37 protein-coding genes, 2 pseudogenes and 1 CRISPR repeat array are annotated in these 41,668 nt (G+C 42.4%); of the genes and pseudogenes, 28 read left to right on the top strand and 11 right to left on the bottom strand.

The annotated features are described in order from the left end of the window. The 6 genes from DSOL_RS28455 to DSOL_RS19290 form a co-directional block, all read left to right on the top strand. Nucleotides 1-184, top strand: a 184-nt coding sequence (locus tag DSOL_RS28455; RefSeq protein WP_207649647.1) for a hypothetical protein, incomplete at its 5' end; no start/stop codon positions are given. A gap of 122 nt (nucleotides 185-306) precedes the next feature. Further along, a complete protein-coding gene (locus tag DSOL_RS19310; RefSeq protein WP_075366441.1) occupies nucleotides 307-1,158 on the top strand; it encodes a tyrosine-type recombinase/integrase in 852 nt (283 codons plus the stop codon). Then, nucleotides 1,155-1,349 carry a hypothetical protein gene (locus DSOL_RS19305; protein ID WP_075366440.1) on the top strand — a complete coding sequence of 65 codons (195 nt, stop codon included), beginning with the start codon at nucleotides 1,155-1,157 and terminating at the stop codon, nucleotides 1,347-1,349. The genes DSOL_RS19310 and DSOL_RS19305 overlap by 4 nt, the downstream gene beginning before the upstream one ends. A 508-nt stretch (nucleotides 1,350-1,857) precedes the next feature. Next, nucleotides 1,858-2,802, top strand: coding sequence for a hypothetical protein (locus tag DSOL_RS19300; protein ID WP_139314535.1), 945 nt, complete (start codon nucleotides 1,858-1,860; stop codon nucleotides 2,800-2,802). 86 nt (nucleotides 2,803-2,888) lie between these two features. After that, nucleotides 2,889-3,101 (top strand): helix-turn-helix domain-containing protein, encoded by a 213-nt coding sequence (locus tag DSOL_RS19295; RefSeq protein ID WP_075366438.1) that lies wholly within the window; start codon nucleotides 2,889-2,891, stop codon nucleotides 3,099-3,101. A gap of 393 nt (nucleotides 3,102-3,494) precedes the next feature. Beyond that, the gene (locus tag DSOL_RS19290) at nucleotides 3,495-4,514 is read left to right on the top strand and encodes a site-specific integrase (RefSeq protein WP_075366437.1); all 1,020 of its coding nucleotides are present in this window, start codon (nucleotides 3,495-3,497) and stop codon (nucleotides 4,512-4,514) included. Nucleotides 4,515-4,789: 275 nt separating this feature from the next. On the opposite strand, the pseudogene DSOL_RS19285 reads toward DSOL_RS19290, so the two are convergent. After that, nucleotides 4,790-5,458 (bottom strand): annotated as a pseudogene (locus tag DSOL_RS19285) (Nramp family divalent metal transporter); the annotation flags it as partial. Between the two features lie 188 nt (nucleotides 5,459-5,646). On the opposite strand from DSOL_RS19285, the gene DSOL_RS19280 reads away from it, so the two are divergent. From DSOL_RS19280 to DSOL_RS19270, 3 genes are read left to right on the top strand one after another with little or no spacing between them, the layout of a single operon-like run. Continuing rightward, a complete protein-coding gene (locus DSOL_RS19280) occupies nucleotides 5,647-6,756 on the top strand; it encodes a ParM/StbA family protein (protein ID WP_075366436.1) in 1,110 nt (369 codons plus the stop codon). Beyond that, nucleotides 6,753-7,160, top strand: coding sequence for a hypothetical protein (locus tag DSOL_RS19275; protein WP_075366435.1), 408 nt, complete (start codon nucleotides 6,753-6,755; stop codon nucleotides 7,158-7,160). Before DSOL_RS19280 ends, DSOL_RS19275 begins: the two co-directional genes overlap by 4 nt. Nucleotides 7,161-7,201: 41 nt before the next feature. Next, entirely contained in the window at nucleotides 7,202-8,506 is a 1,305-nt protein-coding gene (locus DSOL_RS19270; protein WP_075366434.1) for a hemolysin family protein, read from the top strand. A 106-nt stretch (nucleotides 8,507-8,612) separates the two neighbouring features. On the opposite strand, the gene asnB is transcribed toward DSOL_RS19270, so the two are convergent. Further along, on the bottom strand, nucleotides 8,613-10,502 hold the full coding sequence (gene asnB, locus DSOL_RS19265) for an asparagine synthase (glutamine-hydrolyzing) (protein WP_075366433.1): 1,890 nt from the start codon (nucleotides 10,500-10,502) through the stop codon (nucleotides 8,613-8,615). Nucleotides 10,503-10,686: 184 nt separating this feature from the next. Here asnB and DSOL_RS19260 point away from each other — a divergent pair, with 184 nt between their 5' ends. Genes DSOL_RS19260 through DSOL_RS19250 form a run of 3 tightly spaced genes read left to right on the top strand, consistent with a single transcriptional unit; the run spans nucleotide 10,687 to nucleotide 15,662 of the window. Then, complete coding sequence (locus DSOL_RS19260; RefSeq protein ID WP_075366432.1) at nucleotides 10,687-11,793, top strand: hypothetical protein; 1,107 nt, start codon at nucleotides 10,687-10,689, stop codon at nucleotides 11,791-11,793. Beyond that, nucleotides 11,786-13,909 carry an McrB family protein gene (locus DSOL_RS19255; protein WP_075366431.1) on the top strand — a complete coding sequence of 708 codons (2,124 nt, stop codon included), beginning with the start codon at nucleotides 11,786-11,788 and terminating at the stop codon, nucleotides 13,907-13,909. Before DSOL_RS19260 ends, DSOL_RS19255 begins: the two co-directional genes overlap by 8 nt. Continuing rightward, nucleotides 13,893-15,662, top strand: coding sequence for a DUF2357 domain-containing protein (locus DSOL_RS19250; protein WP_075366430.1), 1,770 nt, complete (start codon nucleotides 13,893-13,895; stop codon nucleotides 15,660-15,662). Before DSOL_RS19255 ends, DSOL_RS19250 begins: the two co-directional genes overlap by 17 nt. Before the next feature lie 102 nt (nucleotides 15,663-15,764). On the opposite strand, the gene DSOL_RS19245 is transcribed toward DSOL_RS19250, so the two are convergent. From DSOL_RS19245 to DSOL_RS19220, 6 genes are all read right to left on the bottom strand, one after another. Further along, nucleotides 15,765-16,910 carry an aminotransferase class V-fold PLP-dependent enzyme gene (locus DSOL_RS19245; protein ID WP_075366429.1) on the bottom strand — a complete coding sequence of 382 codons (1,146 nt, stop codon included), beginning with the start codon at nucleotides 16,908-16,910 and terminating at the stop codon, nucleotides 15,765-15,767. An 86-nt stretch (nucleotides 16,911-16,996) separates the two neighbouring features. Then, complete coding sequence (locus DSOL_RS19240; protein WP_075366428.1) at nucleotides 16,997-17,236, bottom strand: putative Se/S carrier protein; 240 nt, start codon at nucleotides 17,234-17,236, stop codon at nucleotides 16,997-16,999. Nucleotides 17,237-17,240: 4 nt separating this feature from the next. Next, entirely contained in the window at nucleotides 17,241-17,468 is a 228-nt protein-coding gene (locus DSOL_RS19235) for a sulfurtransferase TusA family protein (protein WP_345788406.1), read from the bottom strand. Then, nucleotides 17,446-18,534, bottom strand: a complete 1,089-nt coding sequence (gene yedE, locus DSOL_RS19230) for a YedE family putative selenium transporter (RefSeq protein ID WP_075366426.1) — start codon at nucleotides 18,532-18,534, stop codon at nucleotides 17,446-17,448. The genes DSOL_RS19235 and yedE overlap by 23 nt, the downstream gene beginning before the upstream one ends. Nucleotides 18,535-18,791: 257 nt before the next feature. Next, nucleotides 18,792-19,586, bottom strand: coding sequence for a DUF5714 domain-containing protein (locus tag DSOL_RS19225; protein WP_075366425.1), 795 nt, complete (start codon nucleotides 19,584-19,586; stop codon nucleotides 18,792-18,794). 43 nt (nucleotides 19,587-19,629) lie between these two features. Further along, nucleotides 19,630-20,517 carry a DUF1847 domain-containing protein gene (locus DSOL_RS19220; protein WP_075366424.1) on the bottom strand — a complete coding sequence of 296 codons (888 nt, stop codon included), beginning with the start codon at nucleotides 20,515-20,517 and terminating at the stop codon, nucleotides 19,630-19,632. Between the two features lie 269 nt (nucleotides 20,518-20,786). On the opposite strand from DSOL_RS19220, the gene DSOL_RS19215 reads away from it, so the two are divergent. From DSOL_RS19215 to DSOL_RS19205, 3 genes are all read left to right on the top strand, one after another. Then, nucleotides 20,787-21,053 carry an AbrB/MazE/SpoVT family DNA-binding domain-containing protein gene (locus DSOL_RS19215; protein ID WP_235838903.1) on the top strand — a complete coding sequence of 89 codons (267 nt, stop codon included), beginning with the start codon at nucleotides 20,787-20,789 and terminating at the stop codon, nucleotides 21,051-21,053. Between the two features lie 99 nt (nucleotides 21,054-21,152). Further along, complete coding sequence (locus tag DSOL_RS19210; RefSeq protein WP_075366423.1) at nucleotides 21,153-22,865, top strand: ABC1 kinase family protein; 1,713 nt, start codon at nucleotides 21,153-21,155, stop codon at nucleotides 22,863-22,865. 71 nt (nucleotides 22,866-22,936) lie between these two features. Then, nucleotides 22,937-23,293 carry a hypothetical protein gene (locus DSOL_RS19205; protein ID WP_075366422.1) on the top strand — a complete coding sequence of 119 codons (357 nt, stop codon included), beginning with the start codon at nucleotides 22,937-22,939 and terminating at the stop codon, nucleotides 23,291-23,293. 261 nt (nucleotides 23,294-23,554) lie between these two features. Here DSOL_RS19205 and DSOL_RS19200 read toward each other — a convergent pair whose 3' ends face one another. Continuing rightward, entirely contained in the window at nucleotides 23,555-23,734 is a 180-nt protein-coding gene (locus DSOL_RS19200) for a hypothetical protein (protein WP_075366421.1), read from the bottom strand. 223 nt (nucleotides 23,735-23,957) lie between these two features. On the opposite strand from DSOL_RS19200, the gene DSOL_RS19195 reads away from it, so the two are divergent. Then, nucleotides 23,958-24,275: a YmaF family protein gene (locus DSOL_RS19195; RefSeq protein WP_075366420.1), complete on the top strand. Its 318-nt coding sequence runs from the start codon at nucleotides 23,958-23,960 to the stop codon at nucleotides 24,273-24,275. 97 nt (nucleotides 24,276-24,372) lie between these two features. Here DSOL_RS19195 and DSOL_RS19190 read toward each other — a convergent pair whose 3' ends face one another. Further along, entirely contained in the window at nucleotides 24,373-25,218 is an 846-nt protein-coding gene (locus DSOL_RS19190) for a patatin-like phospholipase family protein (RefSeq protein WP_075366419.1), read from the bottom strand. A 417-nt stretch (nucleotides 25,219-25,635) separates the two neighbouring features. Between DSOL_RS19190 and DSOL_RS19185 the strand changes: the two genes are divergently transcribed. Next, on the top strand, nucleotides 25,636-25,920 hold the full coding sequence (locus DSOL_RS19185) for a YmaF family protein (protein WP_235838902.1): 285 nt from the start codon (nucleotides 25,636-25,638) through the stop codon (nucleotides 25,918-25,920). A 251-nt stretch (nucleotides 25,921-26,171) separates the two neighbouring features. Here the strand turns inward: DSOL_RS19185 and DSOL_RS19180 are convergent, their stop codons facing one another. Then, complete coding sequence (locus tag DSOL_RS19180; RefSeq protein ID WP_075366418.1) at nucleotides 26,172-26,594, bottom strand: hypothetical protein; 423 nt, start codon at nucleotides 26,592-26,594, stop codon at nucleotides 26,172-26,174. Nucleotides 26,595-27,542: 948 nt separating this feature from the next. Here DSOL_RS19180 and DSOL_RS19175 point away from each other — a divergent pair. The 11 genes and pseudogenes from DSOL_RS19175 to DSOL_RS19125 all read left to right on the top strand — a co-directional run bounded on the left by DSOL_RS19175 (nucleotide 27,543) and on the right by DSOL_RS19125 (nucleotide 41,142). Further along, nucleotides 27,543-29,756, top strand: a complete 2,214-nt coding sequence (locus DSOL_RS19175; RefSeq protein ID WP_075366417.1) for a CRISPR-associated helicase/endonuclease Cas3 — start codon at nucleotides 27,543-27,545, stop codon at nucleotides 29,754-29,756. 16 nt (nucleotides 29,757-29,772) lie between these two features. Continuing rightward, nucleotides 29,773-30,447 carry a type I-C CRISPR-associated protein Cas5c gene (gene cas5c / locus DSOL_RS19170; RefSeq protein WP_075366416.1) on the top strand — a complete coding sequence of 225 codons (675 nt, stop codon included), beginning with the start codon at nucleotides 29,773-29,775 and terminating at the stop codon, nucleotides 30,445-30,447. Further along, nucleotides 30,444-32,225 carry a type I-C CRISPR-associated protein Cas8c/Csd1 gene (cas8c, locus tag DSOL_RS19165; RefSeq protein ID WP_075366415.1) on the top strand — a complete coding sequence of 594 codons (1,782 nt, stop codon included), beginning with the start codon at nucleotides 30,444-30,446 and terminating at the stop codon, nucleotides 32,223-32,225. Before cas5c ends, cas8c begins: the two co-directional genes overlap by 4 nt. 3 nt (nucleotides 32,226-32,228) lie before the next feature. Further along, nucleotides 32,229-33,092, top strand: coding sequence for a type I-C CRISPR-associated protein Cas7/Csd2 (gene cas7c / locus DSOL_RS19160; protein ID WP_075366414.1), 864 nt, complete (start codon nucleotides 32,229-32,231; stop codon nucleotides 33,090-33,092). Beyond that, a complete protein-coding gene (cas4, locus tag DSOL_RS19155; protein WP_075366413.1) occupies nucleotides 33,092-33,763 on the top strand; it encodes a CRISPR-associated protein Cas4 in 672 nt (223 codons plus the stop codon). Before cas7c ends, cas4 begins: the two co-directional genes overlap by 1 nt. 4 nt (nucleotides 33,764-33,767) lie before the next feature. Beyond that, complete coding sequence (gene cas1c / locus DSOL_RS19150) at nucleotides 33,768-34,799, top strand: type I-C CRISPR-associated endonuclease Cas1c (protein WP_075366412.1); 1,032 nt, start codon at nucleotides 33,768-33,770, stop codon at nucleotides 34,797-34,799. A gap of 15 nt (nucleotides 34,800-34,814) precedes the next feature. Next, complete coding sequence (gene cas2 / locus DSOL_RS19145; RefSeq protein ID WP_075366411.1) at nucleotides 34,815-35,105, top strand: CRISPR-associated endonuclease Cas2; 291 nt, start codon at nucleotides 34,815-34,817, stop codon at nucleotides 35,103-35,105. Nucleotides 35,106-35,281: 176 nt separating this feature from the next. Continuing rightward, nucleotides 35,282-36,712: direct repeats of the CRISPR family, unit length 32 nt; unit sequence GTCGCACCCCGCGTGGGTGCGTGGATTGAAAC. A gap of 202 nt (nucleotides 36,713-36,914) precedes the next feature. Beyond that, the gene (locus tag DSOL_RS19140; RefSeq protein ID WP_075366410.1) at nucleotides 36,915-38,567 is read left to right on the top strand and encodes an AMP-binding protein; all 1,653 of its coding nucleotides are present in this window, start codon (nucleotides 36,915-36,917) and stop codon (nucleotides 38,565-38,567) included. 44 nt (nucleotides 38,568-38,611) lie between these two features. Beyond that, nucleotides 38,612-39,172 carry a DJ-1/PfpI family protein gene (locus DSOL_RS19135; RefSeq protein ID WP_075366409.1) on the top strand — a complete coding sequence of 187 codons (561 nt, stop codon included), beginning with the start codon at nucleotides 38,612-38,614 and terminating at the stop codon, nucleotides 39,170-39,172. Between the two features lie 424 nt (nucleotides 39,173-39,596). After that, nucleotides 39,597-40,412, top strand: a pseudogene (locus tag DSOL_RS29070) (CoA transferase subunit A). Between the two features lies 1 nt (nucleotide 40,413). Then, complete coding sequence (locus DSOL_RS19125) at nucleotides 40,414-41,142, top strand: CoA-transferase subunit beta (RefSeq protein WP_075366408.1); 729 nt, start codon at nucleotides 40,414-40,416, stop codon at nucleotides 41,140-41,142. Nucleotides 41,143-41,668 lie beyond the last annotated feature (526 nt).

Here is a 41,668-nt window from a genome sequence, read left to right as displayed (position 1 = left end):
TAATATCCTTAAACTTTTAGTAACTCTATATCCGTATCATGGGTTATATCGTATGTCAGTTGATTGGCGAAAAGATAAAGGATACATCCTAAAGGCTAAAGGGACAAGAGGGGATGTAATTGTTGGCTGGATTGAAAACCAAACGAACGAACAAGAGCCTTTAAAACATTGTCCTATCTTATAGCGTAAAAACTATGCGTATAATGATTCTTAGGCGCAGAAAATAGCCGGGACCCGAACGATAGAATGCGGGTTCCCGGCTTTATTATAGGAAGGAAAGTATTGCGCATAACTTGGAGGTAGCCTATGAAAGAATTTTTAGGTACTCTTGGACAGACCACAGCTAGGGCCTACGGTGAGGACTTGATTGATTTCTCCCGTTGGTTTGAGGAATCGGATGGTATAGAGCTAGTTGCTGGTCTTGTCACTACATTGGATCTAAGAGACTATCTAAGCCATATGTTGACGGTTCGTGGACTTAAGCCCTCGACGATCAACCGGCGCTTGGCGGCGATCCGCGCTTGGCTACAATGGGCTAAGAGGAAAGGAGCGATTAATGATCTTCCTGTTTTCCCTCGACATTTATCCGAACCGAAGAGAGCGCCAAAGTCTTTAGATCGGGTAGAAGAAGCTCGTTTTCTCCGTTCAGTGGCGAGAGAAGGAAACGTGCGGGATAACGCTGCAATTGGTCTGATGCTTTATGCTGGCCTGCGCGTGAGTGAGGCCGTATCAACTAAGCCTAGTGATATTGAGATCGGAGAACGCAAAGGGAAGGTTATAGTCCGTAACGGTAAGGGTATGAAGCGTCGGGAGGTACCGATCAATGCCGATGGCAGGGGAATGATTGGTCCATGGTTAGCCAAGGCAAATAGCGACTACCTTTTCCCTGGCAGCGTGGGAGGACATCTTTCCCCAAGGACCATTCAAGAGTTGATTAAAAAATATGCGTACCAGGCACAATTAGATCCCAATAGCGTAACACCTCATGTACTTCGCCATACCTTCGCTACGAAGATCTTGCGTTCCGGAGTGGACATTGTGACGGTAGCGGCCCTTTTGGGACACTCCCGCATTGATACTACTGCTATATATACACAACCAAGCTGGCGTGATTTAGAACGGGCTGTGGATGGACGGGAGGGAGGGAATGGGGAATGACTATACACCCGGCAAAGATGGTGATGATTTGGGATAAAAGGATTGAGTTGGTCAGAAAGAGGATACTGTCTTTAAGGCAAAGGGGTTTCAATACTAACGATGAAGATGTTCAGGCTCTTTACGAGAGACTTAAGTTTTTTCAGGAGTGTCGAAGGTATGCTTTAAAAGATTTAGCGTGGGAGGATGTATGATTATTGATGAGAGAATAGAAAATTACACTAAAATGATATAACGAGAGGAAAATCCAGTCTTTAAAATGCTCTATGAATTGAATAGGGGCTTGCTTATTAAGCTTAAAAATCACAAACGTGTAAATAACAATCTCAATGGCTCTGTAAGCCACGGAAATAAGGAGGGGGAGGAATAATATCCAACTCCTCCATTTAACTCAATGTAGGGAAAATATGGGGGATGGTTATTCAACATTGGTACAGTAGTTTGCGAATATTATCCAACAAGCCGTTCAGCCCGTCGCACAGCAAGCGGCGGATCAGGCGGTTAAGGATATTATTGACCAGGCGATTCAGAGTGGAGTTAAGCAGATTCAGCCAAGTGCATAGCAAATCCATAAATGTAGTAAAAGCCTCAGCATTCATTTGCTGAGGCTTTTTTGCATTATTGTTTAAGGTTATTAAAAGGAGTTTCAAATAGTCTAGTAGAATTAATATGAAAAGCGCTTTTTTGTTGGAGGGGCCTTATTTGAGAACCGCTAAACAACCAGTAAAAAATGCTCCATCTCCTGATATAATTCATGAAAACATCAGAGCTATTGACTTAGTGAATGACTTTTGGGCAGTAGCAAGGGAGTGTAGGGAGAGTTCTTATTATTTGAGTGGGTTAGAGGAACTGTTGTTAGTTCAGGCTAATCCGCTAGAAGTAAAAGTTACCAACTTTGTAACGAGAATTAGAGAACTTAAGGATTCCTTTTTCCATTTGGACGAATTGCTCTTAGTCAAAAGACTGATCGAAATAAGTGAAAAGTTAGTGCCCTTTGTCCCCCAGGCAACATTAGGAAGTAAAGAACTTTATAACGTTACTAAGAGCTATATTGAAATTCGTACCTCAATGGACAAAGTCCAAGTTGAAATTATTGAATATCTTACTGGAATTGTTGTTACAAAGATAAAAAAACTTGTAGAGGGAATAGAGCAACTAAAACCGCTACAGCAGCATTATGAACTTGGAGCTAGAATGGGAAAATCGTTTTTTCACTCAATTGACGTGGATAAGATAGCGACGTATAAGTTTTATGTTCAAGACCGTGAGGTTGATAGAGAATTAAAAATGATTGACATAAATTTATCCCAGTTATACAAAATACGGGACTATTCAGTTCTTATTGAACAAAAAAGACAGCAATATCGTTACTGGCACGATGCTTATGCTGCTTTACTGTTAGCCGCCCCGAAGGCTCAAGAAGAACAGGAATTTAAACTTCTTGAGAAGAAGCAACATTCCTACAGTTTTCAGGTAGCAGTTCTGACCTATATTATTGGTGCGCTTACATTTGCTACTTTGGTTTTTGGTGGAATTAGTACTTATTACGCATATAAAGACCACATCCCTACTATGCCGATAAAGAGTGGGGGGAATAATGGGGGTAGGGTTGAAGTAAAAGGCCTTAATTTCTTACCTGCTCATTGAATAAAAATCTTAAGGGAGCTACAAACCATGAAACTCCTCTCAACCCCCATCGTAGTCCAGCCAGATCCAGAGAGGAGCGATCCCTCTTGCTCTTAACCAACGAGACTATCGGCAAACAAATAGCCCACCATAGAAAAAAGCGTAAGCTAACTCAAAAAGAGCTAGCTGCTAATATCGGACTCCCTTACAGATATGTAAGCGATCTCGAAACTGGGCGAAGGGTTCCTAGGATCCATACGCTTGCTCGGCTGGCAACGGGACTCGGGATATCGATAGATGAATTGGTTGGAATACGTTAAGGGTCCTTACTTTTACGGTAGGGGCCTTTTTATTTTTGTGGGACAGGTTTCCCCTTACTTCGCGGTTAAGATATGAGATGATTAGGCCACCTTGAGGTAATTATCCCTTAACCGTATGCCAAAAGGCATTCCATGCGAGGATGATTGGCGAATGGTTTTGTAGCTATTTTGTCTATATTAAAAAGTTGTAGTTCTAGTGTCTCTCAATGTTTCTACTAATACATAATGGAAAAGTAATGCCGAAAAAAGGTGATCTTTACAGAGGGGATTAATTTGATTTTAGGAAAGACCAAGTTAACTTATGATGAAATGAAACGTTTAATTATCCATATGTCAATATGGCTTAAGTGGGAGTGAAATCATAGGGAAATAAAATATTAAGGAGAAGTGGTTATGAAGAGTAAACTACTTAGTATTATCAATGAGTTTGGAGAGCAATTAACAAAGTCTGAATATAATCAATATGTTACAAAATTGAGAGATTATTTAATACCATATATTTTGGAAAACAAAGGGTCAAATTTTGAGGTTGATAGAATTTTCAAAGATGAGTTTACGAGAAGTGATGTAGTTAATGCAACTATGTATTATGTGAAACAGAATCAAAATGTGGAGAGTATATCAGCAATTGATGATTATTTAGTTGCAATTAATAGAATTTTTGACGAGTTATTATTTGAGCGGTATTCTAATCCAACCTTAATGAGATTTAAACCATTTACTTCTCTAAGTAGTGATGTCCAAGATAAATTAGTTAAAGAAGGAATTGTTCTAAGAGATAGGGAGGTTAATCCTTCTATCGATGACGATCAATATGCATTCATCATTCAATATTTGAAGGACAATAAAGGGACAAGTCTTAAATCACATCAGATTAAGATAATAATTGAATTATTCCTATTATATGGATTTAGCCATGATAAAATGGCAGAATTCAAAATCGTTGACTATAATTCTAATCAAAAGACACTTAAAGTTGAGTATAAACGGGTTATGACAAGAAGTATATACCTTGAATTGCCCTATTCTTTAGCTATTGAGATTGATGAATATCTAAATCTAAGAAATGCTAAAGAAATACTAGACTCAAATTTGTTATTTACTACTTTGAGAAATAATAAAATTGACAATGGATTCATTACAGATATTTTAAATTTAATAAAAGAAGATTACTTTAGGATAAGCGGAGTAGGATTGAAGAAAAATCAATTTACCCCTACAGGTCTTCAAAAATATGCAATTATTCAAATGATTCTAGCTGGTATGAATCAGTCTGTCATTATGGATCTAACTGACCAAAAAGAAGATATTTATAATGATTGTCAGAATGAAGTAAACCGAATGAAAGAATTAAATAGAAACAGATATGTCAATCACATGATAAGAGGTATTTCAACATTTGATTCAATTTAACTGACTGGTATCTATTAAGAATGGTCTTGGGGGATTTGAGGAGTCGTCGTCCATAATCTGGGGGGGGAACCAACTTCACTTAACACGTATTCCCGAAATCTGAGCGTGAAACCACAATCAACGCCCCCCTCATCCGGATGGATCGAGGGGGGCGTTGATTAACATAATCTTTCATTATAGGAACCAATTGGAGGAGGATACACACGTTGTTTGTCAAGACGATCGTCAAGCCCCAAATCATTAATCAGCTGGGTTTTGGTTATACATCTATCTGTATGTGCTATTACAGTTGCTCCGAGCATTCCGACGGCAATCATAACACTGCTCGAATTTAAGCTGGGAATTAAAGTGTGGTAAACAACCTCGCCCCAGGCTGGTTTGGCATAGAAAATTTCTAGGAAATAAGATAGTCCAATGACAGCAATCAGGACTGTAATAACCCGTTCCACCACATGTTGCCCAAACCTCTGTAAATACACGATCAGAAAGGTAACCCCAATGGTCATTAATCCCGAGACAAGGAGAGGAATACCAAAAAGTAGATAAAAGCCAAGTGTTGCTCCTAGAAACTCAGCCATATACGTCGCCATGGCGGCAAAAAGAGTAATTGTCCAAAGGAAAGTATTAACGGGTCTACTAAAAACCCGACCACAATGTGTCGCAAGATCTATGCCCGTTGCGATGCCCAGTTTCGCGGAAAGCGTTTGCAAGAAAATCGCAATCAGGTTGCTCCAGAGAATAACCCAAAGAAGTGTGTAATTGAAGTTAGAACCTCCACTTATGTTTGTTGCAAAGTTTCCTGGGTCGATGTAGGCGACACTGACGACAAAGGCTGGACCTAGATACCGTGATAAGGCTTTGAGTTTTTCTTGCCAGGTTTCGCGAATGAGAGGGAGTGGTAAAGAGATATTACGTACTAGGAGGGGAGGAATGCCGTCATTCATAGGAGAACACTCTCCTCACTAAGGGATCTTTCATCACATTAACACCGCCTTTTTTCAATTTCATAGACTGAGGTCCTATTTACAGCGTATGGAATTGAGTGTGAAGGGGTTACATTTTTACAAGCGTGTTTTATTCGTATATAATAGTATGTATTAAATGGGTGATTTGGAATTGAGGAGGAACAGGTGTGTTTGAAAGTGATATTCTCGTAGCCGGGGCTGATCCAGGATTCGGAGCGATAAAACTTGACACCGGAGACACGAAGGTTTTGTTTCCTGCCGTGATTTGTAAGGGAAATGAACGGATCTTTTCGACGTTGGGAAATACTCTGATTAATAAGGGATCCGACTTAGAAACACAGATTGCTTCTCTGGACGTGATTGTGAAGAATTATTCTACGGGCGTGGAACGGCATTATTTTATGGGGAGCTTGGCGGAGAGCTTGAATCCGAACGAAGCTCATTATTGCTGGGATGAAGATAAGTCCTCGGATGAAGAGGCTACAGCCCTGCTTGTGGTTGCTTTGGCTCTGGCCCAAAAGAGCCCCAAGGCGAATGTCTATCTTGGCACGGGCGTACCCGTAAAATATTATGCAAGTTTGAAGAATAAGTATGAAGCGGAGTTAAAGGGGTCCTTTTCTGTTGAGTTTCGTTCCGGACCCATGGAAGGGATCACACGTCACCTGAACATCCTACGTTCCCGAGTGCTGCCACAAAGCTATGGTGTATTCATTAAGGAGTCCCTCAATGAATATGGGATTCCGATAAGCGCCAAACTATTTAGCGGCTATGTTGTGGTCATTGATCCTGGCTTTCGCACGACAGATATTGCTGCGTTTTATGATGGGATCATGCTCGACCCACCAAATTCCTTTAGTCTTGAGAAGGGGTTGAAATGGGCTTATATTGGGGTGGCAGAAAAGCTAAAGGAAATGACCAGCAATCACGCCAACCCGATTGAAACCGATGATAAAGAACTCGATAAGATTTTCCGAGTTAATGGTGGGTTGTATCCCTGGAATAACGGGTCGCTTAACCTCAATCCGATCATGCAAACTATGCTCACCCAGTTAGGGACGGATATCTCGCGAGAAGTGAAGAAAGCTTTAAAACCAATGCTCGGCAAATTGCATACGGTTCTCGTATCCGGAAAAGTTGGGGAAATGGTTTTTGAACATATTCAGTTAGAAAATAAACAACTGATTGAGGATCCGCAATTTGGAAATGCTACGGGTTTTCGCATCATGGCGGCGACCTTGGTTAATAATATTACGAAGAAAGCGAATGTGCAGGAATGATACTTTCTCAATCTTCCTTTATTCCTCTGTATTTCGATGACGATGAGGCGGATCTTTGGCAAGCTTTGCAACGGATTGAACCCGAAAAGAGAAGTTCCTTTATTAAAGAGACATTGCGACAGGGGTTATTAAGGACGCTCCCAAAAGACACCTTGAAGGTAGATAGCGTGCACGATCCTGAAGAAACTCACGATGATGCTGTGGAAGAGAAGTTTAAAGAGATAGAGACGTTTTCGTTGGAGGCATTATTTTCCGAAGCGCACGTACCTGAACAAAGTGACAACCTACTTATGAAGGCAAACCCCCTTCCTTCCGCTGGGTACGAGTATATGATGACGCATGTAATTGGAACAGAAGACGATGAATCAATTCTTAAACTTTTGCGAGGAGGAGAAAAATCATAGACGGTCCGCTCTGGAGTTTCATAAAGGTTTTACTCGCTTTCATGTTGGTCGGAATAAATGGTGTTTTCGTAGCTTCTGAATTTTCATTGGTGAAGGTTCGCAAGACTCGGTTGGCTGAGCTGGCGGAGAATGGATCGAAGAGAGCGCAAAACGCCCTTGATGTGGCCTCGAAACTTGATGCATATCTTTCGGCCTGTCAATTGGGGATAACGCTATCTTCCCTAGGTTTAGGCTGGCTCGGTGAACCAGCGATTGCGTCATTAATCGAACCCTTGTTTGCGAAGTTGGCTGGATGGAACACGATCTACACTGACACGATTGCGGTAACGATAGCTTTTTTACTTATCTCGTTCTTACACATCGTACTGGGGGAGCTTGTTCCCAAGTCATTGGCCATTCAAAAGGCGGAGGGTATTGCACTTGGTACAGCGGGCTTTTTAAAAGATTTTTACCTGATATTCTATCCTGTAATCTATGCCCTTAATAGTGTCGCGAATCTCGTGTTGCGCATTTGGAAAGTTAAACCGGCTAATGAGGCTGATTTAGCGCATAGCGAAGAGGAACTACGCATGTTGGTTGATGCTAGCCAAAGACATGGTTACCTGGATAAAATGGAAGGTAAGCTGTTGGACAATGTGTTCGAATTTTCAGACCGCATTGCTAGTGAAGTGATGATTCCCCGTCAAGATATGGTGTGTATTTTCATCCAAGATTCGTTTGAAGAGGTTCTCGATGTTTTGAAAAAATACGGACATACACGTTATCTTCTGTGTGATGATGATAAAGATCATGTGCTAGGGTTAGTTCATATGAGAGACATATTTCGGCTAAGGGAACAGCAAGATAAGAAGGATATTACACAAATCAAGAGGGATATTCTCGCCGTTCCTGAGGGAATGCCCATTTCTCATCTTGTGCAAAAAATGCGGAGCCAACGAACCCATATGGCTGTAGTCGTGGATGAGTTCGGTGGATCGGCTGGGCTTGTCACGATTGAGGATATGCTGGAGGAATTAGTCGGAGAAATCTACGATGAATTTGAATCGGAACAACCAGATATTGTGAAATTAGCCGAAAATGAATATCTCCTTAACGGCAGAGTTTTATTGGAAGAAGTTTCAGAAATGTTGGAGATCCAACTTGAAGAAGAAACTGTTTCCACGATTGGGGGATACGTTTTTTCCCGGTTAGGTCGTAAACCCGTAAAAGGGGATGCCGTATACTTTGATGGGTTCCACTTTGAAGTGATGGAGGTTATCGGATTTAGAATTACCAAGGTTAAGGTCATGAGAAAGCCTCAAGATAGCAAAAGCGAGAAAATGCTGGGAGTGAATGAAGCGGTTTGACGGTTCTATTCCGTATGTGGATGATTCGAAATTGAGATATGGCCTGCAAGGCGAATTACTTGCAGGCCATTTAAGATCAAGAGTAGGCCTTATAACTCATTGTGATTTAATGAACACTGATTTTGTTTTCTACCAACCAATAATTCACCTGAGTAAGATAAGCAAAGAGCTGTGGTATGTCCATCAATTGTCCAAACCAAGGTCGACCGGATGGTAGAGTATCGGAGAGCTTCATGAGATCCCGAAGGGCGGGGATATTAAGGAAGGGAAGAAGCGGGGAAGTCGAGTCTTCAATGATTTCTTCGAGCCAAGTGCGAACGGCTGAAAGATAACTGGGGTGGTGAGTTTTTGGATAAGGGCTTTTGCGACGCCAAAGCACATCGTCGGGTAAGACACCGGTGAGAGCACGTCGTAAGAGCCCTTTTTCTCTGCCTTCAAGTGCTTTCATCTCCCAGGGAATGTTCCAGGCGTATTCAACTAGGCGATGATCACAGAAGGGAACCCGTACCTCGAGACCCGTTGCCATGGTCATGCGGTCCTTGCGATCAAGAAGGGTTGGCATGAAACGGGTTAAGGTTAAGTAAGTGATCTCTCGGATGCGGGCCTCGCGTTGTAGATCCCCCTTAAGTGTTCTGCTATCTTGGTGACCATTGGAAGAGGAACCTGGAAGGCGGGGGAGTTCTGCTAGCGCTTCTTCATACCGTTCAGACAAATAATCATGAGGCTGAAGACGATCAATCAGCTCGGGGGAAAGCACTTGTAAACGGTTTTCCACCTTTAACGCCCAAGGAAAGGTTTGTGCTCCTAGGGAGTCTGGACGATGAAACCAAGGGTATCCGCCGAACACTTCATCAGCGCATTCTCCGGATAGACCAACTGTGATTTTTTTCTTGATGGCGCGTGAAAAGAGCAACAAAGATGCATCAACGTCAGCCATGCCCGGAAGATCTCGAGCCAAGGTCGCATCTTTGAGAGTTTCAACGAGTTCAGGGGTATCAAAGACACAGTTGGTGTGCTGAGTTCCGAAACGTTGAGAGACACGTTCAATCCATGGCCCATCTGCCCCGGGTTGAAAGTCATTAGGATGAAAGTATTTATCATTCTCAATGTAATCGACAGAAAAAGTTTGCAGGGGGCCCTTCCCATTTTGAGCCAGGGATTCGGCAGCAATTGCAGTAATCGCACTGGAATCTAGTCCTCCTGAGAGGAGGGTTCCGATGGGTACATCGGAAACGAGCTGACGTTGGACGGTATCCATAAAAAGATCGCGTATCTTAGCCGTCGTTGTCATCAAATCATCCTCATGAACATGATTGGGGAGCGCCCAGTATCTGCGAATTTGTAGGCCGTTCAGAGAATATAAAAGAACGTGCCCTGGTTTTAGTTCGGAAATACCTTCATACACACCCACTCCAGGAGTACGCGCTGGGCCGACGAGGAAGACCTCTGCCAGTCCTTCCTTCCCGATGATGGGGGAAATATTCGGGTGCTTCAGTAACGATTTCAGTTCAGAAGCAAACACAAGTGCGCCACTCTGTTCAGAGTAAAAGAGTGGCTTAACCCCCATCCGATCACGCGCTAGAAATAATCGTTGTTCTTTACTGTCCCAAATTCCAAAGGCGAATATTCCGTTCAAATGTTCAACGCAAGAGGGACCCCATTCTAAGTAGGAGAGAAGTACCGCCTCCGTGTCCGAATGTCCTTCAAAGTGATAGCCGCAACTCATGAGTTCTTGACGGATTTCCGGCGTATTATAGAGTTCGCCGTTATAGACCAGGGTATACGTATGTGCATTTCTCTCGCGTATCATCGGTTGGAGACCTCCCAGGGGATCAACGACGATGAGTCGGCGGTGTCCAAATGCAGCACGAGGGGAAAGCCAGAACCCTTCTGCATCCGGCCCCCGAGGGATAAGAGTTTGTGTCATACGGCCTACGACATCTTTTTGCAGGGTTAGATCATGTTTCCAATCCACCCAACCAACGATTCCACACATGTAAATTCCTCCTTATGCAAATAGAAATCATTATCAACTGAAGATACAACATTCTATGTTTTAACCACGAAAAGGGTTCATAGTGACTTTCATTATTTCCCATAAGTTTTCGACGTACCCGGAAGGAATTAGGAGCGCTCATCAAGAAAATTTATAATCATGCCTTATATGAGGAGGGATTATTATGGATAATATTCAATATGACCCTGAACAGATATTAAACGGCTTTACAGAAGATAGTTTGAAAGAACTAGCAAAACGATTAAAACGAAAAATAAACGAAACAAAGAACGATATCATTCAGGAAATTTTATCTCCACCGCAAGGAAAAGCAGAGGAAAGGGTTAAGATCTGGCAAGAAATCAATCGACACCTCAGAAAAGAATTAGAAACGCTCTCTGAGGAAACATTTTTAATGTATTCTACTGGAGATGCTTTATCAATAGAACAATTTAAGGTTGGATACATGTTCACGTTGAGTGCTAACCCGGAAATCAAAGCACGAGGGGAGGAGTTATATTGTCAAGCCGAGGAGAACAAAGAACCAGAGAAAGAAGAAGCTTTACCAGTAATTGCTACAATGCCAGTAGAGATAGTAACCGAGCAAGTAAAAGGGGTGATAGAAATTGAGGAAGTAGAGGAGGGGATAGAAGTTGAGGATGTGGAAGAAAGTATGGACGTTGAGGAAACCAAAAAACTACAAAAGCGGATAAAGACTCTAGAAAATAAGCTAAGAAAAGCCAATTTGGAAACCCTAAGAACTAAGGGACAATTAGAAAAACTTAATAATGAAATTATAGCAATAAAAGCTCAATGGATGAAAGAAAAAGAAGAGGCTGGGAAATTTCGCAACAGAGTGAGAGATCTCGAAGGGGAACGAGCAGAAAAAGAAACAGAAATAGAGATCCTAAAACTAAAATTAGAACAGGCAAAGACCTTAACCCCATCAAAAGCAAAGGAACAATCACAACGTCGAGACCTCCATGAAGTCAGGAACCCGTTGTCTGGCGAAATCGACCTCGCCGCATTTCAAGGAAGGAAAGCTTTGATATTTGCAGATCGTGATCATGAAATAGAAATCAGGCTCAACGCATTGGGTATCATTCCGATTTGGGCCATGGAAATTGATTGGAATCGTCCGCGACGAAGAATGTCCACCTGTGAACTTGTCTTATATAAACAGAATGACAAAATAATCGAGAAACTTGATGAGATTCGCGATGTTGCTCGGTACTGGAATATCCCGTGCAGTGAACTCTTAAATACCAGTGGGAGGATCGTCCATGATTAGAGATAGTAGGATTTGGAATTCAGTTATTATCGGAAAACCAGTCATTGAAAGTATTGATGTGGATATAAACTCTCAGTCTTTGCGTGTGCAAGTGGACATGATCTCCATTTTACCGGATAGTATGCATAAGGCTTTAGATGGAAGACGTCAAATTACAATCTGGGGCAAAGATCTAATGTTGGCTGGATTTCCAGACGAACTCGTGACAACTTCTCATTTTCGACAGTTCGAGATTAATGAGAGCCGAAAATCAAGAGCTAGGGAATTTTTCCAAAGCAGACTTCTTTCTTTTACGGTGGAAGCGGTGAAAAAAGATACACAGAGGGTGTATTTTAATGGTAAAAATGTCGCCTTCCACGATACCCCGCCTACGTTTAATCCTTACACCTCACAATTCACGCCGATTCCCATGATTGCCAAGGACGTGCCAGCGGAGCGTGTCCAAAGGATACTTTATGAGAGGTTGCCCTCGATTGATTTTCTCTCGTATCAATACCCAGAAGATCCCCCTCTAATCCTCGGGTATCGGAATCATTTTTTTGGCTGTAAGTCCGGTTGGTTGGGGGAGCTTAGGCAACACTGGCGGATTTATTGTCCAGAAGGGGAAGAAGTCACGTGTGTCCCGGACGAAATTCCTGAAAGTCAGATGTTGAAACGTGGCAACTTAGCGTTCTTGTTGGATGAGGACTTAAATGAAATCAGCAATCATTTGTTATATGGAGAGCCTTTCCCAGCAAACCAATTCATCAATCGTTTTAGTGCATCGTCTCTAGCGCCTCTAACCCCAGCCCCACGTGCGCAATTCGTGAAATTCCCAACCATTGAGTCTGTGCTAAAAGTAGAGTCTATTTTGGCTCCCCTCCTTGTTGGACAAGAAATGATACGGCCTCCTAAAGAACAAGTATCTGAGGAAAAAACCTTTAAGGTACGGGCTTTTGAGGCCCAGGAAGTTGTGGATAACGGTGAGCAAACGTTTATTAATGATTTAAATCAGGTGGCTTTGTCCAATCAGCTTGTGTATGATATGGAAGACCTCGTGAATTTTCACATCGCGATTAAAACTGGTGCCTTAGTGGTCTTAGCGGGAATGTCCGGCGTAGGAAAATCTCAGCTTGTTATCAACTATGCCCGAGCTTTAGGCCTTTCCGGTGTGGATGAAGCGGGTGAGGAACGTAAACAGTTCTTATTTATTCCGGTTCGTCCGCCCTGGAATGACGATGCCGACTTGATCGGTTTTTACGATGCAGTACACAAGATCTATCGCCCTGCGGAAACGGGGCTTGTGGATTTGTTGATCGAAGCCTCAAAAGAGGATAACATAGACAAACTCTATCTCATTTGTTTTGATGAGATGAATCTCGCTCGTGTAGAGCATTACTTCAGTCAGTTTCTGAGCATTTTGGAACTTTCCGAAGACCGCTACTTAACCTTATATAGCGAAAAACTCGCGCCAGAAGTCTATAACCGGCACGAGTATTCGCCACGAGTTCCCATCGGAAACAATGTGTTTTTTGTTGGAACGGTAAACATTGATGAATCGTCGTTTCAATTTAGCGATAAGGTCCTAGACCGTGCAAATGTCATAAACCTTAAAATATATGAGTCCTTACGCGCCTGGAAGTCCGTATTCGAAGAAAGGGCAGCGGAAAAGCCTTCTGACGAAGGTGCTCAACTCTCGCCTGTACCGGGCAAGGTGTTTGCCTCATGGTGTAATAATTCACCCACTGAGATCGGATTGACCGATGATGAAATCGATTTCTTAGATGAATTGAACTTAGCCTTGCGTAAAATTGATAAAAACCGGGTGGTGGGATATCGAATTATTCGCCAAATTGGTTCGTATCTAAAGAACATTCCTTGCAATGTGGAAGGGCAAGGATTTCTTGATCGAGGAAAGGCCTTTGATTTACAGCTTGTGCAACGGATTATGACCAAGTTTAAAGGCCCGGAGTGCGACTTGGAACAGCTCTTTGGTAAATACAGGGATCGAGAGCAGGCAATCAGTCCAATTCTTAAGTTGTTTGAAAAGTATCATACAGTTTCAACCTTCAGCAATTCGCGGGATGTCTGCCATAAAAAAGCAAAGGAACTTTTAGATCATGGCTATGCATCTTAAAGACGACGGGATCTCTATCTTATTTTTAATTGGTCGACAGGAAATCCCTCGTTCAGTCTCAGAGAACAGTGTCATTGAAGTTTTTGAGCGAGAAAACTTGGGCGTTTCGTTTGCTTCAAACCGAGAGGATGCCTACCTCTATATTGATGGCTTAGATGGCTGTGATTCCTTGAAACTACACCTCGACGAGGAAGGAATTCCGTGTTTGATGCCTGGGACGAAACGCTTTCCTCTCTATAGTGATGCCAATGAGGATTATCCGTTGATTCCTGGAGACTATCTGATCATCGTGAAATGTAAAGGAGACGTTTTTAATTCGCTAGAAGCAACACTCCGGGTTAGACCCAACAATATTACAGAAGACGAACTTAACGTGATGCGGAACGAGCTTAACGAAATGGTGCAGGGTCTCGCTTATGACCAATCACGAATGAATTATGGGCTCAGACTTTACGGTGAAAGTGGGCTACTTCCCCCCCTAGTGTTGGCCGAGTTTGTGATTCTGAATCACATAGTTAAGGAGCTCGGAGCAACTCTTGAAGATTTGACTCGCCGTCCAGATCAATCTTTAGAGCGGCAGTATCGAGAAGTTAAGGCTAACGTGAAAAGTAAACAGGATGCCAAGTCCTACCGCTGGCTGTTATCGGTACCTGGGCAACGGGCCAACTCAGCCGCTAAAAGCATGGTGCAGCCGGAAGTCATCCTTGGTATTATTGATCACCTAACGTTTGATACGCCTGAAAATAGGATGGTGCTGGGTTTCCTTCATTATGTTTCTTCACAATTGGAGTTCGTTTTGAAAGCGATAAGAGGTACGATAACGGAAGAGCAGAGGGCGATTGAATCGAGGACTCCCTATGTATTCCTGCAAAAATCAACAAGCAACGAAGTTCGGGCCTTAAAGGCGAAAATTGTACATCTTGAATCAATGGAACGGAAAATGCAGAAAGGGATTTTTTCTGTGCGTAAATGCATGGATTATCCGGTGTTTAAAGGACTAAAACCGGTGGGCTCCTCGAATCATTATTCGCTTAAGATTGAACGGGATTGGCGATACAAGAAAGTATTTGCATGGTGGAAACAGCTGAGGGCCCAGGATTTCCAAATTCCCTTATACCATAATTTTAAGGTGCAATGGAAGCGGACCGATGTTTTATACGAATATTGGTGTTACATCAAAACGATTCTTGCACTGGAGCAGGTGGGGTATACTCCTGTTTCCGGCTGGATATATGATGAGTCTTACCAGCCCAATATGGAATTTGTTTTTCCAGTCCTTCAAGATGATACCTTAGTGGAAATGGTGAAAGGTTCGACCCGTCTTTCCGTGTTATTCAACGAAAAAATGCCCCGAGCAAAGCGCGGCGCACTCAATACCAATCGCATTCTTTATATGGAAGGAACGAATTATAAGCCGGATATACGAATTGATGTTTTTGCTAACGAAGGGTATACCGGTTCCATTATTGTCGATGCCAAATACCGCAAACGGTTAAACATCTGGAACAACGATAGAGTGGAAGAGGAGAACCGTCCAAAAAACATGAATACGTTGCAAAACTATGCCAATTCTCTGAAGTATATTGGGGATCCCGCCGGAGTGTCCAAGGCTATCAGAGTCATTGCCCTTCATCCAAGTCAAGGGCCAGAGGTCGAAGACATAGAGGATACAAATGTAAGTCTGATCCAACTCCGCCCGAAAGAGCGGTTAATCCATTACTCGGAGTATTTGAAGAGGTTAATTGAGGGCTAGCAGGTGCCACTGGGCGGAACGGGGGGACAGGTTCCTTGTTTTTGTCCTGAGGAAATCATAATCGGTAGTATTAAGTTTTTCTTTGATTGATGGTAATCCATCCTAAAAGCTCTTTATTAACGAATTAATTGCATAGTCGACATCCTGGATTGAATTAAAATGGCTGAAACTAAAGCGTAACGTTCCGTGCGGAAACGTTTTAAGCGTTTGATGCGCAGAGGGAGCACAATGAAGTCCGCAGCGGGTCATAATCCCAAAGCTTATAAACAATTGGTAACTAACTTCTGCATTATCCAGATGCGGAAAGTTCAGAGATGCAATCCCTGTTCGGTCTTGTTTTGGTTCGGGGCCAATGAGCTGGACACCAGGAATAGTTTGCGCTTTTTGTATAAACCTGTGAACAAGATTGAGCTCTTTTTCTCTAATAGTTGTAATGCCTTCGGACAGTAAGTATTTAAGCGAGGCATTAAGCCCGTAAATACCGGGCAAGTTTAATGTACCCGCTTCAAATCGATCGGGCATATAATTTGGTTGAAGAACACTCTCTGATGCGCTTCCCGTTCCCCCTTCGATCAATGGTTCAACGAGAGAGGCCAATTTATCATTTAGGTAAAAGCCGCCTATTCCTTGTGGGCCTAAGAGTCCTTTATGGCCTGTAAAAGCTAAAGCATCGGCCTTTAGCTTAACAAAGTCTATCGTTAAGAAACCAGCTGTCTGGGCGCAATCAATGATAAAAAACAGGTTATGCTCCCGGCATAGTTTGCCGACTTCCTCTAAAGGTAATATCGTACCACTGACATTGGAAGCATGAGTCATAATAACCGCTTTTGTATTAGGCCTAATATGGAGGCATAAGTCGCTGGTGCGAAGTTCCCCTTTGTTATTACAGAGCACCGTTGATAGTTCAACCCCTTTTTCAGCCAGAGAAGCCAGGGGGCGCATAACCGCGTTATGTTCCATGGAAGAAACAATCACATGATCGCCCGGTTTCAACAATCCTTTAAGGATAACATTAAGACTTTCAGTAATATTTTTAGTAAAAATGACGTTTTCTGGTTTGGGAAAATTGAACAGGTTACACAGAAGTTCCCGTGTTTCATAGACAATGTTGGCAGCTTCGAACGATGCCGTGTAAAGCCCACGATTAATATTACAGCCATTATTGGTTAAAAAACCGGCTACGGCTTCAGCCACACCAGGGGCCTTAGGGAAAGAAGTAGCCGCATTATCTAAATATAATCCGTTCATGACACCATTCCTTTTAAAAAGAGCTTCGTCGTTTAACGAAGCTCATACTATTTTGAGTTCTCTCAGTGTTCTAAAACGCCCGCATTTTATTCTTCAGCACGATAAACCAACTCGTACAGATTCCCTTGAACAGCATAGATCTTCTCGATTTCGTCGGAAATGATCTCGCAAAGATCGCCGGTAAAGTGGAATTTTACGCCCATGCCACAACTAGAAGTCAACTTGCGGGGTAAAGGGATTAATTCCCCAACATATTCAGAGTTTTTAAGGAATTTAGTAAATTTAATGGCGGAAGAATTGGTGTAGAACAAGACGATGTAGTTCATAGAACTACTTCTTCTTCGCAGATATTTCAAAGGTATTAGCGTCGCTATCGAGTTCGACAGTGTTAATAGTGTAGCCTGTTAAGTTCAAGTATCTTTCCACATTGGATTTAGCTGTTTTACTGTCAACTAGGACGGTTACTTCAGTCGAGCAAACTTCCAGTGCCTTTTTGGTCATAAGAACCGGTTGGGGACAGGACATTCCTCTTGTATCAATTTGTGCCAACCCTAACACCTCCTTTAACGGTCGCTTTCACATCTTTTTCTAGGTTGAAATAAGCAATCATAAGCAAGAGAGCAAAACCAATGAGTACCGCGATTTTCCCATTAGGGGAAGGGCCTTGTGCACTGGAGGCAAGGGAAAAGTTATGAGCAAAGGCAGCCCCAGCAGACATTCCTAAAATTGTAATTACGGAATCAACATTCCCTTCGGCGGCTAGAATAAGTTGTCTTAAGGGGCATCCTCCCAGAAGCACAGAACCCCATCCGGCGAGTGCCATGCCTAGAAAATTCCATAATCCATCAGCATGTGCAATGGATTGGCCGGAAAAACCAAGCTTGTAAAAACCAAAGTATAAATTTCCCAAGGTCGCAAAAACAAAGATTGAGATAAATCCTAGAATTAAGTAAGTATCTTTAAAGAGAATAGCATCGCGAATACCACCCACCATGCATAACCTCGTTCGTTGCACTAAGACCCCGATGATCAATCCTGCAGCAAGAGCGATCCATACAGACGCATGCGCAGCCCCCGGACCTTTCTTACTAAAGAAAATAAAGGCAGGCGCTGTAAGAAGAAGGATAAAAAGCCCGATATTAACCATTGGAAAAAGGTAACCCTCGAATTTAGAGAGTCTATAGGTCCTCTTAAGACTAAAACCACTTTTTAAGAAAATAATGCCGACGATGATTCCAACTACAAATCCTGCTAAGCCAATCAGAGCATTAAGGTCACCGCCCCCAAGCCTTAATACCATGCGGAGGGGACAACCTAAAAACATTAAAGCACCAATCATAACTACAAAGCCGAGAATAAATCGGATGAAGGGGGAGGAGCCTCCTCGAACATCAAATTCCTTTTTACCAAAGGCTATCATAAAAGCTCCAAGGACGATTCCAATAATTTCGGGACGTATGTACTGGACAACGTCTGCGCGATGTAATCCCAAGCTTCCCGCCGTGTCCCGAATAAAGCAGGCGATGCAAATTCCCATGTTTACAGGATTACCAAAGCGAACTAAGATGACAGCGAGGATCCCAATGACAGCTCCAGTGAAAATTATGCCTTTTTTACTATCCATGTTACTTCCTCCTTTTATGGATCAGAATATGGTGTGTTAAAAAGTTAAACCTGGTTTAATCCCCCCTTCATACATAACATTATAGTAATACATTAACATAATATTACTATAATGTTAAAAATACAATAACTATTCATATTTATCGCAAGAATTTTCCATCAGTTATTTATTGTTACTACTGCGGTTCCCAAGTTAATGAGTGCAAAAAGAAAAAGACCACGTATAGTGGTCTCTGATTGGGGACTGCTCTATGAGAATTAGCGATTCATTTGTTTCAAGGAATACTCGTCGTTTTCCTTCTTTCTTGATAACAGTTGATGATTTGCTGGGAAGTAGAGACATTTTTTGCTAATACAATCTTTATTCTTCCCATATTGTTTGCAGGTGTATTCTGCTTTTTGTAAACTGTCAAAGTAGCTTGTAACCTGCATAAATGATTCTATCGAGGTTATTGCTTCACGTTTGCAGCATCTTGGTCCACCGTATTTGCTGATTTCAAGCAATGCATGTCCGGTAACCCTGTTGGCGGCTCCACGTTCATTCTGAGACATAGGGGTTGCACCTTCGATAATAGATACTGCAATTCCGGTTCCCACGCAAGCCCCGCAATTGCCATAAAGACCACAACTGCCGCCTTTTATGTCTTTACCACGCTTAATTGCTTCCTTGATTTTTGAAATATCCTTTTGCCCGTTTAGGTTCTGCCAGGCTGCAACCAAAACTGAAGGAACGATGCTGTGATATTCCGGTCCGTGCATATTCAGCCCGGGTAATTCAAATACCATTTGAGCAAGGACTAGTGGATTCTTCTCATCACTTGCCCATAGAAGTTGCTCCACTTTTCCGAGGATATCAAGGCTGTGGCATAGATCGCACACATAATGGCCTTTTGAACATCTGACATAAGCTTCAAACTGCTGACCACAAATATGGCAGACCTCTTTTGTTGATGAATCCTTGGAGTACAAGAGTTCCTGACCGCATATTACACAGCCCTTGGTTTTTTGTGGCTCACTTAAGGCAGACTTAGCTTCTAACTTTACTTGAATCATTATGAGGCCTCCATCGTAATAGTGCTGACTGCTAGATTAAATCCTAAGATTGCAGAAATTTGGAGAAACCACCAGCTATACTTTTTACATTTGTATATCCTTTGAGATTAAGGAACATCACCCCGTAAATTGATTGGATACCACCATTGCAATAAATGATAACTTCTTTATTTTTAGGGAGTAACTTGCTATATTGTTTTGGAAGATCCTTTAACAAGCAATTTATTGAACCAGGTATTCCATCTTTTTCAAAAGCCTCTGAGTTTCTTAAGTCCAGAAGATAGAAATCTTCAGGGTTTTTTTGATTTTTGAGCTTGGATTTAAATTCATCAATTTTGATTAAATTAAAGTTACTTGAAATGCTTTCAATAAAAATGTCTTCTGATGCTTTAAAATCAGGTAGACCAAGGAGCGGATTGTGTGTAACTCTATCTTTGACAATAAACGTGGTGAAATCCATCTTCAGATTTTTTTGAATGATTATATCATGCCCAAGACAGAGTCCCATTAAAATAGTAAATTCGACCCCGGCGGAATTTAAAGTATTTGCTTGCCCTAGGGGGTTGCAGGATACTGTATCGTTAATCTTGCCTGGATCAATCTGAGACTCCTTCAGACCATCAACAGTGCATGAAACCATAGTAAATTTAAAGTTTTTTTTCTCAAGATATTTTCTCAAAGCTACTGCTTCTTTTTCCATGCCATAACAGTAGGCAACCCCGATATGCATATAGCCGCGAATCTTAGAATATTCTACAATCTCTTCAAGGCGTGTAAGAGTTCCGGCTCTGCCATTATCAATTAACCTTGAGGCTGCTTTTGTGTAACGTTGATTTTCCTGCGATGTATAGCTTTGCAGATATTCATTGCTTCTGTCAGAGCAGGGAGATAATTTCCTACAACTTTTGAGAGTACATTTTGTGCAATCCATGGTTACCTCCTAGAATAAGGAATCGGATTAAACCGACCATCTGATGGAGAACATTTTGAAGCCAGTTGATCAAGAATCGGTGGCATTAGCTCGGCAGGGACCGAACTTGGGTAATAATGTTACATTATACCCCTTAGGGGTATAATGTCAAGAATTAGAATAAAAACTTATCACGGCGATTCGTGAACCTATAAAAAAAGAACGGCGGAGGTAAGATTAATTTGCAAGTATGATAAGTATGATGTATCCTACTTATAGGGGTGGTAAGAATGATGCAACACGGTAAATTTTATGGTTCGACAGTTATGGGAGAACGTGGACAAGTCGTTATTCCTGTTGAGGCCAGAGAAGAGATCGGTATCGAACCCGGTGAGAAACTTGTTGTTCTTGGGAATAAGAGAAGAGGAGTCGTTATCTTATTCAAATCCGATGTTATGACGAGATTTGCCGACATGATGTTTCGAAAAGCCAGATTCTTTGAGGAGATGTTTAGTTCTCCCTTAGAAGATTCAGAACAGGGTAAAACTAAAGGGTAATAGGTCTCAGCGCCACAATCTGAAGTGAAGTCGTACAGCTGAAAAGGCATAGTTGTAAGGTGAACATAATGTTCGAAGCTTGAGACCAGGGAGGAATTTATGCCAATCATCATTAAGTTTTTTAAGGATCAACGCTTTCGAAAGATCATCTCCATGTTTCTGCTATTTGTAGTTCAACTTTGGTGGGTTAATAAGAAAAAACGATTCCTCACAGAGGAAAACTATCAGAAGCAGACCAAAGCCATTTATCGGAAACAGGCCAGCGTATTTACAGAGATGGCTACAGAACTTGGGGGACTTCTTATTAAACTGGGACAATTTTTTAGTTCCAGGGTGGACGTTTTACCTGAGGAATACACAAGTGAGCTTTCGAAGTTGCAGGATGCCGTCAAACCGGTTAGAACGGAAGAAATCATCAAGCGGATTGAAGAGGAATATAGCTGTCCTATTGCTGAGGTTTATACGAACTTTTCTCAAGAACCTATTGCTTCTGCTTCTTTGGGGCAGGTTCATACCGCTGAGATAAAAAGTCATAATAAAGTAGCGGTTAAGATATTGCGCCCCGGCATTGAGGAGATTATTCAAACAGACTTTAACGCGCTCCGGTTTATGGTGACCTTCGCAAAGCGATATCCCAAGATTAGTTCAGTCGTTGATTTGGAGCAGATCTATAATGAGTTTGTTGAAACGACACTCGATGAACTCGATTACGGCAAAGAGGGTCGGCACGCGGATACCTTCCGAGCAAATTTTTCAGAAGACTCAAGAGTCAGTGTTCCTGAAGTGTATTGGGAATACACGACTCAGCGTGTACTGACCATGGAATATGTCACGGGCTATAAAGTGAACGATTATGAGACTCTAGAAAGGGTCGGGTTAGATCGGGCACAGATTGCGGATACCTTAATTTCCGCTTATGTGCAGCAATTACTGACCGATGCATTTTTCCATGCAGATCCTCATCCTGGTAATTTACTCGTTAAAGAAGACGGAACACTCGTTTTCTTAGATTTCGGAATGGTGGGGCGGATTGAGAAAGGCATGCGGGAAGAATTGACTGCCTTCGTCATAGCCTTATTCAAGAAAGATACCGATCAAATGATGATCGTCTTTGAAAAGCTTGGGTTCCTTCGACCGCATGCTGATAAACAAACCTTAGCTAAAGGACTCAAACTCATATTGGCTGATCTCTTTGAAGATCCGAACCTGAATAAAATCAATTCAGAGGAATTCCTTCTAGAATTAAGAGAATTTATGTATTCCCAGCCGTTTCAAATTCCGGCGAGCACCTTGTTTTTAGGAAAGTCGCTCTTAACGATCATGGGAATTTGTGGTGGACTGAATCCTAAGCTTGATCTTATAAAGACGCTTCGACCTTATGCGGAGGAACTCCTAGCTGGAGAGGATAAGGGAAATGGCACTCGAAACTTTATTCTAGACCAAGCAAAGAAGACACTTGCAGAGTTCATTACTCTGCCTGAAAAATTAAACCGACTTATTACTGGGTTAGAAGTCGGTGAGATTAAAATTCACCCGTCCAAGAGTTTTGAGTTAAATCTCCTACAAAACCAGAGGGACCAGGCAAGCCGAATTGTGCGCGCGATTTTTAGCAGTGGGTTCTTAATCTCTGGAGCGATTTTGCTAGAGGGCCCCTATTTTAAGGTCGGATTGATGCTAATTCTTCTTTCAGCTCTAACCTTCGCTACATTTTTGAAACGCAACTCGAACTCTGCGGGGCAAAAGAAGATGGGACAAAGAAGCAGGGCCATGCGAGAATCCGCAGGATTTCGAAAACCGCGGTTTCATCCCTAAGTAATAGGTTTTCGGAGAATTCACCTTGTGGTTCATTCAATTCAAATAGGATTAGAAAAGGAGAGGTATTTATGAGTCTGGAGAACATTAAGTTTACCTTCGAAGAAAATGAAGAAGGTTTCACAGTGACCCTTAAAGGGGATAAAGAGAAGCTTAGAGCGAAGTTGGAAGCGTTTGAGGCGTTCCTGAATTTCCGAGAGAAAGCTAAGCAAGCAGGTTTCGAGCATCCTGGCAGCGGTTCCCCTATTCATCAGTTTTTTAAAGCCATGCACGAACACCATGCACATCATGGTCAAGGGGGGCATGGGCATTGTGGTCATCATGCTCACCACGGAGAACACCCCTTCAAACACGGACATTGTGGAGAGTCTTCCAAGAGTGAGACTCCAGTGAGTCAAAGTGAGGAAAACAAACAGGCAGAAGAGTAAATGAAACATGGGGACAGGTTCCTTGTTTTTGACTTTCATTATTTGAAGCAACGCACCTTTCATTTGTTCGTCGAATGGGTTTATCCTTGAAATCATAATCGATAGAATTAAGCTTTTTCTTAGGATACTGAAAAACCGTAAAAAGGAGCCATCGCCGGTACATGCCGGATGAAGGTTTCTTTTAACGGTTTATTAGGTGGGTCGTGCTCGCACCCACGTTTTGTTTTATTCCATTGGTGCTTTAACCAAGTAGAATTTTGATTAATCGAAATATAATGCTTCTAGCTTTTCCATAAACTTTTTTTCCATCGTTGCTTGTGATTGTTTTACTTCTGAGAGTTCAGATTCCACTTTGCTCAAACGAGATTCTACACTATCTAGCTTATTAAGAACTTCTCCAAAATGTTCAAGCATCAAGTCTTGAAATTTCTCATTATTCATATTGGCACTTCCTTATAAGTAGTGAATTGATTATATGATTTTTTGAAGAAGTCGAGGGAAGGATTTGCAATATTTAGTTGGACGCTCAACTTGTCGGCTTAGTGATCAAAATCGTTCAGCTCTTGGATGCTTTTGTGTTTTCTTTTATCGGTTAGTGACTATAACGAGTCTTTTTCATGCACATAAACTATCGTGATTAAATGATGATAAGGAGTCGATCAAGATGGTGGCATATCAACAAAATCCCAGAGGTCATAATCACGGAAGCCTAACTCATACATCTTGCGCTCAAGCGCATGTTCATCAGTGCTTAGATATCACAGGTCCAGCAGTTCCAACTCCAGATGGTAGTCATGTTCATCATTCCGAAAGCTGGGTTCTTTATGAACATGGACATTCTCATTATTACAAATCTATATCAGGACCAGCCCTGCCTTTACCGAACGGCTGGCATGTACATGACTGGAATTTCTATACAACGGTGGATGTGGGGCATCGCCATCATGTTTCGGGTCCAGACATGCCTGCTCAAGAGATTTAAAGAACTTGAGTGTGCGCTCTCTACGGGGGACAGGTTTCCTGTTTTGACCTTCATTATCTGAAACATCGTACCTGTCCCCGTGTTTTTCCCGTATTTCCTAAGAGACAAATTCCATAATTTTTTCATAGGAATTTTCAGCATCAGCATACCCGTTATGAAGCAGTCCATAAAGCTTTTTGGAATCTTTCTCTAATCGTCCAACCTCTAATTCCCTTGAGGGTCTTATTACAATTGCCTTATTTTCCTTTTCAAGCTGCTCAATATAATCCAAGGTTTCATTATAATTTTTGTAGCGATTCATCATTGTTTCTAATAATAAGGGATAATTTCTATAGTTTAGCTTAAGTAGTCCGGTAAATTTTCCGGGACTCTTTCGATATCCCTTGTTTCTGGTTAAAACAATAATATTCTTTGTATTACCATCCTTAATGGATTTATTTATAGGGATGGAATCGGAAATTCCACCATCTAATAATTCATAACCTTTATATTTCACAATAGTAGATATCATTGGCAGAGAAGCGGATGCTCTTAAAGCCTGGAATTTTTCACCCAAATCATCCTTGTTGAAATAAACTGGTTTTCCAGTTTTGCAATCGGTTGCTCCAATCAAAAAATCACAAGGAGATTTCTGAAAGGTTTCATAATCAAATGAAACATGCTTATTGGGAATTTCATCAAAGATAAAATCCATTCCAAAATATGATTTAGTCAAGATGAAATTTCTTAAACTCATGTACCGCCAATCTTTAACGTAACCAATAATGACCTTTTCGTTTCGACCCCGTTGCTTTGAAATATAGGACACGGCGTTACAGGCTCCGGCTGACACGCCTATAACATACTTAAAGTATAAATCCTTTTCCATAAAATATTCCATGACACCGCAGGTATATAGTCCCCGCATACCTCCGCCTTCAAGCACAAGCCCTACATTTTGCATAATGAACACCTCAATTTTATTCAAACTTGGTTACGGTAAGAATAGCATGGCAACTTTTAACTTTCAATATTAGTTTGGATTACACAGGATTACTTTGTAACATGAGCGCTGAAAAGGTACACGTTCACCCGAAACCCCGAAACTATAAGTTAAATAAACCAAAAGCAAGCCCTTGACGGTATACGCTGGTTGAAGGGGCTCTTTTTGTTTATTCTTTGGGTGCTTTAACCAAATAAAACTTTGATTCTGTCGTTTAGCTCTTGGAAGCTTTATGTTTTCTTTTATCGGTGAGCGACTATCGCGAGTCTTTTTCACGTACATAAACTATCGTGATTAAATGATCATAAGGGGTCGATCAAGATGGTGGAATATCCACAAAATCCCAGAGGTCATAACCACGGAGCGTAACTCAACATCTTGGCTCAAGCACATGTTCATCAGTGCTCAGCAGTTCCAACTCTTGATGGTAGTCATGTTCATCATTTCGAAAGCTGGGTTCTTTATGAACATGGACATTCTCATTATTATAAATCTGTATCAGGACCGGCTCTGCCTTTACCGAACGGCTGGCATGTACATGACTGGAATTTCTATACAACGGTGGATGTGGGGCATCGCCATCATGTTTCGGGGTCCAGATATGCCTGCTCCAGGAATTTAAACCTATCTTTTTGTGGCCACGATCATATATTATTTGTTTAGAATTGTCTGCGCAAAAATATTTTGTGTCTCCTATAAATTTTTATTTTCATTGACTTACTTTCATTTCTTATCTTATCTGAAACACCGTACCTGTCCCCGTGTTTTTGCCCGTGTTTTTGATAATCAGTGGTATTAAGTTTTCTTTAGGGATGCAGAAAAAACCGCAAAAAGGAGCCATCACCGGTACATGCCGGATGAAGGGTTGCTTTTTACGGTTTTTAGGTGTTTTTGTGCTCGTGCCTACTTTTTGTCTATTCTTTTGGTGCCTTAACCAGATAAAACTTAGCCTCTGTAAGATCTTTTATCTCTTGATCGTATCTCGTCGATTCTATTTGCAAGGCTTCGACTTTTGTGCCAAGATTTTTAATCTCAGTTTTCATTTCCTCATTTAATTGCTTTTGAGTATCACGCCAATCGAAATATAAAGCATCTAACTTTTCCCCAAACTTGATTTCCATCGATAATTGTGACTGTTTTACTTCTAAAAGTTCAGATTCCACATTGCCCAAACGAGATTCTATGCTACCCAAACAAGATTCTACGCTACCTATACGTGATTCTACACCACCTATACGAGATTCTACGCTACCTATACGAGATTCTACACCATCTAATTTATTGAGAACTTTTCCAAAATGTTCAAGCATTAAGTCTTGAAATTTTTCATTATCCATACTAGCACTTCCTTACGAGTAATTGCTTAATTATAGCATAATATGGATTTGTAGAGGAGAAGAATTTTGGAAAACGGGGGAACAGGTACCTTGTTTCACTTAATTTAATCTGAAATAACATGCCTTTCCTCCTGTTTGCGTGAAGGTTGCAACAATATGCTTAGAACTCCCTTGAACACAATAGCAACTATCTTTAATTTTGGGGCTGATAAAGTTCTATGTCTATAGTTTAATTGATCTTAGGCTCATGTTATAAAGACAGAAGGAAAAGCAGGAGTTGAGAAGAATCTTTTGGATATGGAAATGGCGATTCTTGAAGAAATTATTGATAGGGACGCTGAATATTTTGATCTGAAACAACGTACCTGAGTGTTTTGGATGATAACGCACATGTTGAATAGATCGCTAGTGGAGTCCTAAACCGGAACATGCCGGATGTAGGGCTCTTTTTGGTGTTTGTGGTTGAGGGACTATGAGTAATGGACAGGAAGGGTATTTAGAGGATAATTGACGATCTTCACGGATAGTGGGATGGATATTCTATCTGGGCGAAGGCATTCGTGAGGACATAATTTTGTCGGGGTACCATGGTAAGATTGAATTGTAACATGGTACGACCATAGTAGAATTCTCGTGGAAGGGGGGAATTTGACAGAGCATTGTCAATTGAAAATATTAAATTTTCAAAAGATGGAGGAATAAGACAATAAGTGGAGAAAATGGACTAATGAGATAAAAATATGGGATGTCTTGGGTTAAGACATTAGTGTATACTCCATTTAGAATTGGTGATTAGCATTTTTATGTCATTAGGAGTGAAACGAGGAGTGGAGTTAGCAAGTAAACCGAAGTTGCTTCTTTTGGATGAGGAGAGATCCAAGCATCAGCCTGATCATGCTTTGGACGTAAACAGTTTCAGACACCACTGGATAGTGTGGAGGTGGACTAGTGAAATATTACGCACATTCTAAGACAGAACTGAGTAAAACTGAGTGGCATTTACTAAAGGATCATTTAGAAGATACAGCAAAACTTACTGCAGGGTTCGCGTCCGGTTTTGGTGCCGAAAACCTTGGTCGCGCGGCTGGCCTCTTGCATGATATTGGAAAATACTCCCCAGATTTTCAAAAACGATTGGAAGGCGAGCGGAATAAGGTTGATCATTCTTCGGCGGGGGCCATTGAGGCTGTTAAGCACTATAACAAAGCCTTTGGGAGAATTCTTGCATATACGATTGCTGGTCATCACAGTGGGCTTCATGATTGGGGAAGCAAGATCGATGAATCCTCCCTAGAAGGCCGGTTGATTAAAAAGTCGTTGCCTGATTACAGCCCATATCAAAGTGAGATCGACTTACCTGGATCTGAGGACCTAGTTTTACCGCTTAAAAAGCTACCTTTCGGGACAGGTTTTAGTGGACAGTTTTTCACTCGATTTCTTTACTCATCTTTAGTAGATGCTGATTTCCTTGATACGGAACGGGCGTTGGACGTTGAGAAGTCGTCGCTTCGCGATAAGACTTTTTCTTTGGAGAAAATGCTTTCTACCCTAGAAGTACATTTAACAGATAAAAGTCGCAGTTCACAAGATACTCCTGTGAACAGGCGCAGGGCGGAGATTCTGGCTGATTGTGAGAATAAGGCGAGTAATAAACCCGGTTTTTTTACCCTTTCGGTACCAACGGGGGGAGGGAAGACTCTTTCTTCAATGTCCTTTGCCCTTAAACACGCGATCACTCACGGGATGAAGCGGATCATCTATGTCATTCCCTATACAAGTATCATTGAGCAGAATGCTGCGGTCTTTAAAGACATTTTTGGGAAAGAAAAAGTTTTGGAGCACCACAGCAATTTTAACTATCCAGAAGAAGCTTTTTTAGAGAGTGAATCTGAGTACGAGCCTCAGGGTATTGGTAATTTAAAACTGGCTTCTGAAAACTGGGATATGCCTATTATTATGACAACAAACGTGCAGTTTTTTGAATCACTATTCGCAGCGAAAAGTTCACGTTGTCGAAAATTGCATAACATTACCAACAGTGTTGTGATAATTGATGAAGCTCAAATGATTCCTACAGGTTTTTTAAAACCATGTATTAATGCATTAGTGGAGTTGGTGGCTAACTACAATACGACGATAGTATTGTGCACAGCGACCCAACCGGCTATTAATAGGTTATTGCCTCCGGACTGTGAGCAACCGTTGGAGATTGTTAAAGACCCAGATGAGCTTTATAGGGCTTTTCAAAGAGTCAAAGTACATAATTTAGGGGGATTGTCTGACGATATGCTGGCAGAAAAACTGCTATCGCTGGACCAGGTGCTGTGTATCGTCAATTCCAAAAAACACGCCCGCCTTATCTTTGAGAAAATCAAAGATAAGGAAGCCTTCCATTTGAGCACACGCATGTGCCCTGCTCATAGATCTCAAATCCTCCAAGAAATCAGGAAAAAACTGAAAGCAGGCGCCCCCTGCAGGGTGGTCTCCACACAGTTGATTGAAGCAGGTGTTGATGTTGATTTTCCGGTCGTTTATCGCAGCTCTGCCGGAGTAGATTCAATTGCCCAATCCGCGGGTAGATGTAATCGGGAAGGGCTGAGAGAAATCGGGGATGTTTACGTCTTCAAGCCAACGGAGAAGCACGGTTTGCCTTCGGGCTGGCTCAGTAGGACCGCAACGATTGGGGAAGGTGTCTTTAGAAGGCATGAAGACCCCCTGAGTTTGGAGGGGGTCAGAGATTATTTCACTGAACTATACAACATAGAGGGAGAGGGGCTGGATAAGGAAAGAATTATGGCTGATATTTCAGAACAGGAGAAAGCTCTGATATTTCCCTTCCGAACAATTGCGGATAAGTTTAAATTGATTGATGATCAGAACACCACAGCAATTGTCATTCCATGGGACGAAAAATGCAGGGAAATTCTAGAGAACACCAGGTGGAGCAAGTTTCCTGGCAGCTATATTAGGCGGCTACAAAAATACTCCGTTCAAGTCTACGAGCAGGAATTTCGGGAAATGCTGCAGATTGGATTGCTTGAGAACATAGGTGGAAAATTTTATGTTCTGAGTGGAGAGGCATACAATTCGGAGTATAGTACGAAAATGGGGCTGCTTCCCTGTACTGAAAGTATGCTACTAAAAGATACACTGATCATTTAGAAAAGGAGGGTTGGACATGGGTTATGGTATACGCTTACAGGTTTGGGGAGATTATGCCTGTTTCACTAGGCCTGAAATGAAGGTGGAGCGGGTTAGCTATGATGTGATGACCCCTTCTGCAGCTTGTGGAATTTTGGAGGCAATCCACTGGAAACCGGCAATCCGGTGGGTAGTGGACAAGATCCATGTTTTGAATGAAATTCGCTTTGACAACGTACGTCGTAATGAGGTGGAAAGTAAAATAGCGCATGGAAATGTCAAAAAGGCTATGAAGGGCGGGGAGGTAGAGCTTTGCATTTATGCTAATGATAGCAAACAGCGGCAGCAAAGGGCCACGCTTTTGCTAAGAAATGTGGCTTACATTATTGAAGCACACTTTGAGATGACAGATGAAGCTGGTTCGGGAGATAATCCCGAAAAACACTATAATATTTTTCTAAGGCGAGCTAGACAGGGACAATGTTACCAGCAGCCTTTTCTAGGATGCAGAGAGTTTTCAGCTAGATTTCGTTTGATCGAGAACAACGAAATGTTACCCCAATCAGCACAGCGGGGGGTGGATAAAGATTTTGGGTGGATGCTTTTGGGCATTGATTATATAGACAATATGACGCCTAAGTTTTTCAGGGCAATGATGAAGGATGGTGTCATAGAAGTACCCCGTATAGAGGAAGGGGGGATAGGCAAATGATCATAAAGGCCTTGTACGAATACTACGATCGGTTGCTTGCCGATGATGATTCTGGGGTAAGCCTGCCTGGTTACAGTAGAGCGAAGGTATCGTTTGCTCTACTGTTATCAGGGACAGGGGATTTATTGGGTGTAGTCGATTTGCGTGTAGAAAAGGGTAAGAAATTCATTCAGCGTGAGATGAATGTTCCAGAGCAAGTAAAAAAATCATCTGGTGTATCTGCCAACTTTTTGTGCGAGACCTCCAAATACATTCTTGGGCTAGATTTAAAAGACAAGAAAGAGAGGGTAAAAAAAGCACATGAAGCTTGTGTACAATTACATGAGGAAATATTAGGAGAGGTTAAAGACCCAGGAGCTGAAGCAGTATTAAATTTTTTACGAAACTGGAATGTAGAGAATGTGGCAAAACACCCAAAAATAGTGGAGGCAATGGATGGCATGTTGGAAGGAGGTAACCTAGTTTTTAGGCTAGACAGAGATGAAAAGTACATACACGAACGGACAGAACTTATGCAAGCTTGGTCAAAGTATCATTTAGGTCAGTCTTCAGAGATAAGTGGTCAATGCTTGATTACTGGACAAAATTCGCCCATAGCCAGGTTGCACCCAAATATTAAAGGTGTCGTGGGTGCACAATCCAGCGGGGCATCTCTAGTATCTTTTAATAAAGATTCATTTACCTCTTATGGCAAAGAGCAAAGCTATAATGCATGGATCAGTGAGAATGCAACTTTTGGATATACCACGGCCCTTAATTGGTTGATAGGTAGCGAGAAGCATAGGATGCGCATTGGAGACACAACTACAGTATTTTGGGCAGAGCGTTCAACAAATGGGCTGGAGGAAGATCTGCTGGGAGCATTATTCTACCCTGCAAGAGAAGGTGATAAAAAAGGAGAGGATGAGCAAAGGCAAGTTACAAGAGATCCTCAGACCGTGAAATTAGTACACGATATTTTTGCTAAGGTCAGAAAGGGTGAATTGGTCAAACAAGAGTTGACAGGGGTAGATGCTGATGTGAAATTTTATATTTTAGGCTTAGCACCCAACGCCAGCCGTCTCTCCGTGAGATTTTGGCATGTTGAGAGATTTGGTAATGTTATTTATAAAATAGCTCAGCATTACGATGACATGAAAATAGTAAAAAGCTATGCGAATGAACCCGATTTCATTTCAATCGGAACGATTCTAAAGGAATCAGCACCGTTAGGGGATGCTAAGCGTATTTCACCACTACTAGGCGGTGTGGTAATGCGGGCAATCCTCACTGGTATGCCATATCCCCAAACACTTCTTCATTCAATACTTTTGAGAATTCGGGCGGATCAAACGGTAAATTATGTTCGGGCAGCTATTATTAAAGCCTGCCTATTAAGGAACATTCGCTATAAAACTAAGGAGAGAGAGGTAGATATCGCAATGGCATTAGATGAACAAAACCCCAGTGTGGCTTACAGGTTGGGACGGCTTTTTGCCTTGCTGGAAAAGGCCCAGCAGGATGCCAATCCAGGGTTGAATGCTACGATTAAAGATCGATATTTTGGGTCAGCTTCTGCAACTCCCCGTTCGGTTTTCCCTATTTTGCTTAGGTTAACTCAGCATCATATCGCCAAAGCAGAGTATGGCCGCAGTATGGACAAGCGGATCGAGGAAGTTATGGGTGGTATTGACAGTTTTCCGTCTCATCTGAACTTAGAAAAACAAGGGCTGTTTGTCCTTGGCTACTATCACCAGCGTAAAGCTCTATATACGAAAAATGAATCGAAAGAGGTGTAATTAATGGATGCTATTAAAAAGAGATATGAGTTTGTGCTTTTGTTTGATGTGGAAAACGGGAACCCGAACGGTGATCCAGATGCTGGGAATATGCCTCGTATTGATGCTGAGACCGGTCTTGGTTTGGTAACCGATGTTTGCTTGAAACGTAAAATAAGAAATTACGTGGATATTGCAAAAAACGATACAGAAAGGTATGACATATATGTGCGTGAGGGTTCTGTTTTGAATACCCAGCACAGAAAAGCCTACAAGGCTATGGAACTTGAACCTGAATCCAAAAAACTGCCTAAAGAAATAGAACAGGCTAAGAAGCTCACTCACTTCATGTGTCATCATTTCTTTGATGTTCGAACATTTGGAGCAGTAATGTCGACGGAAGTTAACTGTGGTGTGGTTCGTGGGCCGGTACAAATTAACTTTGCACGAAGCATAGACCCAATTATTCAACAGGAAGTGACGATTACTAGGATGGCCGTTACCTCTGAAAAAGATGCGGAAAAAAAGGACAGAGAAATGGGCAGAAAGTTTATCGTACCCTATGCACTTTATAGGGTGGAAGGGTATATCTCGGCTTTTTTGGCAGATAAAACTGGTTTTTCCGAAGATGACCTTGAGCTGTTTTGGGAAGCTTTGACTAATATGTTTGACCATGACCACTCGGCCGCACGGGGCAAAATGTCCGCACGTAAATTAATTGTTTTCGAACACGAGACGGCCTTAGGTAATGCACCAGCTCATAAGTTGTTTGACCTTCTCACAGTATCCTGTAAGGATCCCGAACGTCCGACTCGTTCATTTAACGATTATGAAGTATCTATTAACCATACGGCTTTGCCAGCCGGTGTAAAATTGATAGAGAAATAATGACTACTAAGAGTTATAACGATGAAGGCCTGTTATCGTTATCTGGCATTCAACATTTTGCTTTTTGCGAAAGGCAGTGGGCTCTCATCCATGTCGAAAATCAATGGGCGGAAAATGTAAAGACGGTTGAAGGTCAACAATTGCACGAGCGAGTGGATGATCCATATTTCACGGAAACAAGACACGATGTAAAAGTTGTGCGTTCTACTCCGCTAGTTTCTAGACGGTTGGGCCTTTATGGCATAGCTGACGTTATCGAGTATTTGAGCACCCCGGAATCACAGAGTTCATTAGAAATAAGAATTGTTGAATATAAGCGAGGTAAGCCAAAATCGGATGATCGAGACGAAGTGCAGTTGTGCGCTCAGGCTATGTGTTTGGAGGAAATGTTGGGAACGAAAATTGAGCGTGGTTTTCTTTTCTATGGTGAGACAAGACGCAGGCATGTAGTCCAATTTAATGGACTGAGAGAAAGAGTACTATTACTATCCGAGAGAATGCATAACCTTTTCGAAAAGGGAATTACTCCCATGCCGATTAAAGGGAAAAAATGCAACAATTGTTCCCTCAAGGATTTGTGTTTACCCTCTCTTGGCAAAAACCCGAAAAGAGCTGCTAGTTATATTAACAACCTGGTTAAGGAAATGGAACAAGCAATTACAGGAGATTAGTGTAATGAGAAAGATGTTGAATGTTCTTTACGTAACCAATCCGGATGCATTTTTGGCTAAGGAAGGAGAAAACCTGGTTGTTAAGGTATATGATGAGGAAGTATTTCGAACACCCATTCATTATCTGGAGGGTCTAGTAACCTTTGGCTATAAGGGAGCAAGTCCAGCATTACTCGGTTTATGTGTAGAACGTGGTGTTTCTTTAAGCTTTTTAAATGAGCATGGCAAATTCTTAGCTCGCGTTTCCGGCCCAGTTAAGGGTAATGTGCTGTTGAGGCGGAAACAGTATAGGATTGCAGATTCATCGACCGATTCTACAAAAATTGCTTCACGGTTCATTATTGGCAAGGTTGCAAACTGCAGGACAGTTATCAGGCGCTTTATGAGTGACCATGCCGACAAATGTGAGACCAAAGACACCGAGTCAGTCAGAAATGAGTTGGCAGCAAGTGTTGTTAGGTTAAATCGGGCATCCTCACTAGAAGAAATTAGGGGTATTGAAGGTGAAATGGCGAAGTACTATTTTTCAGTATTTGATGACATGATCGTATCTCAAAAGGAATCGTTTTTCATGAGGGGGCGCAGCAGAAGACCGCCGTTAGATAATGTAAATGCCTTACTTTCTTTTCTATATACCATGTTAGCGCACGAAACTAAATCTGCTTTGGAAACTGTTGGCCTTGATCCGTATGTTGGATTTTTGCATCGAGATAGACCGGGACGGGCAGGACTATCGCTAGACCTCATGGAAGAATTTCGTCCATATTTAGTTGATAGATTGGTTTTGAGCATGATTAACCGTAGGCAGATTGATTGGGATGGCTTTATCACCAAGGAATCTGGCGGAGTGATTATGAAGGACAAAGCACGTAAAGCTGTTTTGGAGGCTTGGCAAAGTAGGAAAAGAGAAGAGATTACTCATCCTCTCTTAGATGAAAAAATACCTTTGGGATTATTACCTTATGCTCAGGCTTTGTTACTGTCTAGATATCTAAGAGGAGATTTGGACGACTATCCGCCTTTTATCTGGAAATGAGGGAGGATACTATTCATGATGGTGCTAATCACGTATGATGTTAATACTATAACCGACGGAGGAAAAAAGAGGTTACGACAGGTTGCTAAGCAATGCGTAAACAGCGGGCAACGGGTTCAGAACTCTGTATTTGAGTGTCTAGTAGATCCGACTCAATTTGCTCAATTGAAGCACAGGTTGGAAAAGATAATCGATAAGGAAACCGATAGTTTGAGATATTATTTTCTCGGAAACAATTGGAAGAATAGGGTCGAGCATGTTGGAGCAAAATCCGTTGTTGATCCTGAAGGCCCTTTGATTATTTAGTTTCGAAGGGTGCGAACCGGAAGTGGACATAATTCACCAAGGGTATCGCACTTCCTGATATCAAAAGATTTCAGGCGAAAATTGACTTCATGATTTTATTCAGAGACATGATTAATAAGGGGTTCGCTAAAAGAAGTAGTTAAACCATTACTATAACTTGTCTATAGATAGGTGCTGTCGCACCCCGCGTGGGTGCGTGGATTGAAACATGAGTAGAGCTATTAGCTGGGACTGTTGGTCCAGCAAGTCGCACCCCGCGTGGGTGCGTGGATTGAAACATTTTTTACACTAGGAGTTTCAACCGGAGAATAACGTCGCACCCCGCGTGGGTGCGTGGATTGAAACTTCATGGCGTCACCATCCAAACAAGCCAGGCCGTGTCGCACCCCGCGTGGGTGCGTGGATTGAAACGGTTTTGCCTGTTTCCGAATTGTTGAGATAGTACGTCGCACCCCGCGTGGGTGCGTGGATTGAAACTGCCTACCCCTATGCTCTAGCCAATTTCCCCCAAGTCGCACCCCGCGTGGGTGCGTGGATTGAAACTTAAACAAACGGAATGGATAGAAGAACACCCCCAAGTCGCACCCCGCGTGGGTGCGTGGATTGAAACTCTTATTCTTAGTCCTCTTAGTTTATTTAGCTGCGGTCGCACCCCGCGTGGGTGCGTGGATTGAAACGCTTTAAGAACTGCCGAAGTGCTAGCGATCTGGGAGTCGCACCCCGCGTGGGTGCGTGGATTGAAACCCAGACGTATTGTCGTTGATCGCATAGGGATTCCGTCGCACCCCGCGTGGGTGCGTGGATTGAAACCATGCAGCCATAAATTCAATGCAAGTTTTCTCCACGTCGCACCCCGCGTGGGTGCGTGGATTGAAACATGATTCCTACCCCTACTCCATTTGCTCACACAGTCGCACCCCGCGTGGGTGCGTGGATTGAAACCAGTAGAAACCACTCAAGCTACTCCTACTACTCCCGTCGCACCCCGCGTGGGTGCGTGGATTGAAACAAAATCAATAGGACATATAAAAAACCTAGTCAAGTCGCACCCCGCGTGGGTGCGTGGATTGAAACCAATTGCTAAAATTAACACATTCTAGGCAATCCTTGTCGCACCCCGCGTGGGTGCGTGGATTGAAACTATGCCCAATCTGTTGCCATGTACTGCCATGCTCCGTCGCACCCCGCGTGGGTGCGTGGATTGAAACCATTCCTCTTCCGATTTGGTTCGTCCGCAGTAAACGTGTCGCACCCCGCGTGGGTGCGTGGATTGAAACTAAGAGTTAGAAAAAAACTTATGAAAATATACGTTGTCGCACCCCGCGTGGGTGCGTGGATTGAAACGTGGGTATGGGGAGGGTCGGAATCCATAAGGCTTGTCGCACCCCGCGTGGGTGCGTGGATTGAAACCTGTGATGCTCGTCAACCCTCGATATGGGTCTTTGTCGCACCCCGCGTGGGTGCGTGGATTGAAACCGGGAAGGTATAGAGGGGGAGGGCTTCCAAACTAGTCGCACCCCGCGTGGGTGCGTGGATTGAAACCAATACATCACCCCTTCACTTAATCCCCCCATTGTCGCACCCCGCGTGGGTGCGTGGATTGAAACTATATTTGTGGAGAATGCTACTAAACGTAAGGCAAGGAGTCAGGCGGTTAATTCGCTTGGCTTTTTCCGTTGGTTACTGTTTCACACAGGCTACAGGGGCAACCCGTTCCTTTGTAATTCGACAATATATATATGTTTAAGAATTAAAGGAATTTTCAAATTATTATAGAATATATAAAAAAATATAGAAAGGGGCTTTATTATGAGCAATGTAAAATTTAGGAATGAAATACTTTTGCTACTAGAGAAATATGGAGCACAAAATCTTTCTGTAGCCGAGTTGTTATGTGATCGCCATGCTAAAATACCAGAAAAAGTGGCCTTGTTCTACGAATCGGAAAATGGAGACAGCGTCAAATATACTTTTGCCGAACTTAAAGAACTCTCGTCAAAGTTCGCCAGGGTTTTGGCCGAAGTGGGAATTCAAAAAGGAGACCGAGTTGGTGTCATGTTACCAAAGTGTCCTGAGATGGTTATTACAGCTCTCGCAGTATGGCGCTTAGGTGCCGTTTATCTACCTTTGTTTACAGCTTTTGGGCCTAGTGCCATAGCGCACCGTTTGACCGATAGCGAGGCCAAGGTAGTGGTAACAGATACCAATAATAGGCCAAAGTTAGAAGATTTGATGACCAAACTGCCAGTTTCGATTGTAACCGTTTCTGACCAATTTGAGGAGAAAGTTGCAAAAGATGAATATAGCTTTTGGAACGAAATGAAGAAGTCAGAACCCATTAGAAATGTTACTCTTGTGAACGGTGATGACTTACTTATTTTGCTGTATACGTCAGGAACGACGGGAAACCCAAAAGGTGTAAAAATACCTGTTAAATCCCTTGCATCTTTTGAAGCATATATGAGGTTTGCGCTTGATTTGCGCAACGAAGACATGTATTGGAATCTAGCAGACCCTGGTTGGGCGTACGGCTTATATTACAACTTGATCGGTCCGTTATTAATTGGTAAAGCCACTCTTTTTTACGGTGGTCCCTTTAATCCAAACGAAGTATATAGAATCTTAGAAAAATACAGCGTTACCAACTTCGCTGCTGCTCCAACAGCGTATAAAACCCTGATTAACGCAGGCAAAAGTGCAGCTCTAAAATATAAAAGTTTTTTACGTGCGGCTTCAAGCGCAGGAGAACCACTAAATCCAAATATAATATCTTGGGCACAGGAAGTATGGGGGATACCAATTCATGATCATTTTGGACAAACGGAATTGGGAATGGCTGTGAATAATCATCACCTACCGGAGCTTCAGGAAAAATTAAAACCCGGTTCCATGGGCAAGTCAATGCCTGGTTTTAAGATGACGGTTCTAGATGCAGAGGGCAAGGAACTTGGTCCGAACCAAGAAGGCCAAATGGCCGTTGATATCCTGAATTCTCCTTTATATTGGTTTCAGAACTATTGGAATGACACTGAAAATACAAAAATGGCATTTACCTCCGATGGACGATACTATTTTGCCGGTGATTCAGCAAGCATGGATGAAGACGGCTATTTATTCTTTTCAGGGCGGTCTGATGACATCATCTTAAGTGCTGGATACAGGATTGGGCCATTTGAGATAGAAAGTGCTCTGATGCAGCATGATGCTGTCTCTGAAGCAGCCGTGGTGGGTGTTCCGGATCAACTTCGGGGAGAAATCGTTAAAGCATTTATCATATTAAGAGACGGCTATAGCTCTAGTAACGAAATTGCGAAGGAACTGAGCACTTTTGTAAAGGAAAGACTATCGGCTCATGAATATCCTCGACAAGTTAGTTTCTTAGATGAATTACCCAAAACACCTAGTGGCAAGATTCAAAGATTTTTACTAAAAAATGCAGAATATAAAGTTATTTCCTGCTAATTCTGTAATGAAGTAAAATAACGGAAAGAGGGGAGAGGAAGACTATGCCGAAAAAGATTCTTATAATTACAGGTGATGCGGCAGAATCGTTAGAAGTTTATTACCCATATTTTCGAGTATTAGAAGAAGGGTACGAAGCCGTGATAGCTTCTCCAACCAAGAAGGTCTTGAGGACTGTCGTTCACGATTTTGAAGGATGGGAAACTTATACTGAGAAACCGGGATATCAGATAGAATCAAACCTTGCTTTTTCAGATGTGGACCCGTCGCAGTTCGATGGTCTCATTATTCCCGGTGGCCGCGCTCCGGAATATATTCGGCTAAATGAATATATTCCGCGCATTGTAAGTCATTTCTTCGACGCCAAAAAACCTGTTGGGGCCATTTGCCACGCTGCTCTTGTTCTCAGTGCTTTGAAAAATAACAAATATTTTGAAGGACGCACCATGACCGCTTATACTGCCTGTAGTTTGGATGTTGAAAGGTTAGGCGCTACTTATACGAAGGAAACGCTTCATGTGGACGGGAATATCGTCTCAGGACAGGCTTGGCCTGATCTGCCAGGATTTATGAGGGAATTCCTTCGCTTAGTCAGAGAACAATAGAAGACAGATAATGATTGGGGCAATCCTTATATCTAAGTGGTGAAGTATATTCGGATTTATTGAACGATGCATGTTAGGATAGAAGTTAACCAGTCGGTGGAAAGCAAACAGAGGAAGAGGTCAGCTCTTCCTCTGTTTAAACTTGGATAGGAACCTGTTAGAATTTGCCCAATCCAATGACTCCTACAATGGGAAGGAACCAAATTCGGTAGAACGAGCTTTACAAATGGAAAAGCAAAAAAATACGAACCCCAGTTTTATGGTCGCCAAGTGGGTAAAAGAATAAATCCTTGGATATCTGGTAAATAAACTATCAAAAATATTAACTGAAAATTCAAATGAGTAGGAAAATAGAGCGACATGGCGAATAACTAAAGAATAAGACGTTAAGGGGAGAGTTTATTAAACAAGGAGTTGTAGCTAAATGTTAACTAGAGTGAAGACGATGTCTGAAGCTGTGCGGCTAGTGCAGGACGGGCAAATGCTCGCGGTCGGTGGCAATGCTTTGCACCGGACCCCTGCCGCTTTCTGTCACGAACTGGCAAAGCTGGGGCGGAAGGAACTTAAAGGTGTGGGGGCCGCTCCGGGTTACGCCATGGATGTACTCTGTGCATCGGAGAGCATATCAGAAGTGTATTTTGGTTTCTTTGGATTTGAAAATGAGTATGGCTTAGCTCCGGGTATGCGTAAAGGTATTCAGGACGGCAAGATTAAAGCTGTGGAAGGTTCGTGAACGGCTATCATCAATGCTCTCCGTGCGGGAGCTTATGGGATTCCGTTCATGGGTGTAGGAGGCTTGTGGGGTAGTGATTTGATCGCTCAGCGCCCGGAATTTTTCCAAGTGATGAAGAGTCCGTTCTCCGATGAAGAGGTTGTAACCGTTAAGGCTTTGCGCCCCGATTGGGCGATCATCCATGTTCAAGAAGCGGATCAGTATGGTAACGCCCGGATCCTTGGCTCAGAGTTTCAGGATGTGCTCCTTAGTCGGGCAGCTAAGAAAACAATCATTACCACGGAAAAATTGGTGGATACTCAAACTTTCCAGCAAGAACCAAAACAGACCTCTGTACCCTATTTCTTGGTCGAAGCTGTTGTCGTAGTACCGGAAGGAGCTAAACCGGGTATTTGCTATCCAAACTATAAGACGGTTGATGCCATAGGAATGAAGGCGTATGGTCAAGCCATCAAAGAAGGTAAGTTGAACGAGTACCTGACTCAAGTTACGGAAGGGAGGGGGTAAGATGAATTACGGACCAGCCGAAATGATGGTCGTTGCTTTGGCACGAGAAATTAAGAACGGAGATCTTGTCTTCCACGGTTTAGCTTCGCCCGTGCCTATGACAGCGATGAAGCTTGCGAAAGCATTAGGAACTGATTATACGTATGTCAATATCACCGGCGGGGTTGACCCTGATTGGCATCAACCGGCGCTCATCGGTTCTACCCTTTCAGACAACTTGTATGAGGGTGGAGTGGCAAATTTCGGCCTGGATGCAATATTTGATCTAGCTTGTACTGGTCGTGTCGACATTTCAATGTTAAGCTTGGTGCAAATAAGTCCGACGGGCGAGATCAATATGTCCTTTGTAGGCGGAGAATACGATAAGCCTAAGGTGAGATTGCCCGGAGGAGCAGGCAGTGCCACTTTAATACCGGTGACTAAGAAAACGTTGATTTGGAAGACCAAGCATGATCTTAAATCGTTCGTTCCGGAAGTCACTTTCTGCACGGCTAAAGCTGATCCCACCAAAGAGTTTAAAGTGATCACTAATCTATGTATATTTGCCTTGAAAAACGGGCTGTTAGAAATCGAAAGTATCCATCCCTATTCGAGTCTGGATGAAGTAAAGTCGAATACCGGATGGGAAATTACTCAAAGCGATCTACCACTTACCCCTGCCCCAACCGAGGTTGAGTTGGCTCTAATCGAAGAAATTGACCCCAACCGTATTCGTGACATTGAGTTCTGAATCTAGGGAAAGTTTTTTATTAACTAGTTGTTTGCATTTATCACACAGATTTCAGGGGGGCAACCTCTTCTAATGTAATTACACAATTCATATTCTGAAATTAGAGGAAATTTTCTAATTATTATAGAATGAATATATATCGAAAGGGTGCTCCATCGGGTGAAAATGGTTCAGGAAGGAGGTTGGGCGGCAACCAACAGGAATTTAACACGGCGGAGCTTCAGGGGCTTTGGCTGAAACGGTCGCGAGTGTAGGTACGTTTAATCCCTCGCTCAATTGAACAGCTAAGAACTAAGTGAACAGTTACGTAGTGACGCCCCGGCCTCAATGATAGGGGCTGGGGCGTTAATGTTAATGGGAGGGATTTAATGCAAAATCAACATGCATGGCGAGTGTTTATTGAGGAAAACAAATTTTCAAATGATGTCTCTTCTGAAATTAAAAGTTCTTGGACCCGTTCAAAAAGACTTCGTATTAACCCGAGTCTTAGAAATGTGCAACTCTCAGTTTCAAAAAAAGAATTAGT

The sequence above is a fragment of the Desulfosporosinus metallidurans genome (genome assembly GCF_001936615.1).
Taxonomy (GTDB): domain Bacteria; phylum Bacillota; class Desulfitobacteriia; order Desulfitobacteriales; family Desulfitobacteriaceae; genus Desulfosporosinus; species Desulfosporosinus metallidurans.
The sequence above is the reverse complement of the archived record's forward strand: the minus strand, read 5'-3'. Positions and strand labels throughout refer to the sequence as shown.

Excerpts from the sequence above, each read along its gene's own strand:
- DSOL_RS19305 (WP_075366440.1), top strand. The coding sequence starts at position 1,155 with ATGACTATACACCCGGCAAAGATGGTGATGATTTGGGATAAAAGGATT.
- DSOL_RS19225 (WP_075366425.1), bottom strand. The coding sequence starts at position 19,586 with ATGATTCAAGTAAAGTTAGAAGCTAAGTCTGCCTTAAGTGAGCCACAA.
- DSOL_RS19260 (WP_075366432.1), top strand. The coding sequence starts at position 10,687 with ATGGATAATATTCAATATGACCCTGAACAGATATTAAACGGCTTTACA.
- cas8c (WP_075366415.1), top strand. The coding sequence starts at position 30,444 with ATGATCATAAAGGCCTTGTACGAATACTACGATCGGTTGCTTGCCGAT.
- cas4 (WP_075366413.1), top strand. The coding sequence starts at position 33,092 with ATGACTACTAAGAGTTATAACGATGAAGGCCTGTTATCGTTATCTGGC.
- cas2 (WP_075366411.1), top strand. The coding sequence starts at position 34,815 with ATGATGGTGCTAATCACGTATGATGTTAATACTATAACCGACGGAGGA.
- DSOL_RS19250 (WP_075366430.1), top strand. The coding sequence starts at position 13,893 with ATGGCTATGCATCTTAAAGACGACGGGATCTCTATCTTATTTTTAATT.
- DSOL_RS19290 (WP_075366437.1), top strand. The coding sequence starts at position 3,495 with ATGAAGAGTAAACTACTTAGTATTATCAATGAGTTTGGAGAGCAATTA.
- DSOL_RS19180 (WP_075366418.1), bottom strand. The coding sequence starts at position 26,594 with ATGGATAATGAAAAATTTCAAGACTTAATGCTTGAACATTTTGGAAAA.
- asnB (WP_075366433.1), bottom strand. The coding sequence starts at position 10,502 with ATGTGTGGAATCGTTGGTTGGGTGGATTGGAAACATGATCTAACCCTG.
- DSOL_RS19215 (WP_235838903.1), top strand. The coding sequence starts at position 20,787 with ATGATGCAACACGGTAAATTTTATGGTTCGACAGTTATGGGAGAACGT.
- DSOL_RS19125 (WP_075366408.1), top strand. The coding sequence starts at position 40,414 with ATGAATTACGGACCAGCCGAAATGATGGTCGTTGCTTTGGCACGAGAA.
- DSOL_RS19195 (WP_075366420.1), top strand. The coding sequence starts at position 23,958 with ATGGTGGCATATCAACAAAATCCCAGAGGTCATAATCACGGAAGCCTA.
- DSOL_RS19140 (WP_075366410.1), top strand. The coding sequence starts at position 36,915 with ATGAGCAATGTAAAATTTAGGAATGAAATACTTTTGCTACTAGAGAAA.
- DSOL_RS19200 (WP_075366421.1), bottom strand. The coding sequence starts at position 23,734 with ATGAATAATGAGAAATTTCAAGACTTGATGCTTGAACATTTTGGAGAA.
- cas7c (WP_075366414.1), top strand. The coding sequence starts at position 32,229 with ATGGATGCTATTAAAAAGAGATATGAGTTTGTGCTTTTGTTTGATGTG.
- DSOL_RS19205 (WP_075366422.1), top strand. The coding sequence starts at position 22,937 with ATGAGTCTGGAGAACATTAAGTTTACCTTCGAAGAAAATGAAGAAGGT.
- DSOL_RS19190 (WP_075366419.1), bottom strand. The coding sequence starts at position 25,218 with ATGCAAAATGTAGGGCTTGTGCTTGAAGGCGGAGGTATGCGGGGACTA.
- DSOL_RS19255 (WP_075366431.1), top strand. The coding sequence starts at position 11,786 with ATGATTAGAGATAGTAGGATTTGGAATTCAGTTATTATCGGAAAACCA.
- DSOL_RS19240 (WP_075366428.1), bottom strand. The coding sequence starts at position 17,236 with ATGAACTACATCGTCTTGTTCTACACCAATTCTTCCGCCATTAAATTT.
- DSOL_RS19220 (WP_075366424.1), bottom strand. The coding sequence starts at position 20,517 with ATGGATTGCACAAAATGTACTCTCAAAAGTTGTAGGAAATTATCTCCC.
- DSOL_RS19275 (WP_075366435.1), top strand. The coding sequence starts at position 6,753 with ATGATACTTTCTCAATCTTCCTTTATTCCTCTGTATTTCGATGACGAT.
- DSOL_RS19310 (WP_075366441.1), top strand. The coding sequence starts at position 307 with ATGAAAGAATTTTTAGGTACTCTTGGACAGACCACAGCTAGGGCCTAC.
- DSOL_RS19270 (WP_075366434.1), top strand. The coding sequence starts at position 7,202 with ATGTTGGTCGGAATAAATGGTGTTTTCGTAGCTTCTGAATTTTCATTG.
- DSOL_RS19245 (WP_075366429.1), bottom strand. The coding sequence starts at position 16,910 with ATGAACGGATTATATTTAGATAATGCGGCTACTTCTTTCCCTAAGGCC.
- cas1c (WP_075366412.1), top strand. The coding sequence starts at position 33,768 with ATGAGAAAGATGTTGAATGTTCTTTACGTAACCAATCCGGATGCATTT.
- yedE (WP_075366426.1), bottom strand. The coding sequence starts at position 18,534 with ATGGATAGTAAAAAAGGCATAATTTTCACTGGAGCTGTCATTGGGATC.
- DSOL_RS19135 (WP_075366409.1), top strand. The coding sequence starts at position 38,612 with ATGCCGAAAAAGATTCTTATAATTACAGGTGATGCGGCAGAATCGTTA.
- DSOL_RS19210 (WP_075366423.1), top strand. The coding sequence starts at position 21,153 with ATGCCAATCATCATTAAGTTTTTTAAGGATCAACGCTTTCGAAAGATC.
- cas5c (WP_075366416.1), top strand. The coding sequence starts at position 29,773 with ATGGGTTATGGTATACGCTTACAGGTTTGGGGAGATTATGCCTGTTTC.